Genomic DNA, 56,895 nt, shown 5'->3' with positions numbered 1-56,895 from the left:
CCGGCTCGGGCCGCGCGTCGTCGAACGCCGGGCGGGCGTGGTGCCACGGGGCGTCCGCGCTGCGGCGGGCGGGCCTTTCCGGTGCGGTCGGTTGTGTGGGGTGCTCGGCCTCGGCCCGCTGTGAGGCCGCGCCCTGCGAGGCGCTGCGTGCCCGACGCGGGCCAGCCGGTGCCGGGCCGGGCTCGTGCGCCACCGAAGCCTCGGCGGCCGGGCCCTCGGCCGCCGCTCGGGAAGCGTCGCCCTCGCTGGCGTCCTGCTTGCGCGTCGCCGCGTCCGCAGGCCCGGCGACGACGTCGTCGCCCTCCCGCTCCGCCGAATCCGCCGCGGCGGCCTGGCTCACCGAGCCCTCGCTCGCGGTACGTGTCCGGCGCGGACGGGCAGTAGCTCCCGACGAGGCCTCCGGCACCTCGGTCCCCGCCGCCTCCGCAGCAGCCGCAGCACCCGCAGCACCCGCAGCAGCCTGGCTCGCAGAACCCTCGGACGCGGTACGCGTCCGGCGCGGACGGGCAGTAGCTCCCGACGGGGCCTCCGGCACCTCCGTCCCCGCCGCCTCCGCAGCACCCGCCGCGGCCTGGCTCGCCGAGCCCTCGGACGCCGTGCGCGTGCGGCGCGCCGGCCGCTCCCCCGCCGCAGCCGCGGCACGGCCGGCACCGGCAGCGCCCGCCGCGCGACCCGCGCCCGCTGCCCGGGCCGGGCGGGCCGGGGCAGGCGGGAGCTGCCCCTTGAGCGGGCCCCACTCGTTGGGGTCGGGGACGCCCGGCGGCAGCATCTGGCGGCGCTTGGGGCCGCCGTGCTCGGACTCCCCCGGTTCCTTGGCGCCGGGCCAGGCCTTGGCGACCCGGGCGGCCAGGACGAAGTCCTTGCGCAGCGGGTGGCCCTCGAAAGTGTCGGGAAGCAGCAGGTGGTCGAGGTTCGGGTGGTCCTCGAAGCCGACGCCGAACATCTCGTGCGTCTCGCGTTCGTGCCAGGCGGCGCCCGCGTAGACCGACACGGCCGACGGCAGCACCGGCGCCTCGTGCGGCACGGTCGTGCGCACCAGCAGGCGCCGCACCGGGCCCAGCGCCGCCACGTGCGCGGCGACGCGGAAGCCCATGCCGGGCTCGTCGACCGCGCTCAGCCAGTCGAAGTAGGTGCAGCCCAGCCGGTCGCGGGCCGTCGTCAGCGCCGCGAGCCAGGACTCCGACGGGACGTCGACGGTCAGAACGTCGTACGACTCCTCGGCCGTCGCCGCCGTACCGAAGAGCTCCTCGGTGTCGGCGGGCAGCCAGCCGACCGTGCCGGCGCTCATCGGTCCTCCCCCTGCGCGGGCTGCGGCGGCTGCACCAGGCCGCTCTGCAGCGCCGCCGGCGAGGGGCGGGACGCACCGTGGCCGTAGCGCTCGCCGAGCGACTCGCGGGCGATCTTCTCCTGGAGCTTGAGGATGCCCTGGAGCAGCGCCTCGGGCCGCGGCGGGCAGCCGGGGACGTACACGTCGACGGGGATGATCTGGTCGACGCCCTTGGTGACGGAATAGGAGTCCCAGTACGGGCCGCCGCAGTTGGAGCAGGCGCCGAAGGAGATGACGTACTTCGGCTCGGGCATCTGCTCGTACAGGCGCTTGACCGCAGGGGCCATCTTGTCGGTGACCGTGCCCGAGACGACCATCAGGTCTGCCTGGCGCGGTCCCGGCGCGAAGGGGATGACGCCGAGCCGGATGAAGTCGTGGCGGGACATCGACGCGGCGATGAACTCGATCGCGCAGCAGGCCAGTCCGAAGTTGAAGACCCACAGCGAGTAGCGGCGGCCCCAGTTCAGGACCACCTTCATCGGCTCAGGGGCCAGGCGGGCGAGCGCGCCCAGCCTCTTCGGCTCGGGAAGCGGCACGGGCTCCGGGACGGCGATCTGTGGAACGGCGGGCTCCGGAACAGCCGGGTTCACGTCCATGCCAGGACGCCCTTCTTGTACGCGTACAGCAGGCCTACGGCGAGGAAGCCGAGGAAGATGAACATCTCCACCAGGGTGGCCGCGCCGTAGCCGGGCGCGGCGAAGACCGTCGCCCAGGGGAAGAGGAAGATCGAGTCGACGGCGAAGATGACGTACAGGAACGCGTAGACGTAGTAGCGGACCTGGGTGTGTGCCCAGCCCTCGCCGACGGGGTCCACGCCGCACTCGTACGTCAGGAGTTTCTCGGGCGTGGGCACGACGGGCCGCAGCAGGCGGCCGGCCCCGAAGGCGACGGCGACGAAGAGCACGCCGACGACGGCGAGCAGTCCCACGACCGAATAGGAGTGGAAGTAGTCCGCCGCGACGACGACGGTCATATCCCGCACGTCCGTCTCCTCGCTCCCTGGCTTCGCGTTTCTCGGCTTTCGACGACCGTCGAGGAGTGTTCGACGATCTGTACGCACGGGAGTCTAGGCCCTGATAAAGAGGCGGTAAGCAGCCCGTCACGCCTTGAGACGCGTGGCCCGGGGGGAGGGTGGGGTTTTCCCCACCGGGGCGAGGCCGGGCGACCTCATGGCGCGGCGCCGCGGCGCGCGGCACGCTAGCCCATATGACCGCAACCGACCCCGCCCGCCGGCCGGCCGACGACGACCGTCCGCCACCGGCCCGCCTGGCCTACGACGCGCACACCTGGAAGGAGATCGCCCATCTCCTGGCGAACCTTCCGCTGACGCTGATCGGCTTCGTCTACGTCATGACCGTGCTGCTGGTGAGCGGCGCGCTGACGATCACCGTGATCGGCTTCCCGCTGCTGGCGCTGGCCCTGATGGGCGCGCGGCTGCTGGGTCGGTTCGAACGGGCCCGGGCGCGGGCGCTGCTGGGGGTGCGGGTCGAGGAGCCGAGCCGGCTGCCGCTGCACCGCGCGGACGGTGTCTTCGGCCGGATGTGGATGGTGCTGAAGGACTCGGTGGCCTGGCGGACCGCGCTGTACGACCTGGTCCGGCTGCCGTGGGGCATCGTCACCTTCGTCGTGACGCTCACCTCGCTGTTCGTGCTGTGGCCGGTGCTGCCGTACCTGGCGCGCGGGATGAGCAACGTGGACCGGGCGATGGTGCGCGGGCTGCTGTCGCCGTCCGACGAGCTGGAGCGCCGTATCGCGGAGCTGGAGTCGGACCGCGGGGTGGTCGTGGACACGGCGGCCGCCGATCTGCGGCGCATCGAGCGCGATCTGCACGACGGGGCGCAGGCCCGGCTGGTGAACCTGGCGATGGGGCTCGGCCTGGCGAAGGAGAAGCTGCTGGAGGGCCAGGCCGACGAGCACGTGGCCGCGATGGTCGACGAGGCGCACGGCGAGGTGAAGCTGGCGCTGCAGGAACTGCGCGATCTGGCGCGCGGCATCCATCCGGCGGTGCTGACCGATCGCGGTCTGGACGCGGCGCTTTCGTCCGTGGCGTCGCGGTGCACGGTGCCGGTGAAGGTGACCGCCGAACTGTCGTCGCGGCCCGCCGCCGCGATCGAGGGCATCGCCTATTTCACGGTGTCCGAGCTGCTGCAGAACATCAGCAAGCACAGCGGTGCGAGGTCGGCCAGGGTGGAGGTGTGGCGGTCCGACGACCGGCTGCTGATCCAGGTGTGGGACGACGGGCGGGGTGGCGCGTCGCCGGACCGCGGTACCGGGATGCGGGGGCTCGCGGAGCGGCTGGACGCCGTGGACGGCCTGTTCGTCATCGACTCGCCGCCCGGTGGGCCGACGACGGTCACGGCGGAGCTGCCGTGGCGCGACCGTGCGCAGGACGCCCGCTCCTGACGCCGGCGAGCTCCCGAGGTGGGGAAAACCCCCCGTCCAAGACGCCGACGGCCTCCATGGTCCGCCGACCTGCGGCGCAGCAGGCTGGACGTAGGTGACAGGGCGTGCGGCCGAGCGGCGGCCACGAGCAGAAACGGACGGACACCGATGGCCATGCAGTATCAGGAGCGCTACCGGTCGGGGTACGACGACGGCTCCGGCCGGCACCGAATGCCGGCGGCGCTGCGGGCGCCGTTCGAGGGCCGCAGCTGGCGGGAGCTGGGATATGTGCTGCTGGGCCTGCCGATCGGGATCGTGCTGTTCGTCTTCGCGGTCACGATGGTCTCGCTCGGGGCCGGCCTGCTGGTGACGTTCCTCGGCGTCCCGGTGCTGGCCGCGGCGCTGGCCGGCTGCCGTGGCTTCGGCGCGCTGGAGCGGGCGCGGGCGCGCGGGCTGCTCGGCCTGGAGGTGGCCGACCCGGAGCCGCTGCGGGCCCGCAAGAACAGCCTGATGGGCTGGATCGGCGCGGTCCTCAAGAGCGGCGCGTCCTGGCGGCATCTGCTGTACGCCGTGCTGCAGTTCCCGTGGGCGGTGTTCTCCTTCTGCGTGGCGCTGGCGTTCTGGGCGTACGGCTGGGCGATGCTGACGTACCCGCTGTGGTTCTGGGTCTTCCCGATGTACGCCGGCCAGGGCGGCCTGCAGCTGTACGGCGACGAGCACCACCGGATCTACATCGACAACCCGTTCGAGATCACCGTGACGGTGCTGGTGGGTGCGCTGTTCACGATGGCCACGCCGTGGATCGTGCGGGCGCTGACGTCGGTGGACCGGCTGCTGGTGCACGGGCTGCTCGGCCCGTCGCGGCTGGGGGCGCGGGTGGTGGAGCTGGAGTCGGACCGCGGGGTGGTCGTGGACACGGCGGCGGCGGACCTGCGGCGCATCGAGCGCGATCTGCACGACGGGGCGCAGGCCCGGCTGGTCAACCTGGCCATGGACCTGGGGCTGGCGAAGGAGAAGCTGCGGGACGACCCGCGGGCGGCAGCGCGGATGGTGGACGAGGCGCACGGTGAGGTGAAGACGGCGCTGCAGGAACTGCGGGACCTGGCGCGCGGCATCCATCCGGCGGTGCTGACCGACCGTGGCCTGGACGCGGCGCTGTCCGCCGTGGCCTCCCGGTCCGCGGTGCCGGTGCGGGTGGAGGTGGACCTGCCGTCGCGACCGGTCCCCGCGATCGAGGGCATCGCCTACTTCACGGTCTGCGAGCTGCTGCAGAACGTCGGCAAGCACAGCGGGGCGCGGTCCGCGACGGTGGATGTGTGGCGCTCGGACGACCGCCTGATGCTCCAGGTCACGGACGACGGCACCGGCGGCGTGGCCCCCAGCCCCGGCTCGGGCCTCACCGGCCTCACGGAACGCCTCGACGCGGTCGACGGCATCCTCATCATCGACTCCCCGCCCGGCGGCCCGACCCGCATCACAGCGGAACTGCCCTGGCGAACGCACTGACCGACTCGCACCGTCCCGGCCCCCGGGCCCTTGACCCCGGCCGAAACCCGACACCCCTCCCCCCTCTCCGGCCTCCCGCGCCCGCGCTTCGCGTCCGTTGATGGAATGCTTGGGATGTTGTCGCGCAGTGTGGGGGGAACGGCGTCGTGGAGGTCAGGGTGCGGGTGGTCATCGCCGAGGATTCGGTGCTGCTGCGGGAAGGGCTGACGCGGCTGCTCACCGACCGCGGGCACGACGTCGTCGCCGGCGTGGGGGACGCCGAGGCGCTGGTGAAGACCATCGCCGAGCTGGACGCGGAGGGCGCGCTGCCCGACGTCGTCGTCGCGGACGTAAGGATGCCGCCCACCCACACCGACGAGGGTGTTCGGGCCGCCGTGCAGCTGCGCAAGGCGCATCCCGGGCTCGGGGTGCTGGTGCTTTCGCAGTACGTCGAGGAGCGGTACGCCACCGAGCTGCTGGCCGGTTCGAGCCGCGGCGTCGGCTATCTGCTGAAGGACCGCGTGGCCGAGGTGCGCGAGTTCGTGGACGCGGTGGTGCGTGTCGCCGAGGGCGGTACGGCCCTCGACCCCGAGGTCGTCGCCCAGTTGCTGGGCCGCTCCCGCAAGCAGGACGTCCTCGCCGGGCTCACCCCGAGGGAGCGGGAGGTCCTCGGACTGATGGCCGAGGGGCGTACGAATTCGGCCATCGCCAAGCAGCTCGTCGTCAGTGACGGCGCGGTCGAGAAGCACGTCAGCAACATCTTCCTCAAACTGGGCCTGTCCCCGAGCGAGGGCGACCACCGCCGGGTGCTCGCCGTGCTGACGTATCTGAACTCCTGACGTATCCGAACTCCTGGGCACCTCGCCGGGACACTGCCGCACGTCGGGGAACCCGGACGGGGACGAGCACGGCTCGCGGCGGTGGCAGGGTGGTCGAGCGCCACCATGCGGAAAGTCAAGGGAAGGCGACCCTTACAGACGTAGGGTTGATCCTGGGAGGCCCGTGGGAGGGCCGCTCCCGACAGCCGCCTCGAGGGAGGTCCAGTTCAGTGACCAGTCAGGTCAGCAGCCCAGCGGAGCAGGCCGACACCACCGTCGTAGGAGAGCAGCGCAGACCGGCCGGGGGGAAGGACGTGCGCCGGCTGGACCGGGTGATCATCCGGTTCGCGGGGGACTCGGGTGACGGCATGCAGCTCACGGGCGACCGGTTCACCTCGGAGACCGCGTCGTTCGGCAACGACCTCTCCACCCTGCCGAACTTCCCGGCCGAGATCCGCGCGCCCGCCGGCACCCTGCCGGGTGTCTCCAGCTTCCAGCTGCACTTCGCCGACCACGACATCCTCACCCCGGGCGACGCGCCGAACGTGCTCGTGGCGATGAACCCGGCCGCCCTGAAGGCGAACATCGGCGACATGCCGCGCGGCGCGGAGATCATCGTCAACACCGACGAGTTCACCAAGCGGGCCATGCAGAAGGTCGGCTACGACTCCAACCCGCTGGAAGACGGCTCGCTGGACGGCTACAGCCTGCACCCGGTGCCGCTGACCACGCTGACGGTGGAGGCGCTGAAGGAGTTCGACCTCTCCCGCAAGGAGGCCGAGCGCAGCAAGAACATGTTCGCGCTGGGGCTGCTGTCGTGGATGTACCACCGCCCGACCGAGGGCACCGAGAAGTTCCTGCGGACGAAGTTCGCGAAGAAGCCGGAGATCGCCGAGGCGAACATCACCGCGTTCCACGCGGGCTGGAACTTCGGTGAGACGACCGAGGACTTCGCGGTCTCCTACGAGGTCGCGCCGGCGGCGACGGCGTTCCCGCCCGGGCTGTACCGCAACATCTCCGGCAACCTGGCCCTCGCCTACGGCCTGATCACCGCCTCCCGCCAGGCCGACCTGCCGCTGTTCCTCGGCTCGTACCCGATCACCCCGGCCTCGGACATCCTGCACGAGCTGAGCCGGCACAAGAACTTCGGTGTGCGCACGTTCCAGGCCGAGGACGAGATCGCCGGCATCGGCGCCGCCCTGGGCGCGGCGTTCGGCGGCTCGCTGGCGGTCACCACGACTTCCGGCCCCGGTGTGGCGCTGAAGTCGGAGACGATCGGCCTCGCGGTGTCGCTGGAGCTGCCGCTGCTGATCGTGGACATCCAGCGCGGCGGCCCCTCCACGGGTCTGCCGACGAAGACCGAGCAGGCGGACCTGCTGCAGGCGATGTACGGCCGCAACGGCGAGGCGCCGGTGCCGGTCGTCGCGCCGAGGACACCGGCCGACTGCTTCGACGCCGCGCTGGAGGCCGCGCGGATCGCGCTGCTCTACCGCACCCCGGTGTTCCTCCTCTCGGACGGCTACCTGGCCAACGGCAGCGAGCCCTGGCGCATCCCCGAGGTGGACGACCTGCCGGACCTGCGGGTGCAGTTCGCCCAGGGCCCGAACCACACCCTGCAGGACGGCACCGAGGTCTTCTGGCCCTACAAGCGGGACCCGCACACCCTGGCCCGGCCGTGGGCGGTGCCGGGCACGCCGGGCCTCGAGCACCGCATCGGCGGCATCGAGAAACAGGACGGCTCCGGGAACATCTCCTACGACCCGGCCAACCACGACTTCATGGTCCGCACCCGGCAGGCCAAGGTCGACGGCATCGAGGTCCCGGACCTTCAGGTCGACGACCCGCAGCAGGCACGCACGCTGGTACTGGGCTGGGGATCGACGTACGGACCGATCACGGCGGCGGTACGGCGGCTGCGGACGGCCGGGGAGGCGATCGCGCAGGCGCACCTGCGTCATCTCAACCCCTTCCCGCGCAACCTCGGCGAGGTCCTGAAGGCTTACGACAAGGTCGTGATCCCCGAGATGAACCTCGGCCAGCTCGCCACCCTGATCCGGGCGAAGTACCTCGTCGACGCCCGCTCCCACACCCAGGTCAACGGCATGCCGTTCAAGGCGGAGAGGCTCGCCGCGGCGCTGAAGGAGGCCATCCATGACTGACGCCGACACGCTGCTTCAGCTGGTCCCCAAGGCCGAGGCCAAGCAGACGATGAAGGACTTCAAGTCGGACCAGGAGGTGCGCTGGTGCCCGGGCTGCGGTGACTACGCGATCCTGGCGGCGGTGCAGGGCTTCATGCCCGAGCTGGGCCTGGCCCGCGAGAACATCGTCTTCGTCTCCGGGATCGGCTGCTCCTCCCGCTTCCCGTACTACATGAACACCTACGGGATGCACTCCATCCACGGCCGCGCCCCGGCCATCGCGACCGGTCTGGCGACTTCGCGCCGGGATCTGTCGGTGTGGGTGGTGACGGGCGACGGCGACGCCCTGTCCATCGGCGGCAACCACCTCATCCACGCCCTGCGCCGCAACGTCAACCTCAAGATCCTGCTGTTCAACAACCGGATCTACGGTCTGACCAAGGGCCAGTACAGCCCGACGTCCGAACTGGGCAAGATCACCAAGTCGACGCCGATGGGCTCCCTGGACGCCCCCTTCAACCCGGTGTCGCTGGCGCTCGGCGCGGAGGCGTCCTTCGTCGCCCGCACCATCGACTCCGACCGCAAGCACCTCACCGAGGTCCTGCGGCAGGCGGCCGCCCACCCGGGCACCGCGCTGATCGAGATCTACCAGAACTGCAACATCTTCAACGACGGCGCCTTCGACGCCCTGAAGGACCAGCAGCAGGCCACCGAGGCCCTGATCCGCCTGGAGCACGGGCAGCCCATCCGCTTCGGCACCGACGGCGACCGCGGGGTCGTACGCGATGCGCGGACCGGTGATCTGCGGGTGGTGGACGTGACGCCGGAGAACGAGGCCGACGTCGTCGTCCACGACGCCCACGCCGCCTCCCCGACCACGGCGTTCGCGCTGTCCCGGCTCGCCGACCCCGACACCCTGCACCACACCCCGATCGGCGTGTTCCGCTCCGTCGACCGGCCGGTCTACGACACCCTCATGGCCGACCAGCTCGACACCGCGGTGGAACAGCGCGGCAAGGGCGACCTCGCCGCACTCCTCGCCGGCGGCGACACCTGGACGGTCGTCGGCTGACGGCGCCTTCTCTCACGAGGCAGGCGACGCCTTCCCTCACGAGGCCCGGGACGACGAAGCGTCCCGGGCCTCGTCGTATGCCGTGCGGGCCCGTTCCACGTCGGGCATGCGCCGCTCCGTCCACAGGGTGAGTGCGCGGACCTGTCCGGCGGCCTCCCGGCCCAGTTCGGTCAGGGAGTAGTCGACGCGGGGCGGGATGACAGGCTTGGCGTCGCGGTGGACCAGACCGTCGCGCTCCAGGGTCTGCAGGGTCTGGGTGAGCATCTTCTCGCTGACCGCCCGGCCGACGCGGCTCACCTCGCGGCGCAGCTCACTGAACCGGTAGGAACGCTCCAGCAGGGCGATCAGGACGAGCACGCCCCACCGGCTGGTGACGTGCTCCAGGACGAGCCGGTAGGGGCACATCGCCTCGGCGTCGGAGCCCACTGCACTTACTGTCATGCCAGTACCTTACTTCAAAGTGGGTACTTTCCAGAAGTTAGCGCAATCCGTACGGTGGGTGTCAGACAACGGAGAAGTCACACCCCCCGAGGAGATCGCACCATGAGCATCGTCGTCACCGGAGCCACCGGAAACCTCGGCCGTCACGTCGTGGAGCAGCTGCTGGAGAAGGTCCCGGCCGACCAGGTCACCGCCGTCGTGCGCACCCCGGAGAAGGCCGCCGATCTCGCCGAACGCGGCGTACGCCTCGCGGTCGCCGACTACAACACCCCGGACACCTTCGACGGCCTCTTCGCCGCCGGCGACAAGGTGCTGCTGATCTCCGGCAACGAGTTCGACAAGGGCCGGACCGGCCAGCACCGGGTCGTCATCGACGCCGCCAAGGCCGCGGGCGTCGCCCTGCTCGCCTACACCAGCGCCCCGGGCAGCCTCACCGCCGCGCTCGCCGACGACCACCGGGCCACCGAGGAGGCGCTGCTCACCTCGGGTCTGCCCTACGTGCTGCTGCGCAACGGCTGGTACCACGAGAACTACACGGAGAACCTGGCCCCGGTCCTGGAGCACCGCGCCGTCGTCGCGGCGGCGGGCAAGGGCCGCGTGTCCTCGGCCTCGCGCGCCGACTACGCGGCCGCCGCCGTCGCCGTACTGACCGGCGAGGGGCACGAGAACAAGACGTACGAACTCGGTGGTGACACCGCGTGGAGCTTCGCCGAGTACGCGGCCGAGCTGAGCCGGCAGACCGGTGAGGAGATCGTCTACAACCCGGTCACCCCCAAGGCGCTCACCGGCATCCTGACCGGCGCCGGACTGCCCGAGCCGCTCGCCGCGGTCTTCGCCGGCGTGGACGTCTCCATCGAGAAGGGCGAGCTGGAGGTCACCTCCGGCGACCTGTCCCGCCTGACCGGCCGCCCCACCACACCGCTCGCCGAGGCGATCACCGCCGCGCTGAAGGGCTGAGCAGCCGGCCGGAGGGCCGAGCGGCCGGGCCAAGGGCCGAGCGGCCCGCCGCAGGGCCGACCGTCTCACTCGCCCGCGCTGTCATGACCGTATGGCGATACGGGCATGACAGCGGGGCGGCGCGGCGCTACCTTCGTGGAGGCATGTGCAGAGGCGAAGGAGGAGCCCGTGGGCGGGACGTCGAAGGGTGAGCAGCGGATAGGCCTGCTGAACGGCTTCGCTGCGTATGGGATGTGGGGGCTGTTCCCGCTCTTCTTCCCCCTGCTGGAGCCCGCCGGCGCCGGCGAGGTGCTCGCCCACCGGATGATGTGGTCCTTCGTCGTCGTCGCCGCGGCGCTGCTCGTCATGCGGCGCCGGCGGTGGGCCGGCGAGCTGCTGCGCCAGCCCCGCCGGCTGGCCCTCGTCACGGTCGCCGCGGGCGTCATCAGCATCAACTGGGGCGTCTACATCTGGGCCGTGAACAGCGGCCATGTCGTGGAGGCCTCGCTCGGCTACTTCATCAACCCGCTGGTCACCATCGCCATGGGCGTGCTGCTGCTCGGGGAACGGCTGCGGCCCGTGCAGTGGGCCGCCGTCGGCGTCGGCCTGGCCGCGGTGGTCGTCCTGACCGTCGGCTACGGCCGCCCGCCGTGGATCTCCCTGATCCTCGCCTTCTCCTTCGCCACCTACGGCCTGATGAAGAAGAAGGTGAACCTCGGCGGCGTGGAGTCGCTGGCCGCCGAGACCGCGATCCAGTTCCTGCCCGCGCTCGGTTATCTGCTGTGGCTGACCGCGCAGGGGCACTCGACGTTCACCAGCGAGGGCCCGGGCCACACCGCGCTGCTCGCCTCCACCGGCGTGGTCACCGCGATCCCGCTGGTCTGCTTCGGCGCGGCCGCGATCCGCGTGCCGCTGTCCACGCTGGGGCTGCTGCAGTACCTCGCGCCGGTCTTCCAGTTCCTGTGCGGAGTTCTCTACTTCCACGAGGCCATGCCGCCCGAGCGCTGGGCCGGCTTCGCCCTCGTCTGGCTGGCCCTGATCCTCCTCACCGCCGACAGCCTCCGCACGGCCCGCCGCACGGCCCGCCTCCGGACGACCCTCGCGGCGGCGGCCGAGTCCGCGGCAACCGATCCTGCGGCGGCCGAACCCACGGCGGCCGGGCTTCCGGCCATCGAATCCCCGACGACCGGGACGCCGGCCACCCCCCACGTGGAGGCGTAGTCCGAGGTACGGCGGCGGGGGCCTAGCCGGCCGGGTGGTAGGCGCGGGCCCGGTGGGCGCGGACCTTCTCGCGGTTGCCGCAGTGTTCCATCGCGCACCAGCGGCGGCGGCCCGGGCGGGACGTGTCGACGAAGAGCAAGTAGCAGTCGTGGGCGCCGCACTCGCGGACGCGGTCCGCGTGCGGGCCGCTGAACAGGTCGATCGCGTCGCGGGCGACCGTGGACAACAGCTGCGCGCCGCTCGCGCCCGGCGCCCACGCGCGCGTGCCGTCCGGGGCGAGCCGGGACACCAGTGACGGCCGCGCGGCCGCCTCGTTGAGGGTCGCCACCAGGTCCGGGCGCAGGGGACGTCCGTGCGCGCGGTCGGCGGTGAGCGCGAAGAGCGCGTCGCGTACGTCGCGGACCCGGGCCAGCTCGGCATCCGTGACGTGCAGGTCGAGCCCCTGCGGGAGTCGGCTGCGCCCGGCCCAGGCGACCAGGTCGGCGGTGGTGTGCAGCGTCTCGTACCGGGCGAAGGCGCCCGGCCCGCCGGTCGTGAGCAGTTCCAGGCACAGCGCGCCGGGATCGAAGCGGTAGGGCCGCCCGTCGTGCGTGTGCAGGATCAGCCCGGTGGGGCCGCTCGGCCGGGCGGAAAGACCAGGCGGTCCCGGCGATTCCGTTGCACGCTCACTCATGTAACCATTATTACTGGTTACATGACCACGACGGCACCGGCTCCGGTGCACTTCAAGATCGTCATCGACGCCGCCGATCCGCACACGCAGGCCGATTTCTGGGCCGCGGCGCTGCACTACGCGGTGGAGGACAACGCCGCACTCATCGAGCAGCTGCTCGCCGCCGGCGCGCTGCCGGGCGCGGCCACCGTGGAGTACCACGGCCGCCCCGCCTTCCGGGACCTGGTCGCCGTACGGCATCCGCAGGACCCGTACGACCCGCACAGCGGCACCGGGCTCGGGCGGCGGCTGCTGTTCCAGCGGGTGCCGGAGCCGAAGACCGTGAAGAACCGGCTCCACCTCGACCTGCACCCGGGCGAGGGGCGACGCACGGACGAGGTGGAGCGGCTGAAGGGGCTCGGCGCGAGCGTGCTGCGGGAGGTGAAGGAGCCGAGCGGGCAGTGGGTGGTGATGGCCGATCCGGAGGGCAACGAGTTCTGTGTGCACTGAGCGTGGGGCTCGCGCGCGGGTCCGGTGAATGATCCGATATGTGAACACCCATGTCCGGATTGTGGTCTTGACGGAGCGTCAGGCTCAGCTTCACCATCGGGCACCCTATTCCTCAAGGAATTCGGAGCCCCCCACATGAAGCTCTCCGTTTCCGCGCGGGCGACGGCCGCTGCCGTCGTCGCCGGCGCCACCTTGATCGCCACCGGTTCCATAGCCGGGGCGGCGCCCGCCCCCACCGCGGCCGCCGCCGCTCCCGACATCCCCGTCGCGGCCGTCAAGGCGCATCTCGCCCAGCTGCAGTCCATCGCGACCGCCAACGGCGGCAACCGGGCGCACGGCCGCGCCGGCTACAAGGCATCCCTCGACTATGTGAAGGCCAAGCTGGACGCGGCCGGGTTCACCACCACCGTCCAGCAGTTCACCTCTTCCGGCCGCACCGGCTACAACCTGATCGCCGACTGGCCCGGCGGCGACACGGGCCAGGTCCTCATGACCGGCGCCCACCTCGACAGCGTGACCGCCGGACCCGGCATCGACGACAACGGCTCCGGCTCCGCGGCGATCCTGGAGACCGCGCTCGCCGTGGCCCGCAGCGGCTACCACCCCGCCAAGCACCTGCGCTTCGCCTGGTGGGGCGCGGAGGAGCTGGGCATGGTCGGCTCCCGCTCCTACGTGGGCGGACTGTCCTCGGCCGACCGCGCCCGCATCACCGGCTATCTGAACTTCGACATGATCGGCTCACCGAACCCCGGGTACTTCGTCTACGACGACGACCCGGCCCTCGAGAAGACCTTCAAGGACTACTACACCGGGCTCGGCATCCCCACCGAGCCCGAGACCGAGGGCGACGGCCGCTCCGACCACGCGCCCTTCAAGAACGCCGGCGTGCCGGTGGGCGGACTGTTCAGCGGCGCGGACTACATCAAGACGTCGGCCCAGGCCGCCAAGTGGGGTGGCACCGCCGGGCAGGCCTTCGACCGCTGCTACCACTCGTCGTGCGACACGACGGCCAACATCAACGACACGGCACTGGACCGCAACAGCGACGCCATCGCGTACGCGGTGTGGACGCTGTCGTCGTGACGTCTTTCCGAGTGTCCCTCAGCCGCGGACGGCGGCGCGGGCGGTGAGGCGGTCCATTCGGGCGCGGGCCGACCGGAGCTCCTCGGCGTCGTCGGCGGCGGGGCCGTTCTCGGCGGCGAGCGAGGACCACAGGGCGATCAGCTCGCCGCCCAGGCTCAGGCCCTGCCGCGGGTCGCGCACCGCCCGCCACGCGGTGGCCGCGCTCTGCACATTGCCGTAGGCGGCCTCCGCGTCCTGCTTCCGGCGGTGGATGCCGGCCAGATCGAGGGAGACCCGGAAGGCACGCTCCGGTTCGCCGCCCAGGTAGGCGATGTAGGCGGTGAGTTCACGCAGCCGGAGCACCTCCGGGTGCTCCGGCCCCAGCGTGGCCGCCGCCTCGGCCACGGTCTCCTCGGCCAGCTCCGCCGCGGCATCCGTCCGCCCGGCCCGCACGGCCTCGTTCACCCGCGCCACCCGACCGGCCGGCAGCGCGGACCCGGCACCGCCCCCGGCGGACGGCACGTCCTCCAGTACGGCCTCGGCGATGGCGTCGAACCCGCGGGCGGGCGTGGGCTTCGCCTCGGCAGCGGCTTCGGCCAGGGCGATGTAGGTGTAGGGGTCGGGGGTCGGCGCGGGGGCCGGGGCCGGAGCGGGTGCCGGGGCCGGGGCCGGAGCGGGTGCCGGGGTCGGAGCCTGGGCCGGGACGGATTCCGGGGCCGGAGCGGGTTCCTGTGGAGCACCGTCGGCTGTGGCGGGTGCCGGCTGCGTGGCGGACGGGTGCGCGGCGGACGGGGACATCTCGGGCGGCGGGCCGAAGACCCCCTGAGGCACGGTGACCGTGCCGGGGGCGGTCGCGTCCCGCAGGGGACCGGGGACCGCACGCAGCGGGACCGTCCGAGGCGCCTGCGGCTGCGGCTGCGGCTGCGGCTGCGGCTGCGAGGTCAGGTGGCTGGAGCCGTCCGGGTCCACGCGCAGGGGGACGACGTACCCGAGGCGTTCGTCGTGGATCGTGGCGAGGACGGAGTGACCGTCGGCGCGGGCCATACGGTGCAGGTGGGCGAGGACGGCGTCCTGAGCCTCCTCACCGGGCCCCACCGGCAGCGGCACACCCGCGACCCAGGCACCGGCCCGGGCCACCGCACGGCCACCCTCATCCACGACCGAGCCGTCCACCGCGACACGGACCTCCAGCGTCTTCACGCGGCTGAGTCGAGTCATCGCTTCCCTCACTTCCGATGCGTCATTCGGACTCGACGGCGAGCCGGCGGACGGCACATGCGTTTTCCATGGTGCTCCGGGCCACACAACCCTTTTGAACACGCACTGTCGAGTCTCGCCCCTCCCGCCCCGTGCACAGGTCACCACCCCGTCACAGACTCGTCCCGACTTCCGGCCCGGTGCCTCCACCCCACCGGGATTAAATGCGCGTGCATTCAACGTTGACGCTTCTGATCGCCGTAACCGAGTACCAGGGGGATGCCATGACCCGCCGTTTCCTGTTCGTGCTGGGCAGCAGCCGCGAGGACGGCAACACCGAACTGCTCGCCCGCAAGGCCGCCGAGCAGCTCCCCGAGGGGGTGGAGCAGGAGTGGATCAGCCTCGCGGAGCACCCTCTGCCCGACTTCACCGACCTGCGCCACGACAGCGACCACGTCCGGCCCACCGGGGACAACACCGCACTGCTGCTGGACGCCACGCTCGCCGCGACGGACCTGGTGATCGCCTCACCGCTGTACTGGTACTCGGTCTCCGCCCACACCAAGCGCTATCTGGACCACTGGTCGGGCTGGCTGCGCATCCCCGGCCTGGACTTCAAGTCCCGGATGGCCGGGCGCACCCTGTGGGGCGTGACCGCCCTCGCGCACCGCGAGGAGGAGGTCGCCGACCCGCTCGTCGGCACGCTCAACAACTCCGCCGCCTACCTGGGAATGCGGTTCGGCGGCGTCCTGCTCGGCAACGGCACCCGCCCCGGCGACGTCCTGAACGACCACGCGGCGCTGACCCGCGCCAAGACCTTCTTCGCTGGTGAGGCACCGCTCGCCCGCTTCCCGTACGAGCGCCCATGAGCCGCTAGACGGTGATGTCCTTCGCCGTGAACCGGGCCCACGCCGCCGAACCGAACACGGCGGCGTACAGGCCCTGGAGACCGAGGTTCTTCACCAGGTCGTCCCAGTAGACCGGCTCGCGCATCAGGTCGGCGAAGGACAGCCAGTAGTGCGAGAAGAGATACGGCTGTATCGCGTGCAGTTGCGGGAACTGGTCGAGGATCTGCACGGTGATCAGCAGCCCCACGGTCGTCGCCATCGCCGCGACCCCGCTGTTGGTGAGCGTGGAGACGAACAGTCCGAGCGCCGCCACCCCGATCAGGGACGCGGCGACGGCCAGCGCGATCAGCAGGGCCCGGCCGAGGCCCTCCGCGAAACCGATCCTGGTGCCGGAGATGGTCGTCAGATCGCCGAGCGGGAACAACAGGGCCCCGACCAGCAGCGCCGACACGGCGACGACGAGAGTGGCGAGCAGACAGAAGGCCATCACAGTCGTGTACTTGGCGAGCAGCAGCCGCGTACGCCCGGCCGGTGCGACCAGGAGATAGCGCAGGGTGCCCGCGTTTGCCTCGCCGGCGATGGCGTCGCCCGCGACCACACCGACCGCCATCGGCAGGAAGAACGGCAGAGTCGCGGCCAGCGCAGTGAAGACGAGGAACAGGCCGTTGTTGGTGACCTGCGTGATGAACGCCGGTCCCCCACCGCCCCCGGACCCCGACGAACCGTCCCCCGTCTCGATCCGCACGGCGATCCCGACCAGGACGGGCACCGCGGCCAGCACCCCCAGCAGCGCGAGGGTGCGCCATCGTCGCAAGGTGACCAGCAGTTCGCTGCGGAAGAGCCCCAGGGTCCACAGGGGCCGCACCGCCCGGGCCGTCTCGGAGGCGGTGGCGCCGCCCGTGGTGACCGTGGTCGTGCTGCTGGTGTCATCCGGCGACATCGAAGCCCTCCCCCGTCAGCGCCACGAACGCGTCCTCCAGCGTGGCCCGTTCCACCCCGAAGCCCCGCACCCGTATCCCCGCCGCGACCAACGCGGCGTTGAGATCGGCCGGTTCCGACTCCGGCGGCTCGCCCGTCACCCGGTCCTCCGCCACGACGACGTCCCCGACACCCTGCTCCTTCAGCACCCGGGCCGCGTCGCAGACGTCTGGCGTCGTCACCACCAGCCGCCCCCGGGCCCGCGCCGCCAGGTCGGCGACCGCGCCCTGGACGACGAGCCGGCCGCGCGCCATCACCGCGGCGTGCGTGCACACCTGCTCGATCTCGTCGAGCAGGTGCGAGGAGAGGAAGACGGTCGCGCCGTCCGAGGCCAGCTCCCGCACGAGCGCCCGGATCTCGCGCATGCCCTGCGGGTCGAGCCCGTTGGTCGGCTCGTCCAGCACGAGCAGGCGCCGGGGCTGGAGCAGCGCGGCAGCGAGCCCGAGCCGCTGCTTCATCCCGAGCGAGTACGCCCGCGCCTTCTTTCCGGCTGCCGCCGTCAGCCCCACCCGCTCCAGCGCGGTGGCGACGCGGGCGCGCCGGGTGCGCGGGTCGGCGGTGGGGTCGGCGGCGTCGTAGCGGAGCAGGTTGTCCCGGCCGGAGAGGAAGCCGTACAGCGCGGGCCCTTCGATCAGCGCGCCCACCTGCGGCAGCACCGAGCGGGCGGCCCGGGGCATCGGCTGCCCGAGCACGCGCGCGGCGCCGGAGGTGGGCTCGATCAGGCCCATCAGCATGCGGATGGTGGTGGTCTTGCCCGATCCGTTCGGACCGAGGAAGCCGAAGACGCTGCCCGCCGGCACCGTCAGGTCCAGGCCGTCCACGGCGAGCTGCCCGCCGCGGTAGCGCTTGGTGAGGGCGCGGGTGTGGATGACGTACTCGTCCTCCAGCTCCTGCTCATCCCGTGCGGCGGGCGCTGCGTCCATCGGCTCCCCGATCGTTTCCCGTGGCCGGCGGTGTCCCGCCGGCTCACCTGCCCGCGTCGGCGGCCTTGACCAGGGCGTCCTTGGTCACCGCTCCGACGTAGGCCTTGCCGTCGTCGGTGATCAGGGCGTTCACCAGGCGAGTGGAGAACACCGTGCCCTTGCCGAACTTGCCCGAGACCTTGTCGCCGAGCGAGTCCAGGAAGCCGCCGAGGTCGCCGCCGACCTCGCTGCCGGAGGGCACACCACCCTTGGCGCCGGTGTCGAAGACCGCGATGGCGTTCCAGCCCTCACCGAGGACCTCGGGTCCGCCGATTCCCTTGCCCGGCGCCCCGCCCGGCGTGGGCAGGAGGTGCCCCGGGAGGCCGCCCTTCAGCGGACCGTCGCCCTGGAGGCGGTCGCCCTTGGGGTGCTCACGGTCGCCGCCCTCGGTGACCTTGGCACCCTTGGGCGGGGTGAAGTCGAAGGTGGAGGCGGCCGGTCGGGCGAAGCTGACCTGCGTGAAGCCGGCGTCGACCACGGCGGCGCCGCCGCTCTTCGGGGTCAGGGTGAACTTCAGCGGCACGCCGGTCTTCGCGTCCACGGCGATGGTGATCCCGCCGACGGTGCTGCCGGACTGCTTGGGCTTGATCAGCAGCTTGTAGGCGTCGCGGCCGGCGACGTGGGCGGTGCCGTCCACCGTGACGGCGGTCGTGGAGTCGACGGCCTTGAGGGCCTGCTCGGCGAAGTCCTTGGGCGTGCCGGAGAAGTCGTCCGTGCCCCGCGTGCCCTTGCGGTGGTCCTTGCCGGTGTCCTCCGAGGTGGCGTGGTACACCTCGTTGGACTTGCTGTCGTAGCCCCACACGTCCTTGCCGTTGTGGATGAGGCTGTATTCGGCGGCGTCCTCCAGCACCGACACCTTCTGCCGGTCCGGCCCGTCGGCCGCGACCCGCAACGTGTGCGAGCCGGTGGCGAGTTCGGTGACCTTGGCGGACGGGTCGGCGGCCGAGCCGTCACCGGAGCCGCCCGTCTTCCCGCCGAGACCGCCCGCGAGCCCGCCCAGGTCGGGCAGCCCGAGGTCGGTGCTGATCCGCACGGTGCCCGACATCTGCTGGACGTCCGACGCCGCGATCTTCTCGATGAGCTGCTGCGCGGTGATCTTCGGCAGATCCGGGTCACCGGAGCTGGCGAGCGCGGGGACGATCCCGATCGTCGCGGCGGCCACGCCCACGACGGTCGCGGGCACGACGTACCGCGCGGCCCTGCGACGCCCCCCGCCCGACGAGCCGGCCGGCTCCTGCACGGCCGTCGCCCTGTCATCGCTTCCATACGGTGCCATGTGTGCGCTACCTCCGTCGTCGGCGGCGGCTGTCGTTCCCGTGACCCCCGGCGCGTGCTCCCGGCGGGCCCCACCCCAAGCCGCCATTCTCACCCGAATCGGTGAGGAGTGGTGTCTTCCGTGCTTTCCATGAGACCAAATCGGCCGCCGGGAAGCGTCACTCCACGGACGCAACCGCATGTACTGCTGGGGTATGACATGGCGGGGCCTCAGCTCGCCCTACCCGTAGGGGAGGTGGGGGACCAGGGAGCCACGGGGACGGGGCAGCGGGCTCCACCCGAGGGTGCGGATACGCCGAGAGGCGGAGTCCACCCGGGGTGCGGCCGTCAGCGGAAGGGCCGCACGGCCCGGATGTACGTCTCCGGCCGGGAGGGGGACGGCTGCCGTCAGCCCGCCCGGTGCACCACCGCGTCGCACAGCTCCATCAGCGCCGCCTTGGCGCCGCACTCCCGCAGCGGAGCCAGCGCCGCACGCGCCTCCTCGGCGTAGCGGACGGTGTCGCGCCGCGCCTGCTCCAGCGCGGGGTGCGCCCGCAGCCCGGCCAGCGCCTCCGCGTGTCGCGCGTCGTCGCTCAGATCGGAGTCCAGCAGCTCGCACAGCGCGCGGTCCTCCGGCAGCCCCAGCCGCTCGGCCTGCTCGCGCAGCCGCAGCACCGGCAGCGTCGGAATGCCCTCGCGAAGATCCGTGCCCGGCGTCTTGCCGGACTCGTGCGAGTCGGAGGCGATGTCGAGCACGTCGTCAGCCAGCTGGAAAGCGACGCCCAGCCGCTCCCCGTACTGGGTCAGCACGTCCACGACCGTCTCGTCGGCGCCGGACATCATCGCGCCGAACCGGCACGACACCGCCACCAGCGACCCCGTCTTGCCGCCGAGCACCTCGAGGTAGTGGTCGACCGGGTCGCGCCCGTCCTGCGGCCCCGCGGTCTCCAGGATCTGCCCGGTGACCAGCCTCTCGAACGCCAGCGCCTGCACCCGCACCGCCTCGGGGCCGAGGTCGGCGAGGATCTGCGACGCGCGCGCGAAGAGGAAGTCGCCGGTCAGTACGGCGACCGAGTTACCCCACCGCGTGTTCGCGCTGGGCACCCCGCGCCGCACGGCGGCCTCGTCCATGACGTCGTCGTGGTACAGCGTCGCGAGGTGGGTCAGCTCGACCACGACCGCCGACGGCACGACACCCGGCGCATACGGGTCGCCGAACTGCGCCGCCAGCATCACGAGCAGCGGCCGGAACCGCTTCCCGCCCGCCCGCACCAGGTGCTGTGCGGCCTCCGTGATGAAGGGAACCTCGCTCTTGGTGGCCTCGAGCAGCCCTTCCTCGACAGCCGCCAATCCGGCCTGGACATCGGCCTCGAGAGCCTGGTCCCGCACGCTAAGCCCGAACGGCCCGACGACGGTCACGAGGGGTCTCCTGTCTGCTGGTGCCGGTTGGCGATTACACGGTTTGTCGATAGGTCGCTGACATCACTCAAGTCAGCGTATCCGGTCACGTTTCGATCACCGATAGCGCCCACGGTTACAGGCCAGGTGGTATCGGATCACGCCCGATATGTTTATCGATCAAATCTGATCGGCCGAAAAGTACCGATATCAACCATGCTCGTGTCGTGAAGACCACCCCCCACCCTCCGTGAGGCACCCCGCCCCGGCGCGCCACAACACGACCCGACTGCCCGTTTTGCCGTAATTAATCAGTCGATTCACCTTGGCCGCCTTGGTACCAAATGTGTTTCCCCTGTGACACCAGTGAATTGGGTCACGCGCCACCCTCACCGGCCTCCCCTCCGTCTGCCCCGTGTTTCGCCAGTCCCGACAAGCGAGTTGGGCCTCGGCGACCACAAAGGATCAAGCACCCCAAACACCCCGGACCAAGGTCAACCAGGGCATTAGGTGAAACCGGTACTTGTTCCCGGCATCAGCTCTCGCATAACTTCCCGGCCTGTCGGATGGACGCCTAATCCTGCCGCCGTCCGGCATCCACCATCGGACCAACTCATCCGTGTACGGCAGGAGCGGGGGACCCAGGTAAGTCGCCGAGCCGGACGTCGTCACCCCGACGACGCCCCGGACCGGCTTGGGGTGAAGCCGTGCCGCAGCCGCGGCCGGCCGGGCATCTCCAGCCCGAACCCGACAGCTCACCTCGCAGGCGTGGGAGAGGAACTTCGTCATGTCTGCTGCCGGTCAGCACCGCCGCACCCGCACGTCCCGCCTCGTCCGCACCCTCGCCGTCGCCGGCACCGGTGCCGCCGCCCTCGCGCTGCCGCTCTTCGGCGCCACCAGCGCCTCCGCCGCCACCCCGGCGACCAGCGCCACCGTGATCACGGCCGCCAACTCGGTCTACCCGAACAACCTCGACGGCTGGATCCGCCAGTCGCTGGACATCATGTCCCAGCACGGCATCCCGGGCACCTACGACGGGATCTACCGCAACATCATCCGCGAGTCCTCCGGCAACCCCGCCGCCATCAACCTGTGGGACTCCAACGCGGCCGCCGGCACCCCGTCCAAGGGCCTGCTCCAGGTGATCGACCCGACGTTCCTCGCCTACCACGTGTCCGGCACCTCCATGGACCCGTACGACCCGATCGCCAACATCACCGCGGCCTGCAACTACGCGGCCGCCCGCTACGGGTCGATCGACAACGTGTTCAGCGCGTACTGAGCCACCGCCTCACGCGAGAAGCCGTGAGCCGCTGCCTCCGGCAAGAGCCTTGAGCCGCTGCCTCACGGGAGCGTCGTGAGCCACTGCCTCACGCGAAGAGTCGTTCGAGGACGACGGCGATGCCGTCGTCCTCGTTCGACAAGGTGACCTCGTCGGCCACGGCCTTCAGCTCCTCGTGGGCGTTGGCCATGGCCACCCCTCGGGCGGCCCAGGCGAACATCGGGATATCGTTCGGCATGTCCCCGAACGCGAGCGCCCGCTCGGGGCCCAGCCCGAGATGGTCGGCCGCCAGCGCGAGCCCCGTCGCCTTGGTGACACCGCACGGCTGCAGCTCCACGGTCCCCGGCCCCGACATGGTCACCGTCGCCAGGGAACCGACCACCGCGCGCGCCGTCGCCGCCAGCTCGTCGTCGGACAGCTCGGGATGGCGCAGCAGCACCTTGCTGATCGGCTCGCCCCACAGATCGTCGCGCCGCCCGACCCGCACCGCCGGCAGTGTCGGGTGCGGCATCCGGTAGCCGGGCTCGATCAGCGTCAGCCCGTCCACGCCGTCCTGGTCGACCGCGGCGTACACCTCCCCCACCTCGGCCTCGATCTTGCCGAGCGCGGTCTCGGCCAGCTCCCGGTCGAGGGTCACCGACCACAGCAGACGGCCGGCCCCCGCGTCGTACACCTGCGCGCCCTGGCCGCACACCGCGAGCCCCGTGCAGCCGAGGTCCTCCAGCAGCGGCCGCACCCGGGGCGCCGGGCGGCCCGTCACCACCAGGTGGCGGGCGCCGGCGTTCGCCACCCGCGCGAGCGCGGCCCGGGACCGGTCGGACAGCGTGTCGTCGCCGCGCAGCAGCGTTCCGTCCAGGTCAGTGGCGATGAGGGCATATGCGAGGGGTGCGGCCATGATCAGAGAATACGGACCCCGCAGGTCACCCGTTCACCACCCGATTCGCCGTTCCGCAACGTCCCCGGGGGACCCGGTCGGCGCCCCGCTCTTCACCCCCAGGCCCGGCAACGGGGCCTCTGGTTCGACGGCGACCCCGACGACCCCGCCCTGCCCGAGGCCGTGCGTCCGTGCTTCGCCGACGCCGGTGTCGATATCTCGCCCGGCATCCGCACGCGAGCGGCCTGATCAACCTGGCAGCACGCGCAGGAGGACTGACCGGGCCGCCGCTCCCGCGCAGGATGGCCGTCCCCGCGCAGGTCGGCCGTCCCGCGCAGGTCCGGCGTGCCCTCAGCCGTGCGCCGCCACCAGATGCCGGGCCAGCCGTGGCGAGGCGAACTCCGTGCCGCATACGAACCGCATCACCGGGCCGTACGACCCAGCCGCCGGCAGACCCGTGAAGTACAGGCCGGGGACCGACGAGACGTAGCCGGCGCCGAGCCTGGGAGTGCCGCGGCTGACGGCGAGCGCGGTGCGCAGCCCGTGGCCGAGGAAGTCCATCGCCGCGAGGTTCACCCGGTAGCCGGTGGCCGCGATGACGTGGTCGGCGGCGAGCCGCTCGGTGCGGCCGGAGTGACTGCGCACGGTGAGGGTGGCGCCCTCGCCCGTCGACTCCGCCCGCACGATCCGCTGCACCTCGCTGACCTCCACCTTCCCCGCGAAGCGCTCGCGCAGCCACCAGGCGCCGAGCGGGCCGAGGACCCGGCGGACCAGGTAGTGGCGTAGCTCGGCGGGCAGATAGCGGTAGGGCTGCGGGTAATAGCTCAGGGCCCACAGCGACCAGGCCCGGCCGAAGGGCGACTGAGGGCGCAGCCGGGGCTGGTCCCACGGCGCCGCGCCGAAGGCGACCCGGCCCCGGCCGCGGGCCACCACCCGCACCCGGGCCCCGGCCTCGGCGGCGAGCGCCGCCGTCTCCAGCGCGGACTGTCCGGCGCCGACGACGATCAGCTCGCGGCCGGCGAAGCGGGTCAGGTCGTGATGCTGGGAACTGTGCGAGACCGGCGCCGTCGGAGCGGGTCCGTCCGGGGCGGCCGAGGCCAGCTCGCGGGGCAGGTGGGACAGGCCGGACAGTCCGGTGGCGACGACGACGGCCCGCGCGGTGAGCTGCTCCCCGGAGTCCAGCTTCAGCTCGAAGCCGCCCCCGGTGCGCCGGTCCACGGAGACCACCCGCACCCGCTCCAGCTCGGGCAGCAGCTTCTGCTGGAACCACTGCCCGTAGGCGATGAACGTCTCGACGGGAATGATGTCCTCATCGGTGACCAGCCGCCGGATGCCGGCCGCGTCGCAGTAGTCGGCGAGGGTGTACCCGCGTTGCGGGCAGTCGATGCTGGAGGCCGCGGGGGTCGACTTCAGGAGCATGCCGGCGGGCATGTTGTCGCGCCAGCTGACCATGGGGTCGCCGAAGACGCGGACGGGCACGCCACGGGCGCGCAGATGGGCGGCGGTGGACAGGCCGAAGGGGCCTGCCCCGAGGACTGCTACCGGTTGGTTCACGAAGTCCCTCCCCAGGACGTCATGTCGTCACTTCGTGGTGTGTCGTCACTTCGTGATGTCGTCACTTCGCGGTGTCGTCACTTCGCGGTGTCGTCACTTCGCGGTGTCGTCACTCCGCGTTCCGGCCGGGAGGCGGCTACGGCTGGTGGCGTCCACCCGGCCGTCCACCCGGTCCGGTGCTGCCGCGGCGGTGGGTCCGCCACAGCTGATAGAGGTGCTTCGCGCCGGGTCGCACGAAGCGCGCGAGCATCGTGAGGAACGGCAGCGGGTCGTCACCCGCGAGCCAGGCCAGTTCCGTGCCGCTCGCCCGGGCCGGTGCGTGCGGCGTCGTGTAGCCGCTGCGGCGATAGGCGAGCAGGGCGGCCAGGTCGATGTTCTCCACGATGTAGCGGTGGCCGGCGCGCTGTTCCCCCTCCGGAACGGTGCGCCCGGTCAGGTCCAGGTGCAGGGCGCGGACCACGTCCACCCCCGCCTCGTTCTCGAAGAGGCGGAACTGGGCGCCCATGCGCGGGTTGAAGTCGAGGAGCTTGTACTGCCCGTCGCGCCGGTCGAAGCGCAGGTCGAGGTCGATGATTCCGGTGAAGCCGATCTGTTTGATGAAACGTGCGGCGAGGTCGGCGAGTTCCGGGTTGTCGACGACATAGGCGTTCGCCGTCATCCCGGCATGCGGCGGCCAGGAGCGGACCTTCACGCCGGTGAACATCGCCAGCGGTGTCGAGTCGGCGCCGAAGCAGGCGTGCACGATCCAGTCCTCGGCCTGCTCACGCGGCAGATACTCCTGAAGGATCACCCCGGGCCGTTCCCCCCAGTCCCGCGCCAGCGCGAGCAGCCCGTCGCGGGTGGTGATGCGCGTCGTGCCGTTGACGGCCGGCCGCCTGCGGCGCACGAACGCCTCCCGGTTCTTCGCCACCACCGGGAAGCGGGCTTTCTCTGCGAACGCCACGACGTCGTCGTACGACCGCGGGAACGCGGCCGCCGGGCTGGGGATGCCGTGCTGCGCGCACAGCTCGTGCAGCCCCTGCTTGCTGGCCAGCCGACGCGGCAGATCCTGGACGACGCGCGGAAAGAGGAACAGCCCGGCGAGGTCGTCCTGGTGCTCGGCGATCAGCACCGCGGCCTCCTCGTCGGTGGGGATCAGCACGGTCGGCCGCCCGATCCGGCGCCCGATCCGCAGCAGCCCCTCGACCAGGTGCCCCGCCTCCTCCGTGCCCGTCGTCGGCCACACGAACGCGCGCCGCAGATAGCGGGAGGAGGCGGCCGGGGTGTAGGGATCCTCGGTGATCGCGTACATGGGCACGCCCAGACGCCCCAGACTGCGGATCGCCCCGACCCCGCCGTGGTGCAGCGGATAGTCTCCGAACTTCACGATCAGGCCCGGTACTTCACGGTCGGCCTGGAACGGCAGGCTTGCGGCACTGCTGGCCACGGGTCCCCCCACGTGTCCCCCCGACGGAACGGATGCCCTCCGTCCGTGTTCCCCGCAAAGGACGCTAAGCCGGAATTGCCACCTCCGACAAGGCCATAACGGACATTGCAAACTCTTTAGACACTGCCCAAGACAGCCGACTCGGCCGTAACGTGTGCCGCGACCACCTGGATCGCACGGCCATGGCGCCGTGTCCGACGTGCACGAAAGCGAGGCGGCACCGCATGCCCCCCTTCGACGTCCCCGAGGGCGACCCCTTCGGTGCGCACAACCTTCCGTACGGCGTCTTCTCGCCCGCCGGTTCTCCGGCCGAGCGGCGGGTCGGCGTCCGGCTCGGCGACCACGTGCTCGACGCGGGCGCGGCGGCGATGGCGCTCGGCTCCCCCTACGCCGCGCTGCTCGCCCAGCCCTCGCTGAACCCGCTGCTCGCCGCCGGCCGCACCACCTGGTCCGACGTCCGGCGCGCACTGACGGCGTGGGTGACGGTGCCCTCGCACCGCGAGGCCGTCGAGCCGTTCTTCCACCCCCTGTCCTCGGTGACCCTGCACCTGCCCTTCGAGGTGGCGGACTACGTCGACTTCTACGCCTCCGAGAACCACGCCCGGAACGTCGGCCAGATCTTCCGCCCCGACGCCGCCGACTCCCTCACCCCCAACTGGAAGCATCTGCCGATCGGTTACCACGGCCGCTCCGGCACCGTCGTCGTCTCCGGCACCGACATCGCGCGGCCTTCCGGCCAGCGCAAGGCTCCGACCGACGCGGCGCCCGTCTTCGGCCCGTCCGTCCGCCTCGACATCGAGGCCGAGGTCGGGTTCGTCGTCGGCGCTCCCTCCTCCCTCGGCGAGCCGGTCGCCCTCGGCGACTTCCGTGACCACGTCTTCGGACTGTGCCTGCTCAACGACTGGTCGGCCCGCGACATCCAGGCCTGGGAGTACGTCCCTCTCGGCCCCTTCCTCGGCAAGTCCTTCGCCACCTCGGTCTCCGCGTGGATCACCCCGCTGGAGGCCCTGGACGAGGCCCGCGTCGCACCCCCGGAGCGCACCCACCCGCTGCTGCCCTACCTCGACGACTCCACCGACGAACCCGGCGGCTACGACCTGCGGATCTCCGTCGCCATCAACGGCCACGTCGTCTCCGAGCCCCCCTTCTCCACCATGTACTGGACGGCCGCACAGCAGCTGGCGCACATGACCGTCAACGGCGCCTCGCTGCGCACCGGCGACCTCTACGGCTCCGGCACGGTCAGCGGCCCCGAGCCCGCCCAGCGCGGTTCCCTGCTGGAGCTCACCTGGAACGGCCAGGACCCCCTGGAACTCCCCGACGGCAAGCGGACCTTCCTGGAGGACGGCGACGTGGTGACCCTGTCCGCCTGGGCGCCCGGACCGGACGGCGTGCGGGTGGGCCTCGGCGAGGTGACTGGACGGATCGTCACGCGCTGACGCGCTCCGGCACGGGCCACCATGACGCGGCCGGAGGAGCTCCGGGGTGGGGGGCGTCTCGGGCTCCCCCCCCCCCCAGCGGGACACGTGATCACGGGGCCGCCCCTCGGCTACACGGGGTCGTGATCACCGGGCCGCCCCTCCGCCCCGCCGGGCCGTGATCACGAGCAGTCCCTCCGCCCCGCGGGCCCGTGATCACGGACTGCCCGTCCGCCCCCGCGGGCCCTCCTTTCAGAGGGCTGACGCACCGCCCCCGGGGCCGTCATACTGGCGACGGACGCGCTCACCGAGCCGTCGAGCGATCGCGTCCGTCGCCCGTACGACCACCCCCGCCCTGCCCGACCAGGATCCGGAGCCCGTGGCATGACCATCTGCCTGCTCCTGCTGAGCGTCGTCGTTCTGACGGCCGCGGTGCCGGTCCCCCGCGCGCTGACCCGGGCCGCCTGGCCCGAACGGGAACCGGTCGTCGCCCTGTGGGTGTGGCAGTGCCTCGTCGCGACCGTCCTGCTGTGCTGTCTGACGGCCCTGGCGCTCAGCACCGCCGCCGTCTTCCACACCGTGCGCACCCAGCTCTTCGCGCCCGCACCGCCCGGCGTGACCGAGGCGTACGACCTGTCTTCCGCCCCGCCCTGGGCGGTCGCGCTCACCCTGCTGCTGGCCTGCGGTGCGGCCTGGACCACCGCCATGCTCGCCCGCGAGCTGGTCGAGGCCCGCCGGCGCCGCGGCGTGACCCGCGCCCACCTGCGTGAACGCGCCCCCGAACTGCCGGCCGGGCTGGGCCCCGCGCGCGGCCCGCTGCTCGTCCTGGAGGACGAGTACCCGGACGCCTGGTGGATGCCCGGCCATCCGCCCCAGTTGGTCGTCACCACGGGCGCCCTGCACCGCCTCACCGCCCACCAGCTCGACGCCGTCCTCACCCATGAGCGCGGCCATGCCCGCGCCCACCACGACTGGCTGCTGCACCTGTCCACCGCACTGGCCACCGGTTTCCCCCGCATCCCGCTCTTCGCCCACTTCTGCGACCAGACCCACCGCCTGGTCGAGCTGGCCGCCGACGACACCGCCTCCCGCCGCTGCGGCCACATCACCACCGCCCTCGCCCTGATCGAGCTCAACCAGCACCGGGGCGTACTGTCCTGCGCCTCCAGCCACCGCCTGCTCGGTGAGCGGGTCGACCGCCTGCTGGAGCCTCCGCCCCGGCTGGACCGCAGCCGGCGGGCCCTGACGACCACCGTGGCCGCGCTGGTCCCCCTGCTGCCGCTCCTGATCGCCTTCGCGCCCGGCCTGACGGCACTGGCCTGACGCCGCCTCTCCGACGGCCCGACGCCGATCTGGCGGCCGAGGCTGACCTGACGCCCGGGGCCCGACGGCCCGGCACTGGTTGCCACCGCCCCCTCCCGGGTGGCAGATCTTCCCTGATTGCTGTCGAAACCCGAGGTCAGGCCCGTATTCGATGGGTCGTCAGGTGGCGCAACATTTCAGCAACCCCCCTTTTCCTACCTCCTCGGTATGGTTCCAGCCATGCCAGCCACCGACCGCATCCGGGACCACGCCGGCCAGGGCGCGACCACCGTCGCCGCCCACCGCGCGCGGCGCCGGCTGCGTGCGGACCGAGCCCGGCAGCTCGCCGACCTGCTCCGCCGCCAGCTCCTCACAGGCGGCTTCGAGACCGGCACGCTCCCCCATGAATCCCTCCTCGCCACCGACTACCGCACCTCCCGCAACACCGTCCGGCAGGCTCTGGACCTGCTGCGCTCCGAGGGCCTCGTCGACCGCCTGCCCGGCGTCGGCACGGTCGTCGTCGCCCGTAAATACCCCCACGGGCTCGACCGCCTGATGGGTCTGGCCGAAACCCTGCACGAGCACGGCCGTGTCACCAACGAGGTCCGCACCATGGGCCCCGTCCCCGCACCGGGCCCCGTGGCCGACCGGCTCCACGTCCCGCCCGGCGCCGACGTCCTCTACATCGAACGGCTGCGCCGTCTGAACGGCCTGCCGCTCTCGCTCGACCTGACCTATGTCCCGCTCGACATCGGCACCGCCCTGCTCGGCGCCGACCTGGAGAACACCGACGTCTTCCGTCTCCTGGAGGCCATCACCGGCCGCCGTCTCGGCCACGCCGAGATCACCCTGGAGTCCGTGAACGCGGACGCCCACTCCGCCGCCGTACTGGAGGCACCCCGCGGAGCGGCCGTCCTGATGCTGGAGCGCCTCACGCACCTGTGTGACGGGCGCCCGGTGGACCTCGAGTTCATCCGCTTCCGCGGCGACCGCATCTCCATGAGCGGTCTGCTGCACCGCTCCGTCTGACCCCTGCCCGTCCGCATCCCGCCCCCTTCCGGTCTTCCGGTCCCTTCCGCCCTTCACCTCTTCATCGTTCGGCGGGGCACGACCGGTTCACCGCCGCGGCGACTTTTTTCCGCGGATCTCCGCCTGTCCGGCGGAGATCCGCAGACCTTTTCCGGATCTCTGGAGACAGCCATGCCCTTGGTGCCCCAGCGGGCCGACGTGCCCGTGACCATCGACGAGTCGAAGTGCATCGACGGCTGCACGCTCTGCGTCGACATGTGCCCGCTGGACTCCCTCGCCATCGACACCTCCAGCGGCAAGGCGTACATGCACGTCGACGAGTGCTGGTACTGCGGCCCGTGCGCGGCCCGCTGCCCCACCGGAGCCGTCACCGTCAACATGCCCTACCTGCTCCGGTGAAAGGTCCCGACCCGATGAAGCACACCGCGTCCCTCCCCGTGAAACGCGCCGCACTCACCGCCGCCTCCCTGCTCCTGCTGCCGCTGACCGCCTGCGGCGGCACCGCCTCCGCGGGCGGCGACAGCGCCACGGTCACCGTTACCGTCGGCTACCAGTCCAAGACCATCAACACCGTCACCGCCGGCACCCTGCTGCGCTCCCTCGGCTCCTTCGAGAAGCAGCTGAACGCCCTGCACGACGGCCACACCTACAAGGTCGTCTGGCAGGACTACGCCACCGGCGCCCCCATCACCGCCCAGATGACCGCCGGCAAGATCGACATCGGCTCGATGGGCGACTTCCCGCTGCTCATCAACGCCGCCCGCGGCAAGCAGCTGAACCGCCCCACCCACCTGGTCTCCGTCACCGGCTACAACCTCCGCGGCGGCCTCAACACCATCGTCACCGCACCCGACTCGAAGCTCGCCTCCGTGACGGACCTGAAGGGCAAGAAGGTCTCCACTTCCGTCGGCTCCGCCGCCGACGGCACCCTCGTGCGGGCCCTGCGGCGCGCCGGCATCGACCCCGACAAGGGCATCGAGAAACTCAACCAACAGCCCGCCGTCGGCGCCTCCGCCCTCACCGCGGGCAGCGCCGACGCGTTGTCGCAGTTCGTCGCCTGGCCGGGCCTGCTCGCCTACCAGGGCAAGGCGAAGGCCCTGTACGACGGCGCCCAGCTGAACCTGCCCACCTTCCACGGCGTCACCGCCCGCGAGGACTTCGCCAAGAAGCACCCGGCCGTCCTGGAGGCCTTCCTCAAGGCGCAGGCCGACGCCACCGACTACCTGAGCGCCCACCCCGTGACCGCCGCCGAGAAGGTCGCCGACGCCACCGGCCTGCCCGCCGAGGTCGTCTACCTCTACAACGGCGCCCACGGCATCGCCACCTTCGACCCGGCCCTCAAACCGCAGCTCGTCGCCGCGCTCAAGCAGGACGTGGCCATCCTGAAGGCCGCGAAACTGACCGGCGACATCGACGTGGACGCCTTCGTCGACGACCACTACGTGAAGCAGGCCCTCGGCGCCTCCTACACCCGGCGCCTGACCGCCACGCCCGCGCCGGCCGCCGCGGAGGTCTGGCCCAAGGGTGCGGACAAGACCCTCGAGCTGCCCTCCCCCGCGGCGCTCCTCAGCCACGTGAAGCGGCACCACGACACCGTCCGCGCCGCCTATGTCGCCGACGCCACCACCGGCACCCCGTGGTTCGCCGACAAGGCGATCTGGGTGGCCGACGGCACGAAGCTGCTGCCGTTCGTCGCCCCGGCCACCGCCCGCGCCTACGTCTCGGGCCACGGCGGCGCGCGCGTCGTCACGTACGCCGAAGCCCTGGAGCGGGCCTCATGACCCGGTACGCGCTGCGTGTCCTCTCTCTCGCCGCCGCACTCGGCGTGTGGCAGCTGCTGACCAGCCTGGACGTCGACCTGTGGCTGCGCTTCTCGCAGTTCCCCACGGTCACCGACGTCGCCCACGCCTTCGCCCGGCGGCTGTCCGGTCCCGACTACTGGACGGACCTCACCGACAGCCTGACCCGGATCGCCTCCGGCTTCCTCCTCGCGGCCGCCCTGGGCGTCGCCGCCGGCGTGCTCGTGGCCCGCTCGCGCCTCGCCGAGGACCTGCTCGGCACGCTGCTGGAAGTGGTCCGCCCCATCCCCGCCATCGCCCTCGTCCCCGTAGCGATCCTTCTCTTCCCCTCCAACGAGCAGGGCATCGTCTTCATCACCTGCACCGCCGCCTTCTTCCCCGTCCTGGTCTCCACCCGGCACGCGGTGCGCGCCCTGACCCCCGTGTGGGAGGAGGCGGTACGCACCATGGGCGGCGGCCGGTGGCGCGTGCTCGGCTCGGTCGTCCTGCCCGGCGCCCTGCCCGGCATCTTCGGCGGGCTGTCCGTCGGCATCGGCGTGTCGTGGATCTGCGTGATCTCCGCCGAGATGATCTCCGGTCAGTACGGCGTCGGTTACCGCACCTGGCAGGACTACACCGTCGTCGACTACCCGGGCGTCTTCGTCGGCATGGTCACGATCGGCGTGCTCGGCTGGATCACCTCCACCGCCGTGGAGCTCCTCGGCCGCCGCCTGACCCGCTGGCTGCCCCGCACGTCCCCTGCCCCCATGGCACGCGTCCGCCCCGCCGGGGCCGCCGTATCGAAGGCGCCGGGAGGCACCGCCGTGGCCACGGCGGCGCCCGCGCCGAGCAAGGAGGCACGTGATGAGCACCTCGTCTGAGACCCGCACAGCCACCCGGCCCGCGACTCGCCCGGCGCAGGCCGCGCGCGGCACCCGGCTCACCCTGCGCGGCGTCACCCTCGGCCGCCCGGACGCTCCCGCCGTCCGCGGCGTCGACGTGGACATCGCGCCCGGCGAGATCCTCACCGTCGTCGGCCCTTCCGGCTGCGGCAAGTCGACACTGCTGCGCACCCTCGCCGGGCTGCTGGCGCCGCTCGCCGGAACGGTCGAGCAGGACGGCCGGCCACTGACCGGACCGGCGGCGGAGCGCGCCCTGGTCTTCCAGGAGGACGCGCTGCTGCCCTGGCGCACCCTGCGCGGCAACGTGGAGCTCCCGCTCGCCATCGCCGGCGTCCCGCGCCGCGTACGCCGGGACCGGGCCGAGGAGTGGCTGGACCGCGTCCACCTCGCCGACCTCGCCGGGCAGTTGCCCCACCGCGTCTCCGGCGGACAGCGCCAGCGCGCCCAGCTGGCCCGCGCCCTGGCCGGCCGGCCGCGCGCCGTGCTGATGGACGAACCGTTCGGCGCGCTGGACGCCCAGACCCGGGCCGGCATGCAGGACCTGCTGGTGGAGGTGTTGCACGGCACCGGCGCCACCGTCGTCTTCGTCACCCACGACGTCGACGAGGCGCTGTTCCTCGGTGACCGCGTGGCGCTGATCGGCTCCGGCGCGGTGACCGCCCTACACGATGTGCCGCACCCCCGTGACCGGACGGCACACGACGACCCCGCGCGCGTGGCGCTGCGCCGCGACATCCTCTCCTCGCTCGGTACGTGAAAGGCACCCCGGTGACTGTCGTGAACACCACTGTGGACACTCCACTGGCGATCCCCGACCTCGGTGACGCCGAGGAGCTGACCTGCGACGTCCTCGTCATCGGCGGTGGCACCGCCGGCACGATGGCCGCACTGACCGCCGCCGAGCGCGGCGCGGACGTGCTGCTGCTGGAGAAGGCCCACGTCCGCCACTCCGGCGCGCTCGCCATGGGCATGGACGGCGTCAACAACGCGGTCGTCCCCGGCCGCGCCGAACCCGACGACTACGTCGCCGAGATCACCCGCGCCAACGACGGCATCGTCGACCAGTCCACGGTCCGCCAGACGGCGACGCGCGGCTTCGCGATGGTGCAGCGGCTGGAGTCGTACGGCGTGAAGTTCGAGAAGGACGAGCACGGCGAGTACGCGGTCCGCCAGGTGCACCGCTCCGGCTCCTACGTGCTGCCCATGCCGGAGGGCAAGGACGTCAAGAAGGTCCTCTACCGGCAGCTGCGGCGACGGGAGATGCGGGAGCGGATCCGCATCGAGAACCGGGTGATGCCGGTACGAGTGCTGACGGCGAAGGGGCGGGCCGTGGGAGCGGTCGGCTTCAACACACGCACGGGCGCGTTCGTCGTGGTGCGCGCGGGCGCGGTGATCCTCGCCACCGGCGCGTGCGGCCGGCTCGGCCTGCCCGCCTCCGGCTACCTGTACGGCACCTACGAGAACCCCACCAACGCGGGTGACGGCTACGCCATGGCCTACCACGCGGGCGCCGAACTCACCGGCATCGAGTGCTTCCAGATCAATCCGCTGATCAAGGACTACAACGGCCCGGCCTGCGCCTATGTCGCCAACCCCTTCGGCGGCTACCAGGTCAACCGGCACGGTGAGCGGTTCGTCGACTCCGACTACTGGTCGGGGCAGATGATGGCGGAGTTCGCCGCCGAGGTGGCCTCCGACCGGGGGCCGGTCTATCTCAAGCTCAGTCATCTGCCGGAGGAGTCGGTCGCGGCGCTGGAGTCGATCCTGCACTCCACCGAGCGCCCCACCCGCGGCACCTTCCACTCCGGGCGCGGCCACGACTACCGCACCCACGACATCGAGATGCACATCTCCGAGATCGGCCTGTGCGGCGGCCACTCCGCGTCGGGCGTCCGCGTCGACGACCACGCCCGCACGACCGTGCCCCGCCTGTACGCGGCCGGTGACCTGGCGTGCGTGCCGCACAACTACATGATCGGCGCCTTCGTCTTCGGCGACCTGGCCGGCGCGGACGCCGCCCAGTACACGGCCTACGAGGGCGAGTTGCCCGAGGACCAGCTGCGTGAGGCGCACGAGCTGATCTACCGTCCGCTGCGCAACCCGGACGGCCCGCCGCAGCAGCAGGTCGAGTACAAGCTGCGCCGCTTCGTGAACGACTACGTCGCCCCGCCGAAGTCGGGCGCCCGGCTCTCGCTGGCCCTGGAGGCGTTCGAGCGGATGCGCACCGACATCGCCGCGATGGGGGCGACGACGCCGCACGAGCTGATGCGGTGCGCGGAGGTCACCTTCATCCGCGACTGCGCGGAGATGGCCGCGCGCGCCTCCCTGGCCCGCACGGAGTCCCGCTGGGGCCTCTACCACGAGCGCCTCGACCATCCGGCCCGTGACGACGCCTCCTGGTTCCACCACCTCGATCTGCACAAGTCCCCCTCTGGTGCGATGGAGTTCACGGTCCGTCCCGTGGCTCCCTATCTGGTTCCGGTGGAGGGGTACGCGCCGGCCGGTGGTTCCTCCCGTGCCCTCGGCGAGGTGCGCCCGCAGGACGTGGCCACCGCTGGCTCGCGCGACGCGGCACCCGTGGCGGTCACGGGCGTCACCGACGCGCGCCCCGTGCCGGCAGGGTCTGCGGGGGTCCCGCAGCCGCTGGACGCCCTGCCCCGCACCGGGCCGGCCGCCGAGCGCCTCCTGGAGTTGGTCGCCCTCGCCGAGGAACAGCCCGAACTCGATGCGCTGCGCCCGTACTTGGCGGATCCGGCTGCCGCCGTCCGGCGTGAGGCGGTCGCCGTCCTGACCGAGACGCTGCCCGCCGGGACCGGGCCCGCGCTGGCCGCCGCGCTGCGCGATACGGCCGCCGAGGTGCGGTCCGCGGCCGCCGCCTCCCTCCGTGAGCTGGTCGAGACCCTGCCGCCCGAGCCCCTTCTGCGCGACGGCCTGGCCGCCGCTCTGGCCGAACCGGACCCCGTCGTCCGCGCCGCCGCCCTCGACACCCTGCGGGCGCTGCGCCTCGGTGACGCCGGCCTGTTCGCCGGGGCCCTGACCGACACCGACATCACCGTGCGCATCGCGGCCGTCCGGGCTCTCGTCTCCGTCGACGCCGCCGGCGAACTGGCCCGTGCCGCCGACGCCGACCCCTCCCGCGAGGTCCGGGTCACGCTCGCCAAGGCGCTGGCCACGGTGGCGGTGACCACCCGCGCGACTGAGGCCCCGGCCTCGGCGTCACCCGGTACGGTCCTCGCCGCGCTCGCCGGCCTGACCGAGGACCCCGACGCGCTGGTGCGCGGGGCGGCCTACGGGGCGCTGGGCACCGCCGGCTGCTCCGCCGACCTGGCCGCACGTGCCGTCGCCGCACTGGCCGACGCGGCCTGCCAGGTCCGCGCCGGTGCCGCGACCGCCCTGTCGGCCGCGGACGCCGCGCTGGCCGTCCCGGCGCTCGCCAAGGCGGTCGCCGATCCGAACGCCGACGTACGCAAGGCCGCCGTCCTGGCCCTCACCCGGCACGGCGACGCCGAGGGCGCCCGCGCGGCCCTGGCCACGGCCACCGCGGACACGGACGCGGACGTCAGGGCGTACGCCACGCGGGGGCTGTGACGAGCGGGACTCCGGGGTGCGCGGCGCTCGCTGCGGGACAGCGCCCGCCGCGCACCGCGCGCCCGGTGTCCCGCTATATCCAGTCCTCCGGCTCCGGTTCGGCGTCGGGCCAGTAGTCGTCCGGCTCCGCCGTACCGCTCCTGACCTCCTGCGGCGCTGCCGTGCTGGTCCCGGCCCCCTGCGGCTCGGCCGAACCGGGCTGCTCGCCCAGACCGGCCAGGACCTCGATCACACCCTCTCCGTACGTCTCCAGCTTCTTCAGGCCCACCCCGCTGACCGTTCCGAGCTCCTGCACCGACGTCGGCCACACCGTGACGATCTCGCGCAGCGTGGCGTCGTGGAAGATGACGTACGCCGGGACGCCCTGCTCGCGGGCCTGCTCGGCGCGCCAGGCACGCAGGGCCTCGAAGGCGGGCTGGAGCGAATCGGGCAGCTCGGCGGCGGCGGTCTTCGGCCTGCCGCTCCGGCCGGAGGAGCCCGAGGAGCCCGAGGACCCCGACGCCGACCGGGAGGCCGCCGGCTTCTTGGGCTCCTTGCGCAGAGGCACCTCCCGCTCGCGCCGCAGCACCGACCCGCTGGCCTCGGTCAGCACCAGCGTGCCGTACTCCCCTTCCACTGCGAGCAGTCCCTGGGCGAGCAGCTGGCGCACCACACCGCGCCATTCGCCCTCACCGAGCTCCTGGCCGATGCCGAACACCGACAGCTGGTCGTGGTCGAACTGGATCACCTTGCCGGTGCGCTTGCCCAGCAGGATGTCGACGATCTGACCGGTGCCGAACTTCTGCCCGCGCTCGCGCTGCAGGCGCACCACCGTCGACAGCACCTTCTGCGCGGCGACCGTGCCGTCCCAGGTCTCCGGCGGGGTCAGGCAGGTGTCGCAGTTGCCGCAGCCCGCCTCGTCCGGCTCCTGCCCGAAGTAGGCGAGGAGCTGGCCGCGCCGGCACCGGGCCGTCTCGCACAGGGCGAGCATGGCGTCGAGGTGTGACTGGGCCCGCCGCCGGAAGGCCTCGTCGCCCTCACCGGACTGGATGAGCTTGCGCTGCTGTATGACGTCGTTGAGGCCGTAGGCCATCCAGGCCGTGGAGGGCAGTCCGTCGCGGCCGGCCCGGCCGGTCTCCTGGTAGTAGCCCTCGACCGACTTCGGCAGGTCCAGGTGGGCGACGAAGCGCACGTCCGGCTTGTCGATGCCCATGCCGAAGGCGATCGTCGCTACCACGATCAGACCGTCCTCCCGCAGGAAGCGCGACTGGTGCGCGGCGCGCGTGCCGGCGTCCAGGCCCGCGTGGTACGGCACCGCCTGGATGCCGTTGCGGGTGAGGAACTCCGCCGTCTTGTCCACGGAGTTGCGCGACAGGCAGTAGACGATGCCGGCGTCGCCCGCGTGCTCCTCCCGCAGGAAGCTCAGCAGCTGCTTCTTCGGGTCCGACTTCGACACGATCCGGTACTGGATGTTGGGCCGGTCGAAGCTGGCCACGAAGTGCCGGGCCGTCGGCATGTTCAGCCGCTCGGTGATCTCCCGGTGCGTGGCGTGGGTCGCCGTCGCGGTGAGCGCGATGCGCGGGACGTCGGGCCAGCGCTCGCCGAGCAGGGACAGGGTGAGGTAGTCGGGCCGGAAGTCGTGGCCCCACTGGGAGACGCAGTGCGCCTCGTCGATGGCGAAGACGGAGATCTTCCCCCGGGAGAGCAGGTCCAGGGTGGCGTCGACCCGCAGCCGCTCCGGCGCCAGGTACAGCAGGTCCAGTTCACCCGCCAGGAACTCGGCCTCCACCACGCGCCGCTCGTCGAAGTCCTGCGTGGAGTTGATGAACCCGGCGCGCACACCGAGCGCCCGCAACGCGTCCACCTGGTCCTGCATGAGCGCGATGAGCGGCGAGACGACGATCCCCGTACCCGGTCTGACCAGGGCCGGGATCTGGTAGCACAGCGACTTGCCGCCGCCCGTCGGCATGAGGACGACCGCGTCCCCGCCGGCCACCACATGCTCGACGATCGCTTCCTGCTCGCCGCGGAAGGCCTCGTATCCGAAGACCCGGTGCAGCGTGGCGAGCGCCTCGCTCTCGCCCGCGCCCGGCGCCTCGGTCATCTCTGCCATCTCGCTGATCACGCCCGTCCCGGCCATCGTCCCGTCCCCCGTGCGTCGTCCCTCGACCACTGCCTCCACGATAGGGGCCCCCGGTGACAGCCCCCGAGTTATCCACAGGCACGAGGCATGATCATCCGACTCCGCCGTCGGATCCGCGTACGACTGCCGCACCTCAGCCCCCTCACGCCACCGTCGCGCCACCCCCATCGCGCCCTCGGCCCCGTCGCACCACCCCCGTCCCCCAAAGCCCCTCGCCCCTCGACCCCATCGCCGCTCTGCCCCGCCCCCTCAGCCCAATGGACGTCCGGCATGGCGAGCCGCCGGCGTGCGGGACATGCTGCTCGGGCGGGACCGGGGGGACCCGCAGCCGTCGTGTCCGTCCGTCGCCCGAGGAGATGTCCCTCATGCGCCCCCGTCTCGCCAAGGCCGTCCTCGCCCTGACCGCGTCCCTCTCCCTGCCCCTGGCCGCCGCTCCCGCCCACGCCGACTCCGCGGGCCCGGACCCGGTGCTGCGGGGCCAGCTCGCCCGCACGTACGAGGCGACCGCGAAGTACGGCTACCTGCCGAACGCGCTCGCCGACGGCTACCAGGCACACATGTGCCTCGCCCGTGACCAGGGCGGAATGGGCTACCACTACTTCAACGAGTCCCGCTTCGGCTCGCTGGACCCCGCCAAGCCGGCCGGTCTTCTCTACGAGGACGACGGCAACGGCGGACGCCGGCTCGTCGGGGTGGAGTGGGTCGTGCCGACCGCCGACGCCAAGGGCAAGCGGCCGCAGATCTTCGGCCAGGACTTCCAGGGCCCCATGGCCGGTCACTACCCCGGCATGCCGCGCCACTACGACCTGCACGCCTGGCTGTACAAGCCGAACCGCAACGGCCTGTTCGCCCAGTGGAACCCGGACGTGACCTGCCCGGCCTCCGACATGCACCAGGCACACTCACCGAAGGCCTGACGCACGCGCCCCGCACCACCCGGAGCCTCGCACGCACGCGTGGGGCCCCGTTCCTCCACCGAGGAACGGGGCCCCACAGCCGTACGGGGACGGATGGCTCAGCGCACGAACACACCCGCCTGGCTCGCCAGGTCCAGGAAGTACTGCGGCGCCACACCGAGCACCAGCGTGACCGCCACACCGACGCCGATCGCCGTCATCGTCAGCGGCGACGGCACGGCGACCGTCGGCCCCTCCGGACGCGGCTCGCTGAAGAACATGAGCACGATCACCCGGATGTAGAAGAACGCCGCGATGGCCGACGAGATCACACCGATCACGACCAGCGGGGCCGCGCCGCCCTCGGCGGCCGCCTTGAAGACGGCGAACTTCCCGGCGAAACCGGAGGTGAGCGGGATGCCCGCGAAGGCCAGCAGGAACACCGCGAACACGGCCGCCACCAGCGGCGAGCGCCGGCCGAGCCCCGCCCACTTCGACAGGTGCGTCGCCTCACCGCCCGCGTCGCGCACCAGCGTCACCACGGCGAACGCGCCGATCGTCACGAACGAGTACGCGGCCAGGTAGAACAGCACCGACGAGACGCCGTCCGGCGTGGTCGCGATGACACCCGCGAGGATGAATCCCGCGTGCGCGATCGACGAGTACGCCAGCAGGCGCTTGATGTCGGTCTGCGTGATGGCGACGATCGCGCCGCCGAGCATGGTGACGATCGCGACGCCCCACATGACCGGCCGCCAGTCCCAGCGCAGCCCGGGCAGGACGACGTACAGGATGCGCAGCAGCGCGCCGAACGCCGCCACCTTGGTGGCCGCGGCCATGAAGCCGGTCACCGGGGTCGGAGCACCCTGGTAGACGTCCGGCGTCCACATGTGGAAGGGCACCGCGCCGACCTTGAACAGCAGGCCCATCACGATCATCGCGGTGCCGAGCAGCAGCAGCGCGTCGTTGCCCATGGTGCCCGCCAGGGCCGGGTCGACGTTGCTGATCGTGCCGTCGACGACCTGGGCGATCGTGCCGTAGGAGACCGAGCCCGCGTAGCCGTACAGCAGGGCGATGCCGAACAGGGTGAACGCGGAGGCGAACGCGCCGAGCAGGAAGTACTTGACCGCGGCCTCCTGCGACATGAGCCGCTTGCGGCGGGCCAGGGCGCACAGCAGGTACAGCGGGAGCGAGAAGACTTCCAGCGCGACGAACAGGGTCAGCAGGTCGTTGGCCGACGGGAAGACCAGCATGCCGGCGACCGCGAACAGCAGCAGCGGGAAGACCTCGGTGGTGGTGAAACCGGCCTTCACGGCCGCCTTCTCGCTCTCGCCGCCGGGGACGGACGCGGCCTGCGCGGCGAAGGAGTCCACCGGCCGGCCGTGCGCCGCCGGATCCAGACGCCGCTCGGCGAAGGTGAACAGGCCGACCAGGGCGGCCAGCACGATCGTGCCCTGAAGGAAGAGCGAGGGCCCGTCGACGGCGATCGCGCCCATCGCGGCGATGCGCGCCTTGGTGGTGCCGTAACCGTCCGCCGCGAGCGCGACGACCGCGGCGAAGGCGGCGGCGAGCGCGACGACGGACACGAACAGCTGGGCGTGGTAGCGCGCCTTGCGCGGCAGGAACGCCTCGATCATGACTCCCACGATCGCCGCGCCGATGACGATCAGGGTGGGCGACAATTGCCCGTATTCGATCTTCGGCGCGTCGATCTTGGAGATCGGGTCGGCCGCGGTTGTCCACAGGCTGTGGACGGCTGGGGTGCTCACTTGGCCGCCTCCACCTCGGGCCGGGGGTCCTTCTTGTGTACGTCGGACAGGGTCTGCTTGACCGCCGGGTTGACGATGTCCGTGACGGGCTTCGGGTAGACGCCCAGGAAGATCAGCAGGACGACCAGCGGGGCGACGACCACCAGCTCGCGCACCCGCAGATCGGGCATCGCGGAGACCTCCGGCTTCACCGGACCGGTCATCGTCCGCTGGTACAGCACCAGCGTGTACAGCGCGGCCAGCACGATGCCGAAGGTGGCGATGATGCCGACGGCCGGATAGCGGGAGAACGCGCCGACCAGGACGAGGAACTCGCTGACGAACGGCGCCAGACCCGGCAGCGACAGGGTCGCCAGACCACCGATCAGGAACGTGCCGGCGAGCACCGGGGCGACCTTCTGCACACCGCCGTAGTCCGCGATGAGCCGCGAGCCGCGCCGGGAGATCAGGAAGCCGGCGACCAGCATCAGCGCGGCCGTCGAGATGCCGTGGTTGACCATGTACAGCGTCGCGCCGGACTGGCCCTGGCTGGTCATCGCGAAGATGCCGAGGATGATGAAGCCGAAGTGCGAGATCGACGCGTACGCCACCAGGCGCTTGATGTCGCGCTGGCCGACGGCGAGCAGCGCGCCGTAGATGATGCTGATCAGGGCCAGGACGAGGATCACCGGCGTCGCCCACTTCGACGCCTCCGGGAAGAGCTGGAGGCAGAAGCGCAGCATCGCGAAGGTGCCGACCTTGTCGACGACCGCCGTGATGAGGACGGCGACCGGCGCGGTGGACTCCTGCATGGCGTTGGGCAGCCAGGTGTGCAGCGGCCACAGCGGCGCCTTCACCGCGAAGGCGAAGAAGAAGCCGAGGAACAACCAGCGTTCGGTGTTCGTCGCCATGTGCAGCGAGCCGTTGGCCCGGGCCTGGGCGATCTCGGCGAGGCTGAAGTTCCCGGCGACCACGTACAGGCCGATCACCGCGGCCAGCATGATCAGACCGCCGACCAGGTTGTAGAGGAGGAACTTCACGGCCGCGTACGACCGCTGCCGGGACGCCGCCTCCTCGCCGTGCTCGTGGGCACGGTCCCCGAAGCCGCCGATGAGGAAGTACATCGGGATCAGCATGGCTTCGAAGAAGATGTAGAACAGGAAGACGTCGGTGGCCTCGAAGGAGAGGATCACCATCGCCTCGACGGCCAGGATCAGGGCGAAGAAGCCCTGCGTGGGCCGCCAGCGCCGGCTGCCGGTCTCCAGCGGGTCGGCGTCGTGCCACCCCGCCAGGACGATGAACGGGATCAGCAGCGCGGTCAGCGCGACCAGCGCGACCGCGATGCCGTCCACGCCCAGTTCGTAGCGGACCCCGAATTCGGCGATCCAGGCGTGCGACTCGGTGAGCTGGTAGCGGCCGCCGTCCGGGTCGAAGCGGACCAGGACGGTGATCGCCAGGGCGAGCGTGGCGAGCGAGAACAACAGCGCCAGCCATTTGGCGGCGGTGCGCCGCGCGGCCGGGACGGCGGCCGTGGCGACCGCCCCGATGGCCGGGAGCGCCGCCGTCGCTGTCAGCAGAGGAAAGGACATCGGTATCAGACCGCCCTCATCAGCAGGGTCGCGGCAATGAGGAGTGCCGCACCGCCGAACATCGAGACCGCGTACGACCGTGCGAAGCCGTTCTGCAGGCGCCGCAGCCGTCCGGACAGGCCGCCGACCGAGGCCGCCGTGCCGTTGACGACACCGTCGACCAGGGTGTGGTCGACGTAGACCAGGGAGCGCGTCAGGTGCTCGCCGCCGCGGACCAGGACGACGTGGTTGAAGTCGTCCTGCAGCAGGTCACGGCGGGCGGCCCGGGTGAGCAGCGAGCCGCGCGGGGCGACGGCCGGGACGGGCCTCCGGCCGTACTGGGCCCAGGCGATGGCCACGCCGATGACGAGGCACACCATGGTCGCGCCGGTGACCACCGCCGCGCTGAGCGGCGAGTCGCCCTCACTGTGCCCGGTGACGGGCTCCAGCCAGTTCAGGAAGCGGTCGCCGATGCTGAAGAACGCGCCGCCGAACACCGATCCGACGGCCAGCACGATCATCGGGATCGTCATGACCTTCGGCGACTCGTGCGGGTGCGGTTCACTGTGCGCGCCGCGGGTCTCGGCGGCCGGCTCCACGCTGGGCTCGGCCGGGGACGGCGTCGGCGCGTTGCGCCAGCGCTCCTCGCCGAAGAACGTCATCAGCATCACGCGCGTCATGTAGAAGGCGGTGATGGCCGCGCCCAGCAGGGCCGCGCCGCCGAGGATCCAGCCCTCGGTGCCGCCCTTGGCGAACGCCGCCTCGATGATCTTGTCCTTGGAGAAGAAGCCGGACAGGCCGGGGAAGCCGATGATCGCGAGGTAGCCGAGGCCGAAGGTGATGAACGTGACCGGCATGTACTTGCGCAGGCCGCCGTAGCGGCGCATGTCGACCTCGTCGTTCATGCCGTGCATGACCGAACCGGCGCCGAGGAAGAGGCCGGCCTTGAAGAAGCCGTGCGTCACCAGGTGCATGATCGCGAAGACGTAGCCGATCGGGCCGAGGCCCGCGGCCAGCACCATGTAGCCGATCTGCGACATGGTCGAGCCGGCCAGCGCCTTCTTGATGTCGTCCTTGGCGCAACCGACGATCGCACCGAACAGCAGCGTGACCGCGCCGACCACGGTGACCACGAGCTGCGCGTCGGGCGCCGCGTTGAAGATCGCCGCGGAGCGGACGATGAGGTAGACGCCCGCCGTGACCATCGTCGCGGCGTGGATGAGGGCCGAGACCGGGGTCGGGCCCTCCATCGCGTCCCCGAGCCAGGACTGCAGCGGCACCTGGGCCGACTTGCCGCACGCGGCGAGCAGCAGCATCAGGGCGATCGCGGTGAGCTTGCCCTCCGTGGCGCCGCCGACCAGGCCGGGCGCCTCGTGGGTGCCGAGGACGGGACCGAAGGCGAAAGTGCCGAAGGTGGTGAACATCAGCATGATCGCGATCGACAGACCCATGTCGCCGACGCGGTTGACCAGGAAGGCCTTCTTCGCGGCGGTGGCCGCGCTGGGCTTGTGCTGCCAGAAGCCGATGAGCAGGTAGGAGGCGAGACCGACGCCCTCCCAGCCGACGTACAGCAGAAGGTAGTTGTCGGCGAGGACGAGCAGCAGCATCGCCGCGAGGAACAGGTTGAGGTAGCCGAAGAAGCGGCGGCGGCGCTCGTCGTGCTCCATGTACCCGACCGAGTACAGGTGGATCAGCGAGCCGACGCCGGTGATCAGCAGGACGAACGTCATCGACAGCTGGTCCAGACGGAAGGCGACGTCCGCCTGGAAGCCCTCGACGGGCACCCAGCTGAACAGGTGCTGGGTCAGGGTGCGGTGTGCGGCGTCCTTGCCCAACAGGTCGGAGAAGAGGACGAGACCGAACACGAAGGACAGGGCGGACAGCAGCGTGCCGATCCAGTGGCCGGCGCGGTCCAGGCGCCGGCCACCGACCAGGAGGACGGCCGCTCCGAGCAGGGGCGCCGCGATGAGCAGCGCAATCAGGTTCTCCACGATTCTTCCGACCCCTTACAGCTTCATCAGGCTGGCGTCGTCGACCGAGGCCGAGTGGCGGGAACGGAACAGCGACACGATGATCGCGAGCCCGACCACGACCTCCGCCGCCGCGACGACCATCGTGAAGAACGCGATGATCTGGCCGTCGAGGTTGCCGTGCATCCGGGAGAAGGCGACGAAGGCGAGGTTGCAGGCGTTCAGCATCAGCTCGATGCACATGAAGACCACGATGGCGTTGCGCCGGATCAGGACGCCGGTGGCGCCGATCGTGAACAACAGGGCTGCCAGATACAGGTAGTTGACCGGGTTCACTGCGACGCCTCCTTGTTCCGCTTGAAGGTCGCCGGTGCGATAGCCCCGCGCTCCAGGCGGTCCTGTGTGCGCTGCTCCAGCGCCTTGAGGTCGCTCAGGGCCTCGGTGGACACGTCACGGATCTGACCGCGCTCGCGCAGCGTCTTGCTGACGGTGAGCTCGGACGGGGTGCCGTCGGGGAGCAGACCGGCGATGTCCACGGCGTTGTGCCGGGCGTAGACGCCGGGCGCCGGCAGCGGCGGGATGTGCGCGCCTTCGCGGATGCGCTGCTCGGACATCTCCCGCTGGGTCTTGGCGCGCTCGGTGCGCTCGCGGTGCGTGAGCAGCATGGCTCCGACGGTGGCCGTGATGAGCAGGGCGCCGGTGATTTCGAAGGCGAAGACGTACTTGGTGAAGATGAGGGACGCGAGCCCCTCCACGTTGCCGTTCGCGTTCGCCTGGCCGGTGCCGTTGAACTCCTTCAGGGAGGCGTTGCCGATCCCGGCGAACAGCAGGATGCCGAAGCCGAGGCCGCACAGCAGGGCCAGCCAGCGCTGACCCTTGATGGTCTCCTTCAGGGAGTCCGCCGCGGTGACACCGACGAGCATCACCACGAACAGGAACAGCATCATGATCGCGCCGGTGTAGACGACGATCTGCACGATGCCCAGGAAGTAGGCGCCGTTGGCGAGATAGAACACCGCCAGGACGATCATGGTCCCGGCGAGGCAGAGGGCGCTGTGCACGGCCTTCTTCATGAAGACGGTGCACAGGGCGCCGATCACCGCGACCGTGCCGAGGACCCAGAACTGGAAGGCCTCTCCGGTGGAGGTGGAGTAGGCGGCGAGCTGCGTCGTCATCGCCCGACCACCTTCTCCGACGCCGGTTCCTCCTCGCCGAAGGTGGACGCGGCCTCCTGCGGGACCTCCCCCTTGGAGACGGCGACCTGCGGGACCGTGCCCGGGGCGGCCTCGGTGACCAGGCCCCGGTAGTAGTCCTGTTCGTCCATCCCCGGGTAGATCGCGTGCGGGGTGTCGACCATGCCCTCTTCGAGACCGGCGAGCAGCTGCTCCTTGGTGTAGATGAGGTTGGCGCGGCTGGAGTCCGCCAGCTCGAACTCGTTCGTCATCGTCAGCGCGCGCGTCGGGCACGCCTCGATGCACAGCCCGCACAGGATGCAGCGGGCGTAGTTGATCTGGTAGACGCGGCCGTACCGCTCGCCCGGCGAGTAGCGCTCCTCGTCGGTGTTGTCCGCACCCTCCACGTAGATGGCGTCGGCGGGGCAGGCCCAGGCGCACAGCTCGCAGCCGACGCACTTCTCCAGGCCGTCCGGATGGCGGTTGAGCTGGTGCCGTCCGTGGAACCGCGGAGCCGTGGTCTTCTTCTGCTCCGGGTACTGCTCGGTCAGCCGCTTCTTGAACATGGCCTTGAAGGTCACGCCGAAGCCGGCCACCGGGTTGAGGAAACCGGGCTCGGTCTCCTTGGGCTCCTCAGCCATCGGACGCCTCCTTTCCATCCAGAGATCCGTCACTGTGAGTATCGGACCCACCACTGACAATCAGCTCCCGCTCGCGGCGCGAGCGACGCCGGGGTACGGGCGGAAGCTCCTGTCCGGGCAGCGGTGGCACGGGGAATCCGCCGGCCATCGGGTCGAAACCGGCCGGCTGCCCGGCGGGCGTCCCGTCCTTCTTCGCCTTCGCGCGGAACATGTCGACGACGAAGGACAACAGCAGCAGGGCGAGGACGGCGCCACCGACGTAGAGGGCGATGTCGGCGAAGTCGTAGTTCTCGTTGCGCAGGGCCCGCACGGTCGCGACCAGCATCAGCCACACCACCGACACCGGGATGAGGACCTTCCAGCCGAGCTTCATCAGCTGGTCGTAGCGGACGCGGGGCAGGGTGCCGCGCAGCCAGATGAAGAAGAACAGCAGCAGCTGGACCTTGATCACGAACCAGAGCAGCGGCCACCAGCCGTGGTTGGCGCCCTCCCAGAAGGTGCTGATGGGCCAGGGGGCGCGCCAGCCGCCGAGGAAGAGAGTGGTCGACACCGCCGACACCGTCACCATGTTCACGTACTCGGCGAGCATGAACATCGCGAACTTGATCGACGAGTACTCGGTGTTGAAGCCGCCGACCAGGTCGCCCTCGGACTCCGGCATGTCGAAGGGGGCGCGGTTGGTCTCGCCGACCATGGTGACGATGTAGAGGATGAAGGAGACCGGCAGCAGCAGGATGTACCAGCGGTCGTGCTGCTGCTCGACGATCGTCGACGTCGACATCGACCCCGAATACAGGAACACCGAGGCGAACGCGGCGCCCATGGCGATCTCGTAGGAGATCATCTGCGCGCAGGAGCGCAGACCGCCGAGCAGCGGGTACGTCGAGCCGGAGCTCCAGCCCGCGAGCACGATGCCGTAGATGCCGACCGAGGCGACCGCGAGGATGTACAGCATCGCGATCGGCAGGTCGGTGAGCTGCATCGTGGTGCGGTGGCCGAAGATCGAGATCTCGTTGCCGGCCGGACCGAAGGGGATCACCGCGATCGCCATGAACGCCGGGATGGCGGCGACGATCGGCGCGAGGACGTAGACCACCTTGTCCGCGCGCTTGACGATGACGTCTTCCTTCAGCATCAGCTTGATGCCGTCGGCGAGCGACTGGAGCATGCCCCACGGGCCGTGCCGGTTGGGGCCGATGCGCAGCTGCATCCACGCGACGACCTTGCGCTCCCAGACGATGGAGAACAGCACGGTCACCATCAGGAAGGCGAAGCAGAACACCGCCTTGATGACGACCAGCCACCACGGGTCGCGGCCGAACATCGAGAGGTCTTCAGCGGCGAGGTACGGGCTCATGCCTCCACCTCCTTGGGGGCGTCGGCGACGGCGGTCGCCGGGCCGATACGGACGAGCGAGCCGGGCAGCGCCCCGGTGTCGGAGGCGACGCCGCCACCGACGGAGTTCAGCGGGAGCCAGACCACACGGTCGGGCATCTCGGTGACCTCCAGCGGCAGTTCGGTGGTGCCTGCCGGGCCGGTCACGGCGAGCAGGTCGCCCTCCTTGACGCCCGCCTCGGCGGCCGTGGCGGCCGACACGCGCGCGTGGGCGGCGTGCCGGGTGCCGGCGAGCGCCTCGTCGCCCTCCTGCAGCACGCCCTGGTCGAGCAGCAGCCGGTGCCCGGCGAGCACCGCCTCGCCGGCTGCAGGCCGGGGCAACTGCCCCGCGGTCTCCAGCGGCTCGGTGGCACGCGGCCCGTCCCAGGCGCCGAGCCGGTCGATCTCCGCACGCGTGGTGCGCAGATCGGGCAGGCCCAGGTGGACGTCCATGGCGTCGGCGAGCATCTGCAGCACCCGCGCGTCGGTCGGCTCGATACGGCGGGTCATCTGGTCGGGCTTGAGGGCGGCGTCGAAGAAGCGGACCCGGCCCTCCCAGTTGAGGAAGGTGCCCGGCTTCTCGGCGACCGCCGCGACCGGCAGGACGACGTCGGCGCGCTCGGTGATCTCGCTGGGCCGCAGCTCCAGCGACACCAGGAAACCGACCTCGTCGAGTGCGGCACGCGCGCGTGCCGGGTCCGGCAGGTCGGCGACCTCCACTCCGGCCACCAGCAGCGCCTGGAGTTCACCGCCGGCGGCGGCCTCCACGATCTGCCCGGCGTCACGGCCGTAGCGGTGCGGGAGTTCGGCGACGCCCCAGACGGCGGCGACCTCCTCACGCGCGCGTGGATCGGTGGCCGGGCGGCCGCCCGGCAGCAGCGACGGCAGCGCACCGACCTCGATCGCGCCGCGCTCCCCCGCCCGCCGCGGGATCCACACCAGATCGGCGCCGGTCGCGGACGCGGCCCGTACGGCGGCGGTGAGTCCGCCGGCCACCGCGGCCAGCCGCTCGCCGACGACGATCACGGCGCCCTCGGTGCGCAGCGCCTCGGCGGCCCCGGCCCCGTCGTCCTCCAGGCCGACGCCGCTCGCGAGGGCGTCCAGCCATTCGGTCTCGGTGCCGGGAGCGGCCGGCAGCAGCGTGCCGCCCGCCTTGGTCAGGCCCCGGGTCGCGTGCGTGGCCAGCGCGAACACCTTCTGCCCGTGTTTGCGCCAGGCCTTGCGCAACCGGAGGAAGACACCGGGCGCCTCCTCCTCCGACTCGAAGCCGACCAGCAGCACCGCCGGCGCCTTCTCCAAGGAGGTGTACGTGACGCCCGTGCCGTCGAGGTCAGTGCCCCGGCCCGCCACCCGGGCGGCGAGGAAGTCGGCCTCCTCGCTGCTGTGCACGCGCGCGCGGAAGTCGATGTCGTTGGTGTCGAGCGCCACGCGCGCGAACTTGCTGTAGGCGTAGGCGTCCTCGACGGTGAGCCGGCCGCCGGTCAGCACACCGGTGCGGCCACGCGAGGCGAGCAGCCCCTGCGCGGCGATCTGCAGCGCCTCCGGCCAGGAGGCCGGCTCCAGCTCACCCTCCGCGTTGCGCACCAGCGGCGTGGTGAGACGGTCCTTCTGCTGGGCGTAGCGGAACGCGAAGCGCCCCTTGTCGCAGACCCACTCCTCGTTGACCTCCGGGTCGAAGGCGGCCAGCCGCCGCATGACCTTGCCGCGCCGGTGGTCGGTGCGCGTGGCGCAGCCGCCGGAGCAGTGCTCGCACACCGACGGCGAGGAGATGAGGTCGAAGGGGCGGGAGCGGAACCGGTAGGCGGCCGAGGTGAGCGCGCCGACCGGGCAGATCTGGATGGTGTTGCCGGAGAAGTACGACTCGAACGGGTCGCCCTCACCGGTGCCGACCTGCTGCAGCGCGCCCCGCTCGATCAGCTCGATCATCGGGTCGCCGGCGATCTGGTTGGAGAAGCGGGTGCAGCGCGCGCACAGCACGCACCGCTCGCGGTCCAGCAGCACCTGCGTGGAGATCGGCACCGGCTTCTCGTAGGTCCGCTTCTTTCCCTCGAAGCGGGACTCGGCGTTGCCGTGCGACATCGCCTGGTTCTGCAGCGGGCACTCACCGCCCTTGTCGCAGACCGGGCAGTCCAGCGGGTGGTTGATGAGCAGCAGCTCCATCACACCCTTCTGGGCCTTCTCGGCGACCGGGGAGCTGAGCTGCGTCTTGACGACCATGCCGTCGGTGCAGGTGATCGTGCAGGACGCCATCGGCTTGCGCTGGCCCTCGACCTCGACGATGCACTGGCGGCAGGCGCCGGCCGGGTCGAGCAGGGGGTGGTCGCAGAACCGGGGGATCTCGATGCCGAGCTGCTCGGCGGCCCGGATGACCAGGGTGCCCTTGGGCACGCTGATCTCGACGCCGTCGATGGTCAGCGTCACCAGGTCCTCCGGCGGGACCGCCGCCTCTCCCCCGCCCGTGGGGGCGCTGGTGGTCACGGTCATGCGTTCACCTCCGTGCGGTCGGCCCAGGCCGTCGACTTGGCCGGGTCGAAGGGGCAGCCGCGGCCCGTGATGTGCTGCTCGTACTCCTCGCGGAAGTACTTCAGCGAGGAGAAGATCGGCGAGGCGGCACCGTCGCCGAGGGCGCAGAAGGACTTGCCGTTGATGTTGTCGGCGATGTCGGCGAGCTTGTCGAGGTCGCTCATCGTGCCCTTGCCGGCCTCGATGTCCCGCAGCAACTGCACCAGCCAGTAGGTGCCTTCACGGCAGGGCGTGCACTTGCCGCACGACTCGTGGGCGTAGAACTCCGTCCAGCGGGTCACGGCACGCACCACGCAGGTCGTCTCGTCGAAGCACTGCAGGGCCTTCGTGCCGAGCATGGAACCCGCGGCGCCCACTCCCTCGTAGTCGAGGGGGACGTCGAGGTGCTCGTCGGTGAACATCGGGGTCGAGGAGCCGCCCGGTGTCCAGAACTTCAGGCGGTGTCCGGGGCGCATGCCGCCGCTCATGTCGAGCAGCTGGCGCAGCGTGATCCCGAGCGGCGCCTCGTACTGGCCGGGGCTCGCGACATGGCCGGAGAGGGAGTACAGCGTGAAGCCCGGGGACTTCTCGCTTCCCATCGACCGGAACCAGTCCTTGCCCCGATGCAGGATCGCGGGAACCGACGCGATCGACTCGACGTTGTTCACAACAGTCGGGCAGGCATACAGGCCCGCGACGGCAGGGAAGGGGGGACGGAGCCGCGGTTGACCCCGGCGGCCTTCGAGCGAGTCCAGCAGCGCGGTCTCCTCGCCGCAGATGTACGCCCCGGCCCCGGCGTGCACGGTGAGGTCGAGGTCGAGTCCGCTGCCGAGGATGTTCGTCCCGAGGTAGCCGGCTTCGTAGGCCTCGCGCACGGCCTCGTGCAACCGCCGCAGAACGGGGACGACTTCACCCCGCAGATAGATGAAGGCATGCGACGACCTGATGGCATAGCACGCGATCACAATGCCCTCGATGAGGCTGTGCGGGTTCGCGAAGAGGAGCGGGATGTCCTTGCACGTCCCGGGCTCCGACTCGTCGGCGTTGACAACCAGATAGTGCGGTTTCCCATCACCCTGCGGGATGAACTGCCACTTCATCCCCGTCGGGAATCCCGCGCCGCCGCGCCCGCGCAGACCGGAGTCCTTGACGTACGCGATCACGTCGTCCGGTGACATGGCGAGCGCCTTGCGGAGCCCCTCGTACCCCTCGTGCCGTCGGTAGACGTCCAGGGACCAGGACCGGTCCTCGTCCCAGAAGGACGACAGCACGGGCGCGAGCAGCTTCTCGGGGCTGTTTTCCTTCAGTTCGGGTGCCAAGGTCATCACTCCCCCTCCTCGGCTGCGGGCCCCGCCGGGTGGGAAGGGTCGGAGGCCGATGTGTCCTGCGGCGCGTCATGGGAGCTGAGGTGCTCGGCCGGCGACGGCTCGTGCACCCTGTCCTGCGGCTCCTGATGAGGACCGCCACGCGGATGGACCACGCGCGCGGGTCCGGCCTCTCCCTTGGCCAGGCGGAGGCCCACCAGCGACGCCGGTCCGGCACTGCCGCCCGCCTCGACGGCCCCTGGCCGCTCGTCGGGGAAGCCGGCCAGGATCCGTGCGGTCTCCTTGAAGGTGCACAGCGGCGCACCGCGCGTGGGCGTGACCGGGCGTCCCGCGCGCAGGTCGTCGACGAGACGGCGGGCGCTGTCGGGGGTCTGGTTGTCGAAGAACTCCCAGTTGACCATCACGACGGGCGCGAAGTCGCAGGCCGCGTTGCACTCGATGTGCTCGAGGGTCACCTTGCCGTCGTCGGTGGTCTCGCCGTTGCCGACGCCGAGGTGCTCCTGGAGCTGCTCGAAGATCGCGTCGCCGCCCATCACCGCGCACAGCGTGTTGGTGCACACCCCGACCTGGTAGTCGCCGCTCGGCCGGCGCCGGTACATGGAGTAGAAGGTGGCGACGGCGGTGACCTCGGCCGTGGTCAGGCCGAGCATGTCCGCGCAGAACCGCATCCCGGTGCGCGTGACGTGGCCCTCCTCCGACTGCACCAGGTGCAGCAGCGGAAGGAGTGCCGAGCGGGAGTCGGGGTAGCGGGCGATGATCTCGCGCGCGTCCGCCTCCAGCCGGGCTCGGACCTCGTCCGGGTAGGCGGGCGCGGGCAGCTCGGGCATCCCCAGGCTGACGCCCCGCTCCGAAGAAGAGGTGGTCACCGGTCGACGCCTCCCATCACGGGGTCGATGGACGCGACGGCGACGATGACGTCGGCGACCTGGCCGCCCTCGCACATCGCCGCCATGGCCTGCAGGTTGGTGAACGACGGGTCGCGGAAGTGGACCCGGTAGGGCCGGGTGCCGCCGTCGGAGACGGCGTGCACGCCGAGTTCGCCCTTGGGGGACTCGACCGCCGCGTACGCCTGTCCCGGCGGTACGCGGAAGCCCTCCGTGACCAGCTTGAAGTGGTGGATCAGGGCCTCCATGGAGGTGCCCATGATCTTCTTGATGTGGTCGAGGGAGTTGCCCAGTCCGTCCGGTCCCAGGGCGAGCTGGGCGGGCCAGGCGATCTTCTTGTCGGCGACCATGACCGGGCCGGGCTGGAGCCGGTCCAGGCACTGCTCGACGATGCGCAGCGACTGGCGCATCTCCTCCAGCCGGATCAGGAAGCGGCCGTAGGCGTCGCAGCTGTCGGCGGTCGGGACGTCGAAGTCGTACGTCTCGTAGTCGCAGTACGGCTGGGTCTTGCGCAGGTCGTGCGGCAGGCCGGTGGAGCGCAGGATGGGGCCCGTCGCGCCGAGGGCCATGCAGCCGGCCAGGTCGAGGTAGCCGATGTCCTGCATGCGGGCCTTGAAGATGGGGTTCCCGGTGGCGAGCTTGTCGTACTCCGGGAGGTTCTTCTTCATCTTCTTCACGAACTCGCGGATCTGGTCCACCGCGCCGGGCGGCAGGTCCTGGGCGAGTCCGCCGGGGCGGATGTACGCGTGGTTCATGCGCAGGCCCGTGATGAGCTCGTAGAGATCGAGGATCATCTCGCGGTCACGGAACCCGTAGATCATGATCGTGGTCGCGCCGAGCTCCATGCCGCCGGTGGCGATGCACACCAGGTGGGAGGACATCCGGTTCAGCTCCATCAGGAGCACCCGGATGATCTTGGCCCGCTCGCTGATCTGGTCCTCGACGCCGAGGAGCTTCTCCACGGCCATGCAGTAGGCGGTCTCGTTGAAGAAGGACGTCAGGTAGTCCATGCGCGTCACGAACGTGGTGCCCTGCGTCCAGGTCCGGTACTCGAGGTTCTTCTCGATGCCGGTGTGGAGGTAGCCGATGCCGCAGCGGGCCTCGGTGACCGTCTCGCCCTCGATCTCCAGGATCAGGCGCAGCACCCCGTGGGTGGAGGGGTGCTGGGGACCCATGTTGACGACGATGCGCTCGTCGTCGGCCTTGGCGGCGGACTGGACGACCTCGTCCCAGTCGCCACCGGTCACCGTGTAGACGGTGCCCTCGGTGGTCTCGCGGGCCGAGGCGGCCGACGCGGCGTGTGACTGCGTGTTGCTCACGAGTACGACCTCCGCTGGTCCGGAGCCGGGATCTGGGCGCCCTTGTACTCGACGGGGATGCCGCCGAGGGGGTAGTCCTTGCGCTGCGGATGGCCCTGCCAGTCGTCCGGCATCATGATCCGCGTCAGGGCCGGGTGACCGTCGAAGACGATCCCGAAGAAGTCGTAGGTCTCGCGTTCGTGCCAGTCGTTCGTCGGATAGACGGAGACCAGCGACGGGATGTGCCGGTCGCTGTCGGGGCAGCTGACCTCGAGCCGGACGAGCCGGTTGTGGGTGATCGAGCGCAGGTGATAGACGGCGTGCAGCTCGCGGCCCTTGTCGTTCGGGTAGTGCACGCCGCTGACGCCGGTGCACAGCTCGAAGCGCAGGGCCGGGTCGTCGCGCAGGGTGCGGGCGACCCGCAGCAGGTGCTCGCGCTCGATGTGGAAGGTGAGCTCGCCGCGGTCGACGACCGTCTTCTCGATGGCGTTCTCGGGCAGCAGGCCCTGTTCCTCCAGCGCGCCTTCGAGTTCGTCGGCGACCTCGTCGAACCAGCCGCCGTACGGCCTGCTCGCCGGTCCCGGGAGGCGGACCGAGCGGACCAGGCCGCCGTAACCGGAGGTGTCACCACCGTTGTTGGCGCCGAACATGCCGCGCTGGACGCGGATCTCCTCGCCGCCCTCACCGCGCTGGCCGGGGAGGTTCGACGCGCTGAGGTCCTTCTCCGGGTTGACCCCGTTCGCGCCGTTGGTACCGTTCGCGTCGCTCACCGCAGCAGCCCCTTCATCTCGATCGTGGGCAGGGCCTTCAGCGCCGCTTCCTCCGCCTCCCGGGCCGCTTCCTCGGCGTTCACGCCGAGCTTGGAGGACTGGATCTTCTGGTGGAGCTTGAGGATCGCGTCCATCAGCATCTCGGGCCGCGGCGGGCAGCCGGGCAGATAGATGTCGACGGGGACGATGTGGTCGACGCCCTGGACGATCGCGTAGTTGTTGAACATGCCGCCCGAGGAGGCGCACACGCCCATGGAGATCACCCACTTGGGGTTCGGCATCTGGTCGTAGACCTGCCTGAGGACCGGCGCCATCTTCTGGCTGACCCGGCCGGCGACGATCATCAGGTCGGCCTGGCGCGGCGAGCCGCGGAAGACCTCCATGCCGAAGCGGGCCAGGTCGTAGCGGCCGGCGCCGGTGGTCATCATCTCGATGGCGCAGCAGGCGAGGCCGAAGGTCGCGGGGAAGACGGACGCCTTGCGCACCCAGCCCGCGGCCTGTTCGACGGTGGTCAGCAGGAAGCCGCTCGGAAGCTTTTCTTCGAGTCCCATGTCTTTAAGGCCCCTCAGTCCCATTCCAGGCCGCCGCGCCGCCAGACGTAGGCGTAGGCGACGAAGACGGTGAGCACGAAGAGCAGCATCTCCACGAGCCCGAAAATCCCCAGGGCGTCGAAGGTGACGGCCCAGGGGTAGAGGAAGACGATCTCGATGTCGAAGACGATGAAGAGCATCGCCGTCAGGTAGTACTTGATGGGGAAGCGCCCGCCGCCGGCCGGCGTGGGGGTCGGCTCGATACCGCACTCGTATGCCTCGAGCTTGGCGCGGTTGTACCGCTTCGGACCGATCAGCGTGGCCATGACCACGGAGAAGATCGCAAAGCCTGCCCCGAGGGCTCCCAGTACGAGGATGGGCGCATACGCGTTCACCGCTCCTCGCTCCTCTCAGTCGGCACTGACTGCTGGCGGTTGCGGTCGGCCTCACAGCCGCCTCATCGGCCCCACGAACCCCGCCCGCCCCGGCGGAGATCGGGAACATGTGAAGCAGGTCACAAGCCCAACCGCGTGCATCTTATGCCCGTGGGTCTGTGATCTGCGACACGGGGTATTGCACAAGCTTTGTGATCTCCACCACCTGACGAAGGATCATGAAGTCGTATGAGCAGTGATCTTCGTACAGGAAGCGTCCGAGTGATCACCAGAGGTGACATTTCCGCTCGTCGGACCAGCTCAGAGGGGTCGCCCCACTATCAAGAGACTTCGGCGTCGGGCAAATTCGCCCTGGACGTGATCTCTTGCTAGAGCCCGCGTTCACACATCAGGGGGACCTCCGGCACGCGCGGTGGACGCGTGCACGCGTTCACGAAGTCGCACCGTCGAGATCGCGCCGTGATCAGGATGTGATCATGCTGCGCGGACGCAGGCCGACCGGAGGCCGTTCCGTGACCTCCGCCACACCCGCGAGAGGCGTCCGAGAACCGGGCTTGGCCATCGAGCCCAACCAGTGGTAGGTGGAGGGCAATTCGGGCGTAATGACGAAAGTACGTGATCAAAGCCGTGTTGAGCTGGGTCCGCAATGTCCGTTACGGCGTCAATAAAGAACAACACGCCCGGGATTCGGGGTCACGACTGAGCAACTGTGGCGCAGCACACGTTTCTTGAAGGTATGAAGGAGCCCCTGATACCGGTTGTACCCATGTCCCACACCGCTCACATACGCAGCCACCGGAAGCCCCGCCGCAGCGCGTCGAAAATCGCGATGCGGGCCGGAGTTGCCGGTGGCGTCCTCAGCACCCTGGCAGTCGCCGGCGCGTCGGCCTCCTCGGCGAACGCCGCGGAGCCGGTGACGCAGACCCTTGAACTGCCCACCCTGACGGCGGACCTGTCCGCCCAGGTCGCGCAGTCCGCTGAGGCCACGCAGCTGGCCGCCGCGAACTACGAGCTGCGTGCCGAGCGTGACGCGGCCGCTGCGAAGGCCGCCCAGCAGGCCGAGAAGAACCTCGCCGAGGCCAAGAAGAAGGCCGCGGAGGCGAAGAAGAAGGCCGAGGAGGAGGCCGCCCGCAAGGCCGCCGCCGAGCAGGCCGCCCAGCGCGCCTCCCGCAGCTCCGAGCGCCCCACGCTCTCCGCCTCCGTGAGCGCCGACGTCTCCACCAGCTCCTCCTCGGCGACCGGTTCGGCCGCCGCCGTCGTCGACTTCGTCAAGGCGCAGGTCGGCAAGGCCTACGTCTCCGGCGCCACCGGCCCGTCCGCCTACGACTGCTCCGGCCTGGTGCAGACGGCCTTCAAGCAGGTCGGCATCGACCTGCCGCGTGTCTCGCAGGACCAGTCCACCGCCGGCACCCAGGTCTCCCTGAGCAACCTTCAGCCGGGCGACATCCTCTACTGGGGCGGTGCGGGCAGCGCCTACCACGTGGCCGTGTACGTCGGTGACGGCATGTTCGTCGGCGCGCAGAACCCGTCCTCGGGCGTCGTCGAGCGGGACCTGTCGTACGACCCGCCGAGCGGTGCGGTGCGCGTCCTCTGACACACGCGCACGTACGACCGTAAAAGGGACGAAGGGCCGCAAGCCGCTTTATGGCTGCGGCCCTTCGGCACACCCGCGATGCATCGGCACACCCGCGACGCTTCGACACATTCGCGACGCTCCGGCACATCCGCGACTCTTCGGAACACCCGCGACGCTCCGGCACCCCGCGGCCCTCGACCCGTGCCCCGCGACTCCTCGGCGCGCCGCACATACGGGTCTCTCCGGCGTTCCGGCAAGCAGAAGCCGGCGCCCCTCAGGGGGAGCGCCGG

Annotated in this window: 49 protein-coding genes and 1 riboswitch (1 of these 50 cut by a window edge); of the genes, 21 read left to right on the top strand and 28 right to left on the bottom strand. The window is 71.3% G+C overall.

Translation table 11 applies throughout. The features are described 5' to 3' along the window. The 3 genes in view from ACZ67Q_RS24815 to ACZ67Q_RS24805 are tightly spaced (each overlapping or abutting the next) and all read right to left on the bottom strand, a layout consistent with a single transcriptional unit that may run on beyond the window. Window positions 1-1,288, bottom strand: partial view of an NADH-quinone oxidoreductase subunit C gene (locus ACZ67Q_RS24815; RefSeq protein WP_471185893.1) — the 5' portion only. It extends 449 nt beyond the left edge of the window; only the first 1,288 of its 1,737 coding nucleotides appear in the window; the start codon lies at window positions 1,286-1,288; the stop codon falls past the left edge of the window. Further along, window positions 1,285-1,923 (bottom strand): NADH-quinone oxidoreductase subunit B, encoded by a 639-nt coding sequence (locus ACZ67Q_RS24810; RefSeq protein WP_471185890.1) that lies wholly within the window; start codon window positions 1,921-1,923, stop codon window positions 1,285-1,287. The genes ACZ67Q_RS24815 and ACZ67Q_RS24810 overlap by 4 nt, the downstream gene beginning before the upstream one ends. Then, a complete protein-coding gene (locus tag ACZ67Q_RS24805; RefSeq protein WP_361630935.1) occupies window positions 1,914-2,300 on the bottom strand; it encodes an NADH-quinone oxidoreductase subunit A in 387 nt (128 codons plus the stop codon). Before ACZ67Q_RS24805 ends, ACZ67Q_RS24810 begins: the two co-directional genes overlap by 10 nt. 233 nt (window positions 2,301-2,533) lie before the next feature. Here ACZ67Q_RS24805 and ACZ67Q_RS24800 point away from each other — a divergent pair, with 233 nt between their 5' ends. From ACZ67Q_RS24800 to ACZ67Q_RS24780, 5 genes are all read left to right on the top strand, one after another. Then, the gene (locus ACZ67Q_RS24800; protein WP_471185887.1) at window positions 2,534-3,730 is read left to right on the top strand and encodes a sensor histidine kinase; all 1,197 of its coding nucleotides are present in this window, start codon (window positions 2,534-2,536) and stop codon (window positions 3,728-3,730) included. A 147-nt stretch (window positions 3,731-3,877) separates the two neighbouring features. Further along, window positions 3,878-5,215, top strand: coding sequence for a sensor histidine kinase (locus ACZ67Q_RS24795; RefSeq protein WP_471185884.1), 1,338 nt, complete (start codon window positions 3,878-3,880; stop codon window positions 5,213-5,215). Window positions 5,216-5,373: 158 nt separating this feature from the next. Next, complete coding sequence (locus tag ACZ67Q_RS24790) at window positions 5,374-6,033, top strand: LuxR C-terminal-related transcriptional regulator (RefSeq protein WP_471186162.1); 660 nt, start codon at window positions 5,374-5,376, stop codon at window positions 6,031-6,033. Between the two features lie 209 nt (window positions 6,034-6,242). Beyond that, window positions 6,243-8,171 (top strand): 2-oxoacid:acceptor oxidoreductase subunit alpha, encoded by a 1,929-nt coding sequence (locus ACZ67Q_RS24785; protein ID WP_471185881.1) that lies wholly within the window; start codon window positions 6,243-6,245, stop codon window positions 8,169-8,171. Continuing rightward, the gene (locus ACZ67Q_RS24780; RefSeq protein WP_471185879.1) at window positions 8,164-9,222 is read left to right on the top strand and encodes a 2-oxoacid:ferredoxin oxidoreductase subunit beta; all 1,059 of its coding nucleotides are present in this window, start codon (window positions 8,164-8,166) and stop codon (window positions 9,220-9,222) included. Before ACZ67Q_RS24785 ends, ACZ67Q_RS24780 begins: the two co-directional genes overlap by 8 nt. Window positions 9,223-9,258: 36 nt before the next feature. On the opposite strand, the gene ACZ67Q_RS24775 is transcribed toward ACZ67Q_RS24780, so the two are convergent. After that, complete coding sequence (locus tag ACZ67Q_RS24775) at window positions 9,259-9,663, bottom strand: winged helix-turn-helix transcriptional regulator (protein WP_471185876.1); 405 nt, start codon at window positions 9,661-9,663, stop codon at window positions 9,259-9,261. Between the two features lie 102 nt (window positions 9,664-9,765). Between ACZ67Q_RS24775 and ACZ67Q_RS24770 the strand changes: the two genes are divergently transcribed. Together ACZ67Q_RS24770 and rarD are read left to right on the top strand one after the other, a co-directional pair. Continuing rightward, a complete protein-coding gene (locus tag ACZ67Q_RS24770; RefSeq protein ID WP_471185873.1) occupies window positions 9,766-10,620 on the top strand; it encodes an SDR family oxidoreductase in 855 nt (284 codons plus the stop codon). 168 nt (window positions 10,621-10,788) lie between these two features. Beyond that, the gene (rarD, locus tag ACZ67Q_RS24765; RefSeq protein WP_471185870.1) at window positions 10,789-11,820 is read left to right on the top strand and encodes an EamA family transporter RarD; all 1,032 of its coding nucleotides are present in this window, start codon (window positions 10,789-10,791) and stop codon (window positions 11,818-11,820) included. 22 nt (window positions 11,821-11,842) lie between these two features. Here rarD and ACZ67Q_RS24760 read toward each other — a convergent pair whose 3' ends face one another. After that, window positions 11,843-12,493 carry a CGNR zinc finger domain-containing protein gene (locus ACZ67Q_RS24760; protein ID WP_471185867.1) on the bottom strand — a complete coding sequence of 217 codons (651 nt, stop codon included), beginning with the start codon at window positions 12,491-12,493 and terminating at the stop codon, window positions 11,843-11,845. A 21-nt stretch (window positions 12,494-12,514) separates the two neighbouring features. Between ACZ67Q_RS24760 and ACZ67Q_RS24755 the strand changes: the two genes are divergently transcribed. Both ACZ67Q_RS24755 and ACZ67Q_RS24750 read left to right on the top strand, forming a co-directional pair. Then, the gene (locus ACZ67Q_RS24755; RefSeq protein ID WP_471185864.1) at window positions 12,515-12,982 is read left to right on the top strand and encodes a VOC family protein; all 468 of its coding nucleotides are present in this window, start codon (window positions 12,515-12,517) and stop codon (window positions 12,980-12,982) included. A 135-nt stretch (window positions 12,983-13,117) separates the two neighbouring features. Further along, window positions 13,118-14,065 carry a M28 family metallopeptidase gene (locus ACZ67Q_RS24750; RefSeq protein ID WP_471185862.1) on the top strand — a complete coding sequence of 316 codons (948 nt, stop codon included), beginning with the start codon at window positions 13,118-13,120 and terminating at the stop codon, window positions 14,063-14,065. An 18-nt stretch (window positions 14,066-14,083) separates the two neighbouring features. On the opposite strand, the gene ACZ67Q_RS24745 is transcribed toward ACZ67Q_RS24750, so the two are convergent. Continuing rightward, a complete protein-coding gene (locus ACZ67Q_RS24745; protein ID WP_471185859.1) occupies window positions 14,084-15,262 on the bottom strand; it encodes a tetratricopeptide repeat protein in 1,179 nt (392 codons plus the stop codon). Window positions 15,263-15,525: 263 nt separating this feature from the next. Here ACZ67Q_RS24745 and ACZ67Q_RS24740 point away from each other — a divergent pair, with 263 nt between their 5' ends. Then, complete coding sequence (locus ACZ67Q_RS24740) at window positions 15,526-16,110, top strand: flavodoxin family protein (protein ID WP_471185857.1); 585 nt, start codon at window positions 15,526-15,528, stop codon at window positions 16,108-16,110. Between the two features lie 4 nt (window positions 16,111-16,114). Here ACZ67Q_RS24740 and ACZ67Q_RS24735 read toward each other — a convergent pair whose 3' ends face one another. The 4 genes from ACZ67Q_RS24735 to ACZ67Q_RS24720 all read right to left on the bottom strand — a co-directional run bounded on the left by ACZ67Q_RS24735 (window position 16,115) and on the right by ACZ67Q_RS24720 (window position 20,702). Beyond that, a complete protein-coding gene (locus tag ACZ67Q_RS24735; RefSeq protein ID WP_471185855.1) occupies window positions 16,115-17,029 on the bottom strand; it encodes an ABC transporter permease in 915 nt (304 codons plus the stop codon). After that, window positions 17,016-17,990 (bottom strand): ABC transporter ATP-binding protein, encoded by a 975-nt coding sequence (locus tag ACZ67Q_RS24730; RefSeq protein ID WP_471185853.1) that lies wholly within the window; start codon window positions 17,988-17,990, stop codon window positions 17,016-17,018. Before ACZ67Q_RS24730 ends, ACZ67Q_RS24735 begins: the two co-directional genes overlap by 14 nt. Window positions 17,991-18,033: 43 nt before the next feature. Beyond that, window positions 18,034-19,305, bottom strand: coding sequence for a LolA family protein (locus tag ACZ67Q_RS24725; RefSeq protein WP_471185850.1), 1,272 nt, complete (start codon window positions 19,303-19,305; stop codon window positions 18,034-18,036). Window positions 19,306-19,691: 386 nt separating this feature from the next. Next, window positions 19,692-20,702: a polyprenyl synthetase family protein gene (locus ACZ67Q_RS24720; protein ID WP_471185847.1), complete on the bottom strand. Its 1,011-nt coding sequence runs from the start codon at window positions 20,700-20,702 to the stop codon at window positions 19,692-19,694. Window positions 20,703-21,280: 578 nt separating this feature from the next. Continuing rightward, window positions 21,281-21,465, top strand: a riboswitch (cyclic di-AMP (ydaO/yuaA leader). 3 nt (window positions 21,466-21,468) lie between these two features. Between ACZ67Q_RS24720 and ACZ67Q_RS24715 the strand changes: the two genes are divergently transcribed. After that, complete coding sequence (locus tag ACZ67Q_RS24715) at window positions 21,469-21,963, top strand: transglycosylase SLT domain-containing protein (protein ID WP_471185845.1); 495 nt, start codon at window positions 21,469-21,471, stop codon at window positions 21,961-21,963. 88 nt (window positions 21,964-22,051) lie between these two features. Here ACZ67Q_RS24715 and ACZ67Q_RS24710 read toward each other — a convergent pair whose 3' ends face one another. The 3 genes from ACZ67Q_RS24710 to ACZ67Q_RS24700 form a co-directional block, all read right to left on the bottom strand. After that, entirely contained in the window at window positions 22,052-22,858 is an 807-nt protein-coding gene (locus ACZ67Q_RS24710) for an HAD family hydrolase (RefSeq protein ID WP_471185842.1), read from the bottom strand. Between the two features lie 330 nt (window positions 22,859-23,188). Beyond that, window positions 23,189-24,391, bottom strand: coding sequence for an FAD-dependent oxidoreductase (locus ACZ67Q_RS24705; protein WP_471185839.1), 1,203 nt, complete (start codon window positions 24,389-24,391; stop codon window positions 23,189-23,191). 136 nt (window positions 24,392-24,527) lie between these two features. Next, window positions 24,528-25,796, bottom strand: coding sequence for a carboxylate--amine ligase (locus ACZ67Q_RS24700; RefSeq protein WP_471186159.1), 1,269 nt, complete (start codon window positions 25,794-25,796; stop codon window positions 24,528-24,530). 245 nt (window positions 25,797-26,041) lie between these two features. Between ACZ67Q_RS24700 and fahA the strand changes: the two genes are divergently transcribed. The 8 genes from fahA to ACZ67Q_RS24660 all read left to right on the top strand — a co-directional run bounded on the left by fahA (window position 26,042) and on the right by ACZ67Q_RS24660 (window position 35,834). Further along, window positions 26,042-27,256, top strand: a complete 1,215-nt coding sequence (gene fahA, locus ACZ67Q_RS24695; protein ID WP_471185837.1) for a fumarylacetoacetase — start codon at window positions 26,042-26,044, stop codon at window positions 27,254-27,256. A 363-nt stretch (window positions 27,257-27,619) separates the two neighbouring features. After that, window positions 27,620-28,558, top strand: coding sequence for a M56 family metallopeptidase (locus ACZ67Q_RS24690; protein ID WP_471185834.1), 939 nt, complete (start codon window positions 27,620-27,622; stop codon window positions 28,556-28,558). A 219-nt stretch (window positions 28,559-28,777) separates the two neighbouring features. After that, window positions 28,778-29,566, top strand: a complete 789-nt coding sequence (locus ACZ67Q_RS24685) for a GntR family transcriptional regulator (protein WP_471185831.1) — start codon at window positions 28,778-28,780, stop codon at window positions 29,564-29,566. Between the two features lie 171 nt (window positions 29,567-29,737). Beyond that, window positions 29,738-29,965, top strand: coding sequence for a 4Fe-4S dicluster domain-containing protein (locus ACZ67Q_RS24680; RefSeq protein ID WP_053852588.1), 228 nt, complete (start codon window positions 29,738-29,740; stop codon window positions 29,963-29,965). Between the two features lie 14 nt (window positions 29,966-29,979). After that, a complete protein-coding gene (locus ACZ67Q_RS24675) occupies window positions 29,980-31,347 on the top strand; it encodes an ABC transporter substrate-binding protein (RefSeq protein ID WP_471185827.1) in 1,368 nt (455 codons plus the stop codon). Further along, window positions 31,344-32,225, top strand: a complete 882-nt coding sequence (locus ACZ67Q_RS24670; protein ID WP_471185825.1) for an ABC transporter permease — start codon at window positions 31,344-31,346, stop codon at window positions 32,223-32,225. Before ACZ67Q_RS24675 ends, ACZ67Q_RS24670 begins: the two co-directional genes overlap by 4 nt. After that, window positions 32,209-33,003: an ABC transporter ATP-binding protein gene (locus ACZ67Q_RS24665; protein ID WP_471185822.1), complete on the top strand. Its 795-nt coding sequence runs from the start codon at window positions 32,209-32,211 to the stop codon at window positions 33,001-33,003. Before ACZ67Q_RS24670 ends, ACZ67Q_RS24665 begins: the two co-directional genes overlap by 17 nt. A 20-nt stretch (window positions 33,004-33,023) precedes the next feature. Next, window positions 33,024-35,834 carry a fumarate reductase/succinate dehydrogenase flavoprotein subunit gene (locus ACZ67Q_RS24660; protein ID WP_471185821.1) on the top strand — a complete coding sequence of 937 codons (2,811 nt, stop codon included), beginning with the start codon at window positions 33,024-33,026 and terminating at the stop codon, window positions 35,832-35,834. 73 nt (window positions 35,835-35,907) lie between these two features. Here the strand turns inward: ACZ67Q_RS24660 and recQ are convergent, their stop codons facing one another. Further along, window positions 35,908-37,953: a DNA helicase RecQ gene (gene recQ, locus ACZ67Q_RS24655; protein ID WP_471186157.1), complete on the bottom strand. Its 2,046-nt coding sequence runs from the start codon at window positions 37,951-37,953 to the stop codon at window positions 35,908-35,910. 368 nt (window positions 37,954-38,321) lie between these two features. On the opposite strand from recQ, the gene ACZ67Q_RS24650 reads away from it, so the two are divergent. After that, complete coding sequence (locus ACZ67Q_RS24650) at window positions 38,322-38,873, top strand: hypothetical protein (protein ID WP_471185818.1); 552 nt, start codon at window positions 38,322-38,324, stop codon at window positions 38,871-38,873. A gap of 98 nt (window positions 38,874-38,971) precedes the next feature. On the opposite strand, the gene nuoN is transcribed toward ACZ67Q_RS24650, so the two are convergent. The 14 genes from nuoN to ACZ67Q_RS24580 are packed head-to-tail and all read right to left on the bottom strand — an operon-like array spanning window position 38,972 to window position 55,029. Further along, window positions 38,972-40,621 (bottom strand): NADH-quinone oxidoreductase subunit NuoN, encoded by a 1,650-nt coding sequence (gene nuoN / locus ACZ67Q_RS24645; protein ID WP_361630768.1) that lies wholly within the window; start codon window positions 40,619-40,621, stop codon window positions 38,972-38,974. After that, window positions 40,618-42,189 (bottom strand): NADH-quinone oxidoreductase subunit M, encoded by a 1,572-nt coding sequence (locus ACZ67Q_RS24640; protein WP_471185815.1) that lies wholly within the window; start codon window positions 42,187-42,189, stop codon window positions 40,618-40,620. Before ACZ67Q_RS24640 ends, nuoN begins: the two co-directional genes overlap by 4 nt. A gap of 5 nt (window positions 42,190-42,194) precedes the next feature. Continuing rightward, window positions 42,195-44,159: an NADH-quinone oxidoreductase subunit L gene (nuoL, locus tag ACZ67Q_RS24635; RefSeq protein WP_471185812.1), complete on the bottom strand. Its 1,965-nt coding sequence runs from the start codon at window positions 44,157-44,159 to the stop codon at window positions 42,195-42,197. A gap of 15 nt (window positions 44,160-44,174) precedes the next feature. Further along, window positions 44,175-44,474: an NADH-quinone oxidoreductase subunit NuoK gene (gene nuoK / locus ACZ67Q_RS24630; RefSeq protein ID WP_003974374.1), complete on the bottom strand. Its 300-nt coding sequence runs from the start codon at window positions 44,472-44,474 to the stop codon at window positions 44,175-44,177. Beyond that, a complete protein-coding gene (locus tag ACZ67Q_RS24625) occupies window positions 44,471-45,313 on the bottom strand; it encodes an NADH-quinone oxidoreductase subunit J (RefSeq protein ID WP_471185809.1) in 843 nt (280 codons plus the stop codon). The genes nuoK and ACZ67Q_RS24625 overlap by 4 nt, the downstream gene beginning before the upstream one ends. Beyond that, window positions 45,310-45,951, bottom strand: coding sequence for an NADH-quinone oxidoreductase subunit NuoI (gene nuoI, locus ACZ67Q_RS24620; protein WP_471185806.1), 642 nt, complete (start codon window positions 45,949-45,951; stop codon window positions 45,310-45,312). Before nuoI ends, ACZ67Q_RS24625 begins: the two co-directional genes overlap by 4 nt. Beyond that, the gene (gene nuoH, locus ACZ67Q_RS24615) at window positions 45,944-47,308 is read right to left on the bottom strand and encodes an NADH-quinone oxidoreductase subunit NuoH (RefSeq protein WP_471185803.1); all 1,365 of its coding nucleotides are present in this window, start codon (window positions 47,306-47,308) and stop codon (window positions 45,944-45,946) included. Before nuoH ends, nuoI begins: the two co-directional genes overlap by 8 nt. Then, the gene (locus ACZ67Q_RS24610; protein WP_471185798.1) at window positions 47,305-49,809 is read right to left on the bottom strand and encodes an NADH-quinone oxidoreductase subunit G; all 2,505 of its coding nucleotides are present in this window, start codon (window positions 49,807-49,809) and stop codon (window positions 47,305-47,307) included. The genes nuoH and ACZ67Q_RS24610 overlap by 4 nt, the downstream gene beginning before the upstream one ends. Beyond that, on the bottom strand, window positions 49,806-51,152 hold the full coding sequence (gene nuoF, locus ACZ67Q_RS24605; protein ID WP_471185795.1) for an NADH-quinone oxidoreductase subunit NuoF: 1,347 nt from the start codon (window positions 51,150-51,152) through the stop codon (window positions 49,806-49,808). Before nuoF ends, ACZ67Q_RS24610 begins: the two co-directional genes overlap by 4 nt. Next, window positions 51,152-52,018, bottom strand: a complete 867-nt coding sequence (gene nuoE / locus ACZ67Q_RS24600; RefSeq protein ID WP_471185791.1) for an NADH-quinone oxidoreductase subunit NuoE — start codon at window positions 52,016-52,018, stop codon at window positions 51,152-51,154. Before nuoE ends, nuoF begins: the two co-directional genes overlap by 1 nt. Beyond that, window positions 52,015-53,355 (bottom strand): NADH-quinone oxidoreductase subunit D, encoded by a 1,341-nt coding sequence (locus ACZ67Q_RS24595; RefSeq protein WP_471185789.1) that lies wholly within the window; start codon window positions 53,353-53,355, stop codon window positions 52,015-52,017. Before ACZ67Q_RS24595 ends, nuoE begins: the two co-directional genes overlap by 4 nt. Continuing rightward, on the bottom strand, window positions 53,352-54,104 hold the full coding sequence (locus ACZ67Q_RS24590; protein ID WP_471185786.1) for an NADH-quinone oxidoreductase subunit C: 753 nt from the start codon (window positions 54,102-54,104) through the stop codon (window positions 53,352-53,354). The genes ACZ67Q_RS24595 and ACZ67Q_RS24590 overlap by 4 nt, the downstream gene beginning before the upstream one ends. Next, on the bottom strand, window positions 54,101-54,655 hold the full coding sequence (locus tag ACZ67Q_RS24585) for a NuoB/complex I 20 kDa subunit family protein (protein WP_007383964.1): 555 nt from the start codon (window positions 54,653-54,655) through the stop codon (window positions 54,101-54,103). The genes ACZ67Q_RS24590 and ACZ67Q_RS24585 overlap by 4 nt, the downstream gene beginning before the upstream one ends. Before the next feature lie 14 nt (window positions 54,656-54,669). Then, a complete protein-coding gene (locus tag ACZ67Q_RS24580; protein WP_003992243.1) occupies window positions 54,670-55,029 on the bottom strand; it encodes an NADH-quinone oxidoreductase subunit A in 360 nt (119 codons plus the stop codon). Window positions 55,030-55,795: 766 nt separating this feature from the next. On the opposite strand from ACZ67Q_RS24580, the gene ACZ67Q_RS24575 reads away from it, so the two are divergent. Continuing rightward, complete coding sequence (locus ACZ67Q_RS24575) at window positions 55,796-56,623, top strand: C40 family peptidase (protein ID WP_471185784.1); 828 nt, start codon at window positions 55,796-55,798, stop codon at window positions 56,621-56,623. Window positions 56,624-56,895: the final 272 nt, after the last annotated feature.

Source organism: Streptomyces sp. NPDC036813, assembly GCF_055609245.1.
The sequence above is the reverse complement of the archived record's forward strand: the minus strand, read 5'-3'. Positions and strand labels throughout refer to the sequence as shown.

Bases quoted from the DNA above. Each gene is read 5' to 3' on its own strand.
- ACZ67Q_RS24650 (WP_471185818.1), top strand. From the start codon at position 38,322: ATGCGCCCCCGTCTCGCCAAGGCCGTCCTCGCCCTGACCGCGTCCCTC.
- ACZ67Q_RS24665 (WP_471185822.1), top strand. From the start codon at position 32,209: ATGAGCACCTCGTCTGAGACCCGCACAGCCACCCGGCCCGCGACTCGC.
- ACZ67Q_RS24680 (WP_053852588.1), top strand. From the start codon at position 29,738: ATGCCCTTGGTGCCCCAGCGGGCCGACGTGCCCGTGACCATCGACGAG.
- ACZ67Q_RS24755 (WP_471185864.1), top strand. From the start codon at position 12,515: ATGACCACGACGGCACCGGCTCCGGTGCACTTCAAGATCGTCATCGAC.
- ACZ67Q_RS24750 (WP_471185862.1), top strand. From the start codon at position 13,118: ATGAAGCTCTCCGTTTCCGCGCGGGCGACGGCCGCTGCCGTCGTCGCC.
- ACZ67Q_RS24690 (WP_471185834.1), top strand. From the start codon at position 27,620: ATGACCATCTGCCTGCTCCTGCTGAGCGTCGTCGTTCTGACGGCCGCG.
- ACZ67Q_RS24770 (WP_471185873.1), top strand. From the start codon at position 9,766: ATGAGCATCGTCGTCACCGGAGCCACCGGAAACCTCGGCCGTCACGTC.
- ACZ67Q_RS24745 (WP_471185859.1), bottom strand. From the start codon at position 15,262: ATGACTCGACTCAGCCGCGTGAAGACGCTGGAGGTCCGTGTCGCGGTG.
- ACZ67Q_RS24575 (WP_471185784.1), top strand. From the start codon at position 55,796: ATGTCCCACACCGCTCACATACGCAGCCACCGGAAGCCCCGCCGCAGC.
- ACZ67Q_RS24760 (WP_471185867.1), bottom strand. From the start codon at position 12,493: ATGAGTGAGCGTGCAACGGAATCGCCGGGACCGCCTGGTCTTTCCGCC.
- ACZ67Q_RS24715 (WP_471185845.1), top strand. From the start codon at position 21,469: ATGTCTGCTGCCGGTCAGCACCGCCGCACCCGCACGTCCCGCCTCGTC.
- nuoF (WP_471185795.1), bottom strand. From the start codon at position 51,152: ATGACCTTGGCACCCGAACTGAAGGAAAACAGCCCCGAGAAGCTGCTC.
- ACZ67Q_RS24640 (WP_471185815.1), bottom strand. From the start codon at position 42,189: ATGTCCTTTCCTCTGCTGACAGCGACGGCGGCGCTCCCGGCCATCGGG.
- ACZ67Q_RS24685 (WP_471185831.1), top strand. From the start codon at position 28,778: ATGCCAGCCACCGACCGCATCCGGGACCACGCCGGCCAGGGCGCGACC.
- ACZ67Q_RS24795 (WP_471185884.1), top strand. From the start codon at position 3,878: ATGGCCATGCAGTATCAGGAGCGCTACCGGTCGGGGTACGACGACGGC.
- ACZ67Q_RS24810 (WP_471185890.1), bottom strand. From the start codon at position 1,923: ATGGACGTGAACCCGGCTGTTCCGGAGCCCGCCGTTCCACAGATCGCC.
- recQ (WP_471186157.1), bottom strand. From the start codon at position 37,953: ATGGCCGGGACGGGCGTGATCAGCGAGATGGCAGAGATGACCGAGGCG.
- ACZ67Q_RS24775 (WP_471185876.1), bottom strand. From the start codon at position 9,663: ATGACAGTAAGTGCAGTGGGCTCCGACGCCGAGGCGATGTGCCCCTAC.
- ACZ67Q_RS24675 (WP_471185827.1), top strand. From the start codon at position 29,980: ATGAAGCACACCGCGTCCCTCCCCGTGAAACGCGCCGCACTCACCGCC.
- ACZ67Q_RS24730 (WP_471185853.1), bottom strand. From the start codon at position 17,990: ATGGACGCAGCGCCCGCCGCACGGGATGAGCAGGAGCTGGAGGACGAG.
- ACZ67Q_RS24610 (WP_471185798.1), bottom strand. From the start codon at position 49,809: ATGACCGTGACCACCAGCGCCCCCACGGGCGGGGGAGAGGCGGCGGTC.
- ACZ67Q_RS24800 (WP_471185887.1), top strand. From the start codon at position 2,534: ATGACCGCAACCGACCCCGCCCGCCGGCCGGCCGACGACGACCGTCCG.
- ACZ67Q_RS24735 (WP_471185855.1), bottom strand. From the start codon at position 17,029: ATGTCGCCGGATGACACCAGCAGCACGACCACGGTCACCACGGGCGGC.
- fahA (WP_471185837.1), top strand. From the start codon at position 26,042: ATGCCCCCCTTCGACGTCCCCGAGGGCGACCCCTTCGGTGCGCACAAC.
- ACZ67Q_RS24780 (WP_471185879.1), top strand. From the start codon at position 8,164: ATGACTGACGCCGACACGCTGCTTCAGCTGGTCCCCAAGGCCGAGGCC.
- ACZ67Q_RS24725 (WP_471185850.1), bottom strand. From the start codon at position 19,305: ATGGCACCGTATGGAAGCGATGACAGGGCGACGGCCGTGCAGGAGCCG.
- nuoH (WP_471185803.1), bottom strand. From the start codon at position 47,308: ATGAGCCCGTACCTCGCCGCTGAAGACCTCTCGATGTTCGGCCGCGAC.
- ACZ67Q_RS24585 (WP_007383964.1), bottom strand. From the start codon at position 54,655: ATGGGACTCGAAGAAAAGCTTCCGAGCGGCTTCCTGCTGACCACCGTC.
- ACZ67Q_RS24740 (WP_471185857.1), top strand. From the start codon at position 15,526: ATGACCCGCCGTTTCCTGTTCGTGCTGGGCAGCAGCCGCGAGGACGGC.
- ACZ67Q_RS24670 (WP_471185825.1), top strand. From the start codon at position 31,344: ATGACCCGGTACGCGCTGCGTGTCCTCTCTCTCGCCGCCGCACTCGGC.
- ACZ67Q_RS24805 (WP_361630935.1), bottom strand. From the start codon at position 2,300: ATGACCGTCGTCGTCGCGGCGGACTACTTCCACTCCTATTCGGTCGTG.
- nuoI (WP_471185806.1), bottom strand. From the start codon at position 45,951: ATGGCTGAGGAGCCCAAGGAGACCGAGCCCGGTTTCCTCAACCCGGTG.
- ACZ67Q_RS24625 (WP_471185809.1), bottom strand. From the start codon at position 45,313: ATGACGACGCAGCTCGCCGCCTACTCCACCTCCACCGGAGAGGCCTTC.
- ACZ67Q_RS24710 (WP_471185842.1), bottom strand. From the start codon at position 22,858: ATGGCCGCACCCCTCGCATATGCCCTCATCGCCACTGACCTGGACGGA.